Origin of the sequence: Cryobacterium sp. PH31-AA6, assembly GCF_030063195.1 — a bacterium.
Taxonomy (GTDB): domain Bacteria; phylum Actinomycetota; class Actinomycetes; order Actinomycetales; family Microbacteriaceae; genus Cryobacterium.
On sequence record NZ_JASISS010000027.1, the window covers coordinates 1 to 41,641 of the forward strand.

At 66.6% G+C, this 41,641-nt stretch carries 37 protein-coding genes; 27 read left to right on the top strand and 10 right to left on the bottom strand.

The window, feature by feature from the left end; translation table 11 throughout:
- Positions 1 to 64: 64 nt before the first annotated feature.
- The 3 genes from QMG61_RS14680 to QMG61_RS14690 form a co-directional block, all read right to left on the bottom strand.
- A complete protein-coding gene (locus QMG61_RS14680) occupies positions 65 to 1,615 on the bottom strand; it encodes a DEAD/DEAH box helicase (protein WP_283495077.1) in 1,551 nt (516 codons plus the stop codon).
- Positions 1,616 to 1,883: 268 nt separating this feature from the next.
- Positions 1,884 to 2,525, bottom strand: coding sequence for a DUF1684 domain-containing protein (locus QMG61_RS14685; protein WP_283495078.1), 642 nt, complete (start codon positions 2,523 to 2,525; stop codon positions 1,884 to 1,886).
- Positions 2,522 to 3,100, bottom strand: coding sequence for a hypothetical protein (locus tag QMG61_RS14690; protein WP_283495079.1), 579 nt, complete (start codon positions 3,098 to 3,100; stop codon positions 2,522 to 2,524). The genes QMG61_RS14685 and QMG61_RS14690 overlap by 4 nt, the downstream gene beginning before the upstream one ends.
- A 35-nt stretch (positions 3,101 to 3,135) precedes the next feature.
- On the opposite strand from QMG61_RS14690, the gene QMG61_RS14695 reads away from it, so the two are divergent.
- From QMG61_RS14695 to QMG61_RS14710, 4 genes are all read left to right on the top strand, one after another.
- On the top strand, positions 3,136 to 3,564 hold the full coding sequence (locus QMG61_RS14695) for an EVE domain-containing protein (RefSeq protein ID WP_283495080.1): 429 nt from the start codon (positions 3,136 to 3,138) through the stop codon (positions 3,562 to 3,564).
- A 106-nt stretch (positions 3,565 to 3,670) separates the two neighbouring features.
- Positions 3,671 to 4,936, top strand: coding sequence for a hypothetical protein (locus QMG61_RS14700; protein WP_283495081.1), 1,266 nt, complete (start codon positions 3,671 to 3,673; stop codon positions 4,934 to 4,936).
- Between the two features lie 41 nt (positions 4,937 to 4,977).
- On the top strand, positions 4,978 to 5,568 hold the full coding sequence (locus QMG61_RS14705; protein WP_283495082.1) for a hypothetical protein: 591 nt from the start codon (positions 4,978 to 4,980) through the stop codon (positions 5,566 to 5,568).
- 80 nt (positions 5,569 to 5,648) lie between these two features.
- Positions 5,649 to 5,948 (top strand): DUF427 domain-containing protein, encoded by a 300-nt coding sequence (locus QMG61_RS14710; protein WP_283495083.1) that lies wholly within the window; start codon positions 5,649 to 5,651, stop codon positions 5,946 to 5,948.
- On the opposite strand, the gene QMG61_RS14715 is transcribed toward QMG61_RS14710, so the two are convergent.
- The 4 genes from QMG61_RS14715 to QMG61_RS14730 all read right to left on the bottom strand — a co-directional run bounded on the left by QMG61_RS14715 (position 5,945) and on the right by QMG61_RS14730 (position 9,699).
- Positions 5,945 to 6,490, bottom strand: a complete 546-nt coding sequence (locus tag QMG61_RS14715) for a SprT-like domain-containing protein (protein WP_283495084.1) — start codon at positions 6,488 to 6,490, stop codon at positions 5,945 to 5,947. The genes QMG61_RS14710 and QMG61_RS14715 overlap by 4 nt on opposite strands.
- A complete protein-coding gene (locus QMG61_RS14720) occupies positions 6,490 to 7,719 on the bottom strand; it encodes a PQQ-dependent sugar dehydrogenase (protein WP_283495085.1) in 1,230 nt (409 codons plus the stop codon). Before QMG61_RS14720 ends, QMG61_RS14715 begins: the two co-directional genes overlap by 1 nt.
- A 216-nt stretch (positions 7,720 to 7,935) precedes the next feature.
- Positions 7,936 to 8,556: a YfgM family protein gene (locus QMG61_RS14725; protein ID WP_283495086.1), complete on the bottom strand. Its 621-nt coding sequence runs from the start codon at positions 8,554 to 8,556 to the stop codon at positions 7,936 to 7,938.
- 273 nt (positions 8,557 to 8,829) lie between these two features.
- Positions 8,830 to 9,699, bottom strand: a complete 870-nt coding sequence (locus tag QMG61_RS14730) for a spermidine synthase (RefSeq protein ID WP_283495087.1) — start codon at positions 9,697 to 9,699, stop codon at positions 8,830 to 8,832.
- Between the two features lie 370 nt (positions 9,700 to 10,069).
- On the opposite strand from QMG61_RS14730, the gene rpoB reads away from it, so the two are divergent.
- Positions 10,070 to 13,564: a DNA-directed RNA polymerase subunit beta gene (gene rpoB / locus QMG61_RS14735; RefSeq protein ID WP_283495088.1), complete on the top strand. Its 3,495-nt coding sequence runs from the start codon at positions 10,070 to 10,072 to the stop codon at positions 13,562 to 13,564.
- A 45-nt stretch (positions 13,565 to 13,609) separates the two neighbouring features.
- The gene (locus tag QMG61_RS14740) at positions 13,610 to 17,506 is read left to right on the top strand and encodes a DNA-directed RNA polymerase subunit beta' (protein ID WP_283495089.1); all 3,897 of its coding nucleotides are present in this window, start codon (positions 13,610 to 13,612) and stop codon (positions 17,504 to 17,506) included.
- Between the two features lie 107 nt (positions 17,507 to 17,613).
- Here the strand turns inward: QMG61_RS14740 and QMG61_RS14745 are convergent, their stop codons facing one another.
- Positions 17,614 to 19,083: a sensor histidine kinase gene (locus QMG61_RS14745; protein ID WP_283495090.1), complete on the bottom strand. Its 1,470-nt coding sequence runs from the start codon at positions 19,081 to 19,083 to the stop codon at positions 17,614 to 17,616.
- An 11-nt stretch (positions 19,084 to 19,094) separates the two neighbouring features.
- Positions 19,095 to 19,814: a response regulator transcription factor gene (locus QMG61_RS14750; RefSeq protein WP_283495091.1), complete on the bottom strand. Its 720-nt coding sequence runs from the start codon at positions 19,812 to 19,814 to the stop codon at positions 19,095 to 19,097.
- Positions 19,815 to 19,937: 123 nt separating this feature from the next.
- Here QMG61_RS14750 and QMG61_RS14755 point away from each other — a divergent pair, with 123 nt between their 5' ends.
- The 6 genes from QMG61_RS14755 to QMG61_RS14780 are packed head-to-tail and all read left to right on the top strand — an operon-like array spanning position 19,938 to position 24,330.
- A complete protein-coding gene (locus tag QMG61_RS14755; RefSeq protein WP_283495092.1) occupies positions 19,938 to 20,372 on the top strand; it encodes a hypothetical protein in 435 nt (144 codons plus the stop codon).
- Positions 20,356 to 20,844, top strand: coding sequence for a hypothetical protein (locus QMG61_RS14760; protein WP_283495093.1), 489 nt, complete (start codon positions 20,356 to 20,358; stop codon positions 20,842 to 20,844). The genes QMG61_RS14755 and QMG61_RS14760 overlap by 17 nt, the downstream gene beginning before the upstream one ends.
- Positions 20,845 to 20,847: 3 nt before the next feature.
- Positions 20,848 to 21,837 (top strand): FAD:protein FMN transferase, encoded by a 990-nt coding sequence (locus QMG61_RS14765; RefSeq protein WP_283495094.1) that lies wholly within the window; start codon positions 20,848 to 20,850, stop codon positions 21,835 to 21,837.
- Positions 21,834 to 23,411, top strand: a complete 1,578-nt coding sequence (locus QMG61_RS14770) for a 2Fe-2S iron-sulfur cluster-binding protein (RefSeq protein ID WP_283495095.1) — start codon at positions 21,834 to 21,836, stop codon at positions 23,409 to 23,411. The genes QMG61_RS14765 and QMG61_RS14770 overlap by 4 nt, the downstream gene beginning before the upstream one ends.
- A gap of 37 nt (positions 23,412 to 23,448) precedes the next feature.
- Positions 23,449 to 23,589 (top strand): hypothetical protein, encoded by a 141-nt coding sequence (locus QMG61_RS14775; protein WP_283495096.1) that lies wholly within the window; start codon positions 23,449 to 23,451, stop codon positions 23,587 to 23,589.
- 30 nt (positions 23,590 to 23,619) lie between these two features.
- Positions 23,620 to 24,330, top strand: a complete 711-nt coding sequence (locus QMG61_RS14780) for a hypothetical protein (protein ID WP_283495097.1) — start codon at positions 23,620 to 23,622, stop codon at positions 24,328 to 24,330.
- A 65-nt stretch (positions 24,331 to 24,395) separates the two neighbouring features.
- On the opposite strand, the gene QMG61_RS14785 is transcribed toward QMG61_RS14780, so the two are convergent.
- Positions 24,396 to 24,767 (bottom strand): VOC family protein, encoded by a 372-nt coding sequence (locus QMG61_RS14785; RefSeq protein ID WP_283495098.1) that lies wholly within the window; start codon positions 24,765 to 24,767, stop codon positions 24,396 to 24,398.
- 338 nt (positions 24,768 to 25,105) lie between these two features.
- Here QMG61_RS14785 and QMG61_RS14790 point away from each other — a divergent pair, with 338 nt between their 5' ends.
- The 15 genes from QMG61_RS14790 to QMG61_RS14860 all read left to right on the top strand — a co-directional run bounded on the left by QMG61_RS14790 (position 25,106) and on the right by QMG61_RS14860 (position 41,464).
- Entirely contained in the window at positions 25,106 to 27,997 is a 2,892-nt protein-coding gene (locus tag QMG61_RS14790; RefSeq protein ID WP_283495099.1) for a putative bifunctional diguanylate cyclase/phosphodiesterase, read from the top strand.
- A gap of 254 nt (positions 27,998 to 28,251) precedes the next feature.
- The gene (locus QMG61_RS14795) at positions 28,252 to 29,922 is read left to right on the top strand and encodes a GspE/PulE family protein (RefSeq protein ID WP_283495100.1); all 1,671 of its coding nucleotides are present in this window, start codon (positions 28,252 to 28,254) and stop codon (positions 29,920 to 29,922) included.
- 19 nt (positions 29,923 to 29,941) lie between these two features.
- Positions 29,942 to 31,336, top strand: coding sequence for a type IV pilus twitching motility protein PilT (locus tag QMG61_RS14800; RefSeq protein WP_283495101.1), 1,395 nt, complete (start codon positions 29,942 to 29,944; stop codon positions 31,334 to 31,336).
- On the top strand, positions 31,337 to 32,566 hold the full coding sequence (locus QMG61_RS14805) for a type II secretion system F family protein (protein ID WP_283495102.1): 1,230 nt from the start codon (positions 31,337 to 31,339) through the stop codon (positions 32,564 to 32,566).
- A 133-nt stretch (positions 32,567 to 32,699) separates the two neighbouring features.
- The gene (locus QMG61_RS14810) at positions 32,700 to 33,146 is read left to right on the top strand and encodes a type II secretion system protein (RefSeq protein WP_283495103.1); all 447 of its coding nucleotides are present in this window, start codon (positions 32,700 to 32,702) and stop codon (positions 33,144 to 33,146) included.
- Positions 33,147 to 33,248: 102 nt separating this feature from the next.
- Positions 33,249 to 33,689, top strand: coding sequence for a type IV pilus modification PilV family protein (locus tag QMG61_RS14815; protein ID WP_283495104.1), 441 nt, complete (start codon positions 33,249 to 33,251; stop codon positions 33,687 to 33,689).
- 47 nt (positions 33,690 to 33,736) lie between these two features.
- Positions 33,737 to 34,294: a hypothetical protein gene (locus QMG61_RS14820; RefSeq protein ID WP_283495105.1), complete on the top strand. Its 558-nt coding sequence runs from the start codon at positions 33,737 to 33,739 to the stop codon at positions 34,292 to 34,294.
- A gap of 8 nt (positions 34,295 to 34,302) precedes the next feature.
- Positions 34,303 to 35,670: a hypothetical protein gene (locus QMG61_RS14825; protein WP_283495106.1), complete on the top strand. Its 1,368-nt coding sequence runs from the start codon at positions 34,303 to 34,305 to the stop codon at positions 35,668 to 35,670.
- A complete protein-coding gene (locus tag QMG61_RS14830) occupies positions 35,667 to 36,563 on the top strand; it encodes a prepilin peptidase (protein WP_283495107.1) in 897 nt (298 codons plus the stop codon). The genes QMG61_RS14825 and QMG61_RS14830 overlap by 4 nt, the downstream gene beginning before the upstream one ends.
- A 25-nt stretch (positions 36,564 to 36,588) precedes the next feature.
- Positions 36,589 to 37,632 (top strand): type IV pilus assembly protein PilM, encoded by a 1,044-nt coding sequence (pilM, locus tag QMG61_RS14835; RefSeq protein ID WP_283495108.1) that lies wholly within the window; start codon positions 36,589 to 36,591, stop codon positions 37,630 to 37,632.
- A complete protein-coding gene (locus QMG61_RS14840) occupies positions 37,629 to 38,294 on the top strand; it encodes a PilN family protein (protein WP_283495109.1) in 666 nt (221 codons plus the stop codon). The genes pilM and QMG61_RS14840 overlap by 4 nt, the downstream gene beginning before the upstream one ends.
- Before the next feature lie 2 nt (positions 38,295 to 38,296).
- Entirely contained in the window at positions 38,297 to 39,037 is a 741-nt protein-coding gene (locus QMG61_RS14845; protein WP_283495110.1) for a hypothetical protein, read from the top strand.
- 109 nt (positions 39,038 to 39,146) lie between these two features.
- Positions 39,147 to 40,082: a hypothetical protein gene (locus QMG61_RS14850; RefSeq protein ID WP_283495111.1), complete on the top strand. Its 936-nt coding sequence runs from the start codon at positions 39,147 to 39,149 to the stop codon at positions 40,080 to 40,082.
- Positions 40,083 to 40,135: 53 nt separating this feature from the next.
- Entirely contained in the window at positions 40,136 to 40,624 is a 489-nt protein-coding gene (locus QMG61_RS14855; RefSeq protein ID WP_283495112.1) for a DUF6121 family protein, read from the top strand.
- Between the two features lie 186 nt (positions 40,625 to 40,810).
- The gene (locus tag QMG61_RS14860; RefSeq protein ID WP_283495113.1) at positions 40,811 to 41,464 is read left to right on the top strand and encodes a spermidine/putrescine ABC transporter substrate-binding protein; all 654 of its coding nucleotides are present in this window, start codon (positions 40,811 to 40,813) and stop codon (positions 41,462 to 41,464) included.
- Positions 41,465 to 41,641: the final 177 nt, after the last annotated feature.

Consider the following 41,641-nt stretch of genomic DNA (forward strand, 5'->3'; position numbering starts at 1 on the left):
GCCGGCCTCGGGGGAGGCCGGCCCGTTTCAGTGAGCTGGAGCGGGTGGACCGTGCGCGGGGTGGTTAGCCCTGGGCGCGGCGGGGAGCCGAGCGGCGTGCGCCGCCGGTGGAGCCGCCGCCACGGACGAGCCCGCCGACCTGCAGGCCGCCGGAGCGCCCTGAACCCTGGCCCGAACGAGCCGCTCCGCCGTTCCCCTGCGGGGAGTGGCTGCGACCGGATGCCGCGGGGCGGCCGGCGCGGTCCTGGCGGGCACCGCTGCCTGCGGCAACGGAGTCGCCACTGCGGCCTCCGCGGCCACCGTCACGGCCACCACGGCCGCCGCTGTCGCGTTCCTCGCGCTTGCGCTGGGCGTTGGCGCCCTGCGAGCGACCCCCCTGCGAGCGGCCGCCCTGCGACTGGCGCTGCGGCTGCTCGGTGCGCGGAAGCGGCTTGACGTACTCGGCGACGTCACCGACGAGCGCGATGACGGCGGGGGATTCGGCGTTCACACGCTGCGGGGTCACCTTGATGGCGGCCTTGCGCAGCAGCGCGTCGGTGTCGCGGCGCTGCTCCGGGAGAACGAGCGTGACGACGTCACCGGCGCTGCCGGCGCGGGCGGTACGGCCCGAGCGGTGCAGGTATGCCTTGTGCTCGGCCGGCGGGTCAACGTGGATGACGAGTTCGATGTCGTCGACGTGCACGCCGCGGGCGGCGACATCCGTGGCGACCAGCACGCTCACGTCGCCGGCGCTGAACGCGGCGAGGTTGCGGTCACGGGCCACCTGGGAGAGGTTGCCGTGCAGGTCGACGGCGGGGATGCCTGCCTCGGTCAGCGCCTTGGCCAGCTTCTTGGCGTGGTGCTTGGTGCGCATGAAGAGGATGCGGCGGCCGGTGCCCGAGGCGAGCTTCTCGATCAGGGCCTTCTTGGATTCGACGCCGTCGACCTCGAAAACGTGGTGGGTCATCGCGGAGACGTGGCTGGTGGCCTCGTCGACGGAGTGCAGGACCTCGTTGTGCAGGAAGCGGCGCACGATCTTGTCCACGCCGTTGTCGAGCGTGGCGGAGAACAGCAGACGCTGGCCGCTGTTGGGCGTCTTGTCGAGGATGCGGGTGACGACGGGCAGGAAGCCCAGGTCGGCCATGTGGTCGGCTTCGTCGAGCACGGTGATCTCGACGGCGTCGAGGCTCACGAAGCCCTGCTTCATCAGGTCCTCGAGGCGGCCGGGGCAGGCCACAACGATGTCGACGCCCGCCTTGAGGGCGGAAACCTGACGGCCCTGCGACACGCCACCGAAGATGGTCGTCGTGTTGAGGCCGTAGGCCTCGGCCAGCGGGGTGAGCGCGTTGGTGATCTGGGTGGCGAGCTCGCGGGTCGGCGCGAGGATCAGGCCGAGCGGGCGGCCCGGGCGGCGCTTGCCGCCGGACAGCTTGCCGCCGAGGCGGGCAACCATCGGCAGGGCGAAGGCGAGGGTCTTGCCCGAGCCGGTCTTGCCGCGGCCGAGCACGTCGCGGCCGTTCAGGGTGTCGGGCAGGGTGTCAACCTGGATGGGGAAGGGGCTGTCGATTCCCTGCGCCGTGAGAACGGCGACGAGGGGAGCCGGCACGCCGAGCGTGCCAAAGGAAGATTCAGACAAAGTGGTGCCTTTCGGGCATCAGATTCCACACATGGACCGACTTTCCGCATTGGCGGTGGCCGGAACCAGGAGGATTCACATGGCGAAGGTGCCGATGGGCACATCCGTTCGCCGTAAGAAAGTTTCATTTGCAAAATCCGGCCGGCCCAGTAAGAGGGCTGCCGGAGAAAGAAAGAAGAGGGCGTTCTACGACGCAGCAAACGCAACTACGCGTTCGCAAGGTCCTACTCTAGCGGATGCTGTCAAGCTGCAGCCTGAATGCGACCGCTCAGCCGGCGTTGACGGCCGGGTACAGCTCCCCGACGGGCACCTCGGCGGCGACGATGTTGCCGGCCTGGGGCAGCGGGCAGGCCCACATCGGGTCGTAGGCGCAGGAGGGGTTGTAGGCGAAGTTGAAGTCGAGCACGAGGGTGTCGTCGTCGGCTCCGGGCCCGAGGTCGGCGCCCTTGATGGTGTCGAGCAGGTAGCGCCCGCCACCGTAGGTTCCGCCCGGTCGCCCGGCGAGGCCGTCCTTCACGGGGAGGAAGAGCCCGCCGCCGTAGCTGGCGAGACGCCACAGGTCGATCGAGCCGAGGTAGGGCAGGCGCACCGTGCCGACGAGGTCGAACGGCACCGTGCCATCCGTGCCCGTGTCCACCCGGATGCGATGGGGCTGCTCGGCCCGGTGCACCTCCGCCTCGAACCGCCAGTCTGGGTCGTAGGCGGCGATGGGAAGCCCGGTGAATGCGGCCCGATCGTCGGGCATCAGCGGCGAGGCCGGATGCCCCGCGAACAGGTCGTCGCGGCCACTGCGCCACAGTTCGTGGCCGGCCGCGGGGTCCTGCGCGCTGAGCTGGCGCACGCCGCCATACAGGCCGAACACGCGGCGGCGCCAGTCGGCCACCTGCAGGGCGCCGAGGGAGCTGCTCATTCGGTGGCCTCGGCGGGGTCGGCCGAAGCGTCGGCGGGGTCGGCGGCGGCCTCCGCGGGGTCGGCGGCGGCATCCGCGGGCAGGTCGACCCCGAGGTCGAGTCGCCAGCCGGGCGCCAGCTGCTTGAGCCGGCGCATCCGCCACTGCCAGAGCGCCCAGAAGACGGGCCAGCTGGCCAGGGTCAGCGCGCCGGTGCGGAAGATGAGCTGGTCGCGGTAGAGGGTCTTTCCCGTTCCGGCCGGATCGGGGGAGACCGCCATCCGGTGGTCCCAGAGGGTGAGCGAGGCCAGCGCGCCGGAGACCCCACGGCCGGTGTCGCGGAGAATGCGCACCCCGTCCGTGCGCTTTGTCGCCATGGTGAGCCGGATCACCTGTTCGCCCATCGGCACCAGGCCGAGCGCGGTCAGGCTGACCGGATGATCGCCGGGCTCCCAGACGGTGGGGAACCCGCCGGCCTCGAGCGACGCCGCGTTCACCACGGGGGAGCTCACCTCGCGGAAGACGGCCGGGCTGCGCAGGGCGCGCCAGGCGGCATCCGGTGAACAGTCAAGGATCTCTTTCAGCAGAACACGCATCCCCCTAGTCTGTGGCATGCGGTACAACTGTGAGGGTGGCAATTCGATACTGGCTGGGCGTGGCGCCGCGTGAGCAGGTGCTCCGCGGGGTCTCGATGGGGCTCGCGCAGGCGAACCACGGGTCGCGCGGCGCGCTCGAAGACATGCGGGAATCCGATGGCGTGGTCTATTACTCGCCGAAGACCGACACCGAGGGGGAGACCCTGCGCGAATTCACCGCGATCGGTTGGATCGCCGAGGGCGCGCCAGGGCAGGCCGACCAGCCCCGGTCCGGTGGCTACCGGCCGTGGCGGCACCCGGTCGACTACGACACGGATGCCGTTGCCGCGTCGATCCGCCCGCTGTTGACCGTGCTCGAATTCACCCGCGACGATCCCAACTGGGGCTACCAGCTCCGCCGAGGGCTGATCGAGATCTCCCGGCACGATTACGACCTGATCCGACGCCAGATGCGGCGTATCTAGTCGGTCGTGTCCGGTCGCCCCGATCCGATCCTCGCGTGACGAATAGGCGCAGGATCGGCTGTTTCGCTACGGTAGCCTCGGCGCGACGTTGGCTAGACTCGCCCATATGACAGGCGAACTCTGGTGGGTGCCCTCGGCCATAGTTCTCGGGGTGGTCTGCGTCGTCGTGGCGTTGCTGGTCGGACTGTCCCGGCGCCGGGCGAGGGCCCACGACCTCACAGTGGCGGCGGCCGCCGCCGAGCGATCCCGCGCCGCCGCGATCGCCCTGGTCCGCGCCGACGACCTGATCGAGGCCAACACCGACGAGCTCGCCTTCGCGCTCGCCCAATTCGGCGAAGCCGCCACCCGCGACTTCGCCGCCGCGCTCGCCCTGTCCACCCGGCAGCTGAGGGAAGCGTTCGCACTGCAGCAGAAGCTGGACGACGGCATCCCCGACAGCGAGACGGAACGCCGCCGCTGGACCGAGCAGATCGCCCAGCTCGCCGACGAAGCCACCACCCGGCTCCAGGCGCAGAACCGCGATTTTTCGTCGCGCCGGAGCCTCGAGCGGGATGCGCCCCTGGTGCTCGAGAAGCTCCAGCGCCGCGTCGACCGGGTCGGCGACCGGGTGGCTGCGGGAGCCGCCAGCCTCGCCAGGCTTTCGCGCACCTACTCGGCGTCCGCGCTCGCCGTGATCGCCGAGAATGCGGGTCGGGCCCAGGCCGCGCTGAACGAGGCCCGCGCCGCCACGGCTGCCGCAGCGGCCCAGCTCGCGCTCGACGCGGCGCTGCCGGTGGGCGACCAGCTTCAGGCGGCCGAGCACGGACTCTTCCGGGCCGGCCAGTTGCTCGACGCGATCGAGACCGGGGAAGACCGGCTGCACCTCGGTTTCGCTGGCCTGGCCCGCGCGTTCGACGCCGCCGACGCCGAACTGGCGGAGGCGCGCGCGTTGCGCGACGCCCACGAGGAGCCCGACGCGCGCGGCGAGCTCAACCGGGTCATCGCCGAGGCCGATTCGGCGCTGGGCGAGCTGCGCAGTTCGGCGCGGCTCAGCGACCCGGCCGCCGACCTCGCCCGGCTCCGGGAGGTCATGGACGGCCTGGACGTGATCCGCTCAGAGGCCCGGAACCGCCAGCTCCGCCTCGACAACGCCCGCGGAGCCCTCTCCGGTGCACTCCTGGCCGTGCGGAGTCAGCTCACCGTCACCCGTGACTTCATCACCGCGCACCGCGGACGCGTCGGCGCGGACGCGCGCACCCGTCTGGCCGAATCCGAGCGCCGGCTCACCCTCGCCCTGGCCGAGGCAGACCCGGTCGCGGCGCTGGACGGCGCACGCCGCGCCATGACGCTGGCGACGGATGCCGACGCGCTGGCCCGGTTCGACGCGCGCTGAATTTTCCCCGGCATCCGTGCTCGGACCGATATTCTGGTCGGGTGAATGCCGCCGAGCCCCAGCAGAAGTACCAGGTCCGCTTCGACGTCGGCCTCGTCGGATTCCAGGCCCTCGCCGGGCAGGCCGACGTGGTCATCCTCGCCGACGCGCTTCCGCCAACGGGCTACGCGCAGGGCATCTCCACGCCGCTGGCGGCGCATCGGGTGATCGCGGTCGATCTCGGCACGGTGGCGCGCGTGGCCGATTGGGTGCTCGCCCGGCAGACCGAGAAGGGCGACCGGTTCGCCGTCGCCGTCATCGCGGTGGGGGAGCGACGCAACGACGGCACCGCCCGGTTCGCGGTCGAGGACTTCCTCGTGGCGGGAGCGGTCATCGACGCTCTGGCGAGTCTGGGGATCGACCATGTTTCGCCGGAAGCGGCCTCGGCGGCGGCGAGTTTCACCGGTCTGCGGCAGGCGACCCGGCATCTGGTCACTGCCTCCGAGACGGCCCTGGCCCTCGTCGCCGACGGGCGCCAGGCGGAGGTGACGGCCGCCGTGGCGGCGCAGGGTGTGCACGGTGCCGGCCCCACGGCCGCCGACCGTGAACCGGCTGGGATTGTGCTGCTGCGGGAATTCACCTTTCCGGCCTGACGTTGGGCGGAGTACGGCCGTTCCCCGGCCGTAAACCGGTCGCCGCGTGGCACCGGCATCCGACTCAAGGAGAAGCTCCCATGAAGGCAGTACTCAATGGCACCGTCATCGCCGAAGCGCCGCAGGAGGACCTCGTCAAGATCGAGGGCAACTGGTATTTCCCGCCGGCGGCGGTCAACTCCGACCTGTTGGTGAAGAGCCCCACCCAGTACACCTGCTCCTGGAAGGGCGAGTGCCAGTATTTCAGCGTGACGGACGGCGACTCCCTGATCGAGGACCGCGCGTTCAGCTACCCCGCCCCGCCCCGGGCATCCTTCGACCGGGTGGGACAGGACTACAGCAACTACGTGGCCTTCGCCCGAGACGTCACCGTCACCTAGCGTCCAGCCGGGGCCGGGGCCGGGGCCGGGGCCGGGGCCGGTGCCGGTGCCGGTGCCGCAGCCGCGGCCGCGCGGCGGCGTGCGGCCGCGGTGATCTCCCGGCGCGTCCATTCGATCAGGTGCGCCCGGTTGAAGCCGCGGCCGCACAACCCGCACGCGAACGCGCGGGTCGGCTTCCGGTAACGGAAGTGGGTGTGGCCGGCCGGGCAGACGCCCACCCACGGTGCCAACTCGTCCGCGATCTCACCGTCGTGGGTGCGTTTGCCGTCGTAGCCGAGACTGTCGGCGATCGCCTTCCACTTCGGCCCGTGCCCGGCGCGCGGACCGGCGAGCGCGTGCGCGACCTCGTGCAGCAGGATCTGGTGCACCTCGTCGTCCTCGTAGCGCGCGGCCAGGTACCGCGACACCGTGATCCGGCGCACCGTGTAGTTGCACAGGCCGGCGCGCTTCTTGGCGTTGTCGAACGCGAAGGTCCAGCTCGGGTCGAGGTGCAGCACGATCAGGGCGTCGGCCCAGCGCCGCACCCGGTCGAGGTCCGCCATCAGGGGGCCACCCGCACCTGGTACAGCTTGTCGTCGCCCGGAGCGGGGTCTCCGCGGCCATCCGTGTTGTTGCTCACAAACCACAGTGTGCCATCCGGGCCCGACACCACGTCGCGGAGACGGCCGAAGCTGTTGACAAACCAGTCGCTCGTCTCCCCGGTGGAGGGGTCGATGCGCCAGAGGCGTGCGCCGCGCAGCGAGGCCATGAACAGGGTGTCGTTGACAATCGCCAGGCCGCTCGGACTCGCCTCGCTCGTGCGCCACTGCTGCTCCGGGTCGCGGAAGGCGGGGTTTCCCGCCGTGCCCTCCACGATCGGCCAGCCGTAGTTTCCGCCCGGCACGATCAGATTGAGCTCGTCCCAGGTGTTCTGGCCGAACTCGCTCGCCCAGAGTCGGCCACGCGAATCCCAGGCGATGCCCTGGGGGTTGCGGTGACCGAAGGAGTACACCAGAGTGCCGAACGGGTTGCCGGCCGGCACCGTGCCCGTCGGCGTCATCCTCAGGATCTTGCCGCCGAGCGAGCCGAGGTCCTGCGCATTGCCCGGGAGCCCCGCGTCGCCGGCCGTGGCATAGAGCATCCCGTCCGGGCCGAAGCCGAGTCGGCCGCCGTCGTGGTTGCCGGCCTTGGGGATGCCGGAGAGCACCGGCTCCGGTGCGCCCAGGCCGTAGTTGCCCGGGGTGCCGGTGAGGGGCATCCGCACGATCTGGTTGTCCTCGGCGGCCGTGAAGTAGGCGTAGACCCAGCCCGTTCCGCCGGCGGCGGCGGCGTCGGCGCTGGCCAGGAATGCCAGGCCGAGCAGGCCGCCCTCGCCTCCCGGCCGCACGCCGGCGATCGCGGCGGCGTCGCGCAGGCTGCCGTCGGGCAGCAACTCGCGCACCAGCGCGGTATCGCGTTCGCTGATCAATGTGCCGCCGGGCAGGCGCAGGATCGACCACGGCACGTCGAGGCCCGTGGCGATCACCACGGGGTCACCCACCGGATGCACGGGCAGCAGCACGCTCGGCGGCAGGCTCGCGGAGGGTGTCGGCCGGGGTAGGGCCGGGGTCTCCGTCGCGAGGGACGCACGCGGCGCGCTCGCCGAGCATCCCGCCAGCACCGCGGCCAGCAGCAGCACCGCCACCCGCCTCCCGACCCGGCTGACGGCCGTCTGGCCGTCCCGCCTTCCGCCCCGGCCGATAGCCGTCTCGCCGACCCGTCTTCCGCCCCGGTTGCCCCGCGTGCCGTTCATCCGTTCTCTCACCTCGTGGTCTCCCTCGCGGGGGCGGTCGCTCACCCGCGGTGGATCCAGCATGCCCCGGATGCCCTACGGGCGTAACTCCTGCAGATTCTGCGCCGGTCACCGCGGTTCCGCGTGATTCCGCGGCTGCGGTTTCGGCAGCGGACGAAATTGCAGGAGTTACGCACGGGGAGGCCGGGAGCCGGGAGGCCGGGTGGCGGGCCGAGGCTAGGGGGTTTGGCGCTGCTCGGCGATGAACGACTCGACCACGGCAACGGCGATCAGCGCGCTCTCCAGGTGCTCCGAGGATGCTCCCGCCTTCTCGCGCAGGAACACGGCGGCCGTGAAATCGGCCAGCGCGGCCTCGAGATCGCCCTGCTCGAAGTAGACCTTGCCCCGGTTCTCTCTGGCGAACGCGGCGACGCCCGCCCACTCGTGGGTTTCCGACTCCAGCACGCAGTGGGTGAGTTCCGCGGCAGCCTCGTCGAGCTTGCCCTGGAACTGCTGCACCTGGGCGCGACGGATGCGACTGGCCGCGAGTTCTTCCCGCGACCCCGTGAACCGCGCCTGGCGCAACGCGGTGTTGGCGGTGTCCCAGGCCTCGTCGAGGCGGCCGGTCAGTCGGAGCAGGGCGATCTTCTCGTTGAGGGCGGAGAGACTGCGAAGCTCGCCGAGTTCGTCGAGGCGGAGTCCGGCGGCACGGAGATCGACTTTTTCACGCAGGGTGACGGCGTCGTAGCCAATGATGATGGGCAGGGTGTAGTCCTGAAACGAGGGCGGCCGGGGCGTGCCGCGGGTGAAAACGGGTCTGGTCCAGAATAGCCCGGCAACGATGCCCGCCGCCCCCATGTCGGGGTGTTTTGCCCGCCGCCCCGGCCCGCACCGCCCGGGGTTCGAGCCCGGCCCCACCGGCGTTCCCAGTGGCAAACTCAGGAGATCCCGGATGTCGCCGCGCGGCGCCCGCGTCGTTCCGGCGCTCCGGAGAGGACTCGGTCCCGGATTTCCTGAGTGGGCCACGCAGGCCGCGCGCGTCACCTGGGCGGGCCCGCAGGGAGGCCCGGTGATCGGGTTATCAACAGGAAAGCTGAGCTATCCACAAGGATTGTGGAATCTCGGTCCGGCTCAGTTGCCGATCTGGAAGACCGTGCGGCCCGGCAGCGGCGACGGGGTGGCCGTCGCATCCGTGGTCACGACGGCGCTGGCCATGAATTGCTGCAGGTCTGCGCCGTCGACCACCTTGGACGGATGCGGCCCACCGGCGAGCAGGCGCGAGACCCAGCTCAGATCGATCGGGGTGTGCGCGGCGACGAAGACGATGTTGCCGAACCTGCGCCCCTTGAGCACCTGCGTCTCCGCCAGCCCGAGCACGTGGTCGAAGACCGCGGAGAGCGTCGCGGCCTGGTTGCGGGCAAAGGCGAGGCCGGGCCCGTCGGCGACGTTGACCACCACGACGCCGCGGGGGCTGAGCAGCGGCGCAACGAGCTCATAGAATTCGCGGCTGGTCACGTGCGCCGGGGTGCGCGCCCCGGAGAAGATGTCCACCACCACCAGATCGACGGATCCCTGCAGGCCGGCGGGCAGTTTGCCGAGCACCTCCCGGGCGTCGCCGTGACGCACGCGCAGCTGGGCGCGCTTGTCCCACGGCAGCTCGGCGCGCACGAAGTCGATCAGATCGCTCTCCAACTCGACGACCTGCTGGCGGGAACCGGGGCGGGTCGCCTCGACGTAGCGGGGGAGCGTCAGGGCGCCGGCGCCGAGATGGACCGCAGTGATCGGCTCGCCGACCTCGCCGATCAGATCGATCACGTGGCCGATCCGCTGCACGTACTCGAAGAACAGCTCGTCGGGGTGGTCGACGTTGACGTGCGACTGGGGTGTGCCGTCCACGATCAGGTTGAAACTGCCGGGGGTGAACCGGTCGGGCTCGATCACGGCCAGGTGCCCGCTGAGTTTCAACGTGACCGACGGATGCTGCGCTTCAACCCTGCTCATCCCCCCAGTCTGCGCCCAACCCCAGCCCCATCCCGACCGCGAAAGTGCAGTTTTGGCCCCTTCGCGGAGTCCATGGGGGCGAAAAGTGCACTCTCGCGGTGACGGCGAAAATGGGTTATACCTGAGAATTCCGGGAAGGTCAAGATTGAGCTAGACACGGCGTGGGAAAGCGCCTATGCTTGATCTTTGCGCTCCCAGACAAATCTCTGCCTTCATATTGCGGTCGGCTTTGCGTGCTCAAGCCACCTTGAGGCATACCTCGGTTCAGTTATATCAGCGGGTTCAGATATACAGAGGGTCTGTGGAGTTCGTACTCGGTATTCATTACTAACAGTGACTAGACCTGACGGGGTCCACGGAGGTTATTTCCTTGGCTGCTGCGCGCAACGCAACCACCAACTCACCCAAGAACGGACGTGCCGCTGGCCGTCTTTCGTTCGCAAAGATCAGCGACAATCTGACTGTTCCGGATCTGCTTGCCTTGCAGACCGAGAGCTTCGATTGGCTCGTAGGCAACGACAAATGGAAAGCGCGTGTGGCCGAAGGCCAGGCGGCCGGTCGTGAAGACCTGGCGACTCGCACCGGCCTCGACGAGATCTTCGAGGAGATCTCCCCGATCGAGGACCTTGGCGAAACGATGCAACTGTCGTTCACCAACCCGGAGCTCGAGCCCGAGAAGTACACGATCGACGAGTGCAAGGAAAAGGGCAAGACCTACTCCGCACCGCTGTACGTGAACGCTGAGTTCATGAACCACCTCACCGGTGAGATCAAGACCCAGACCGTATTCATGGGCGACTTCCCGCTGATGACCCCCAAGGGCACCTTCGTGATCAACGGCACCGAGCGTGTCGTCGTCTCGCAGCTCGTGCGCTCCCCGGGTGTCTACTTCGACCGCCAGCAGGAGAAGACCTCCGACAAGGACATCTACTCCGCTCGCGTCATCCCGAGCCGTGGGGCCTGGCTCGAATTCGAGATCGACAAGCGCGACCAGGTCGGCGTTCGCATCGACCGCAAGCGCAAGCAGTCCGTGACCGTCTTCCTCAAGGCGCTCGGACTGACCAGCGAAGAGATCCTTGAAGAATTCAAGGGCTTCGCGTCGATCGAGCTCACCCTTGAGAAGGACAACATCCTCACCAAGGAAGAAGCCCTCAAGGACATCTACCGCAAGCTCCGTCCCGGCGAGCAGGTTGCCGCCGAGGCCGCGCGTGCGCTCCTGGACAACTTCTTCTTCAACTCCAAGCGCTACGACCTGGCCAAGGTTGGTCGTTACAAGATCAACCGCAAGCTCGGCCTCGAAGCCCCGCTCAGCGATTCCGTGCTCACCCTGCAGGACATCCTGGCCACGATCAAGTACCTGGTTGCGCTCCACGACAACCAGACCACGATCGCCGGCGTCCGCGACGGCAAGCCCACCGACATCCGCATCGACATCGACGACATCGACCACTTCGGTAACCGTCGTATCCGCGCCGTCGGCGAGCTCATCCAGAACCAGGTGCGCACCGGCCTGTCCCGCATGGAACGCGTCGTTCGCGAGCGCATGACCACGCAGGACATCGAAGCGATCACCCCGCAGACCCTGATCAACGTGCGCCCCGTCGTCGCCGCGATCAAGGAGTTCTTCGGTACCTCGCAGCTCTCGCAGTTCATGGACCAGAACAACCCGCTCGCAGGCCTCACGCACAAGCGTCGCCTGTCCGCGCTGGGCCCGGGTGGTCTCTCCCGTGACCGCGCCGGCGTCGAGGTGCGAGACGTTCACCCCTCGCACTACGGCCGCATGTGCCCGATTGAAACCCCGGAAGGCCCGAACATCGGCCTGATCGGTTCGCTCGCCTCGTTCGCGCGGATCAACGCCTTCGGTTTCATCGAGACCCCGTACCGTCGCGTTGTCAACGGCAAGGTCATGAACGACCAGATCGACTACCTCACCGCAAGTGAGGAAGACGAGTTCATCGTCGCCCAGGCCAACGCGCCGCTCACCAAGGACTGGCACTTCGCCGAGGCCCGCGTGCTCGCCCGCAAGAAGGGTGGAGAGGTTGACCTCTTCCCCGCAGAAGACATCGGCTACATGGATGTCTCGCCGCGCCAGATGGTGTCCGTCGCCACCTCGCTCATCCCGTTCCTCGAGCACGACGATGCGAACCGCGCCCTGATGGGTGCCAACATGCAGCGTCAGGCCGTCCCGCTCCTGATGAGCGAGAGCCCGCTCGTCGGAACCGGCATGGAGGTCTTCGCGGCCATTGACGCCGGTGACGTGCTCACCGCGGACAAGGCCGGCGTCGTGATGGAGGTTTCGGCTGACGTCGTCACCATCCAGCTCGACGAGGGTGGAACGCAGGACTACTACCTGCGCAAGTTCGCGCGCTCCAACCAGGGCACGAGCTACAACCACCGCGTCATCGTTCAGGCCGGCGAGCGGATCGAAGTTGGCGAAGTCATCGCCGACGGCCCCGCCACCGAAAACGGAGAGCTCGCTCTCGGCAAGAACCTGCTCGTCGCGTTCATGCCGTGGGAGGGCTACAACTTCGAGGACGCGATCATCCTCAGCCAGAACCTGGTCAAGGACGACACCCTCTCCTCGATTCACATCGAGGAATACGAGGTCGACGCCCGCGACACCAAGCTCGGCAAGGAAGAGATCACCCGCGACCTGCCCAACGTCTCCCCGGATCTGCTCGCAGACCTGGACGAGCGCGGCATCATCCGGATCGGTGCCGAGGTTCGCCCCGGCGACATCCTCGTCGGCAAGGTCACGCCCAAGGGCGAGACCGAGCTGTCCGCCGAAGAGCGTCTGCTCCGCGCGATCTTCAACGAGAAGAGCCGCGAAGTTCGCGACACGAGCCTCAAGGTTCCCCACGGTGAGCGCGGCACGATCATCGGCGTCAAGGTCTTCGACTCGCAGGATGGCGACGACGAGCTCGGCTCGGGCGTCAACCAGCGCGTTGCCGTCTTCATCGCCCAGAAGCGCAAGATCACCGAGGGTGACAAGCTCGCCGGCCGTCACGGCAACAAGGGTGTCATCTCCCGGATCCTCCCGATCGAGGACATGCCGTTCCTCGCCGACGGAACCCCGGTCGACATCATCCTCAACCCGCTCGGCATCCCCGGTCGAATGAACTTCGGCCAGGTGCTCGAGACCCACCTGGGTTGGATCGCCAAACAGGGCTGGGACGTGGAAGGCAAGCCCAAGTGGGCGGCCAACCTGCCCGAGCAGGCGCACCACGCCGCCCCGAACACCAAGGTCGCGACCCCGGTGTTCGACGGCGCGTTCGAGGTCGAGATCGAGGGCCTTCTGGACTCGACGACCCCGACCCGCGATGGCGACCGCCTGATCGGCCGCTCCGGCAAGACCCAGCTGTTCGACGGCCGCTCCGGTGAGCCGTTCCCGAACCCGGTCTCCGTGGGCTACATGTACATCCTGAAGCTCCACCACCTTGTCGATGACAAGATCCACGCCCGTTCCACCGGCCCCTACTCCATGATCACCCAGCAGCCGCTGGGTGGTAAGGCGCAGTTCGGTGGACAGCGTTTCGGTGAGATGGAGGTGTGGGCGCTCGAAGCATACGGAGCCGCTTACGCCCTGCAGGAACTCCTCACCATCAAGTCGGACGACATCCTCGGCCGCGTGAAGGTGTACGAGGCCATTGTCAAGGGCGAGAACATCCAGGAGCCCGGCATCCCTGAGAGCTTCAAGGTTCTGATCAAGGAAATGCAGTCGCTGTGCCTGAACGTCGAGGTGCTGTCGTCCGACGGAACCGCCGTCAGCCTGCGCGACACGGATGACGAGGTGTTCCGTGCTGCGGAGGAACTCGGCATCAACATTTCGACTCGGTTTGAGTCGTCCTCGATCGACGACATCTAGGGCCGGACGATGACGAATACTTCGAATACTGTCCAAGGAGAGAAATTGCTCGACGTAACCACGTTTGACGAGCTTCGCATTGGCCTTGCGACCGCCGACGACATCCGTCGCTGGTCTCACGGTGAGGTCAAGAAGCCCGAGACCATCAACTACCGCACGCTCAAGCCCGAAAAGGACGGCCTGTTCGGCGAGCAGATCTTCGGCCCGTCCAGGGACTGGGAATGCTCCTGTGGCAAGTACAAGCGAGTGCGCTTCAAAGGCATCGTCTGTGAGCGTTGTGGCGTAGAGGTCACGAAGTCGTCGGTGCGCCGTGAGCGCATGGGCCACATCGAACTCGCCGCCCCGGTCACCCACATCTGGTACTTCAAGGGTGTCCCGTCCCGTCTCGGCTACCTGCTGGACATGGCCCCGAAGGACCTCGAAAAGGTCATCTACTTCGCGGCATACATGGTCATCACGGTCGACGAAGACGGCCGTCACCAGGACATGCCCGGCCTTGAGAACGAGCTTCGCCTCGAAATCAAGACCATCGAAGGCCAGCGCGATTCCCGGATCGCGGACCGTCTGCAGCGCCTCGAAACCGACCTCGCAGCACTTGAGGCCGAGGGCGCCAAGAGCGACCAGAAGAAGCGCACCAAGGACGCCGCCGAAAAGGAGATGAGCCAGGTCCGCAAGTCTCTCGACGAGCAGATCGCTCACCTCGAGCGCGTGTGGGAAGACTTCCGCACCCTCAAGGTCGGCGACCTCAAGCCTGAGGACTCGGTCTTCCACGAGCTGCAGGACCGCTTCGGCATGTACTTCGAGGCCTACATGGGCGCCGAAGCCATCAAGAAGCGCCTGCTGGCCTTCGACCTGGTCACCGAGAGCGAAAATCTGCACCTGCAGATCGCCGAGGGCAAGGGCCAGAAGAAGATCCGCGCCATCAAGCGTCTCCGCGTGGTCAACGCGTTCATCATGACCGGCAACTCGCCGGCCGCGATGGTGCTCGACGTCGTCCCGGTGATCCCGCCCGAACTGCGCCCGATGGTGCAGCTCGACGGTGGCCGCTTCGCGACCTCCGACCTCAACGACCTCTACCGTCGTGTGATCAACCGCAACAACCGCCTGCGTCGTCTGCTTGACCTCGGTGCCCCCGAGATCATCGTGAACAACGAGAAGCGGATGCTGCAGGAAGCCGTTGACGCGCTCTTCGACAACGGTCGTCGTGGCCGCCCCGTCACGGGTACCGGCAACCGCGCCCTCAAGTCCCTGAGCGACATGCTCAAGGGCAAGCAGGGTCGTTTCCGTCAGAACCTGCTCGGCAAGCGCGTCGACTACTCCGGCCGTTCGGTCATCGTCGTCGGCCCGCAGCTCAAGCTGCACCAGTGTGGTCTGCCCAAGCAGATGGCACTCGAGCTGTTCAAGCCGTTCGTGATCAAGCGCCTGATCGACCTGAGCCACGCTCAGAACATCAAGGCCGCCAAGCGCATGGTCGAACGCAGCCGTCCGCAGGTTTGGGACGTGCTCGAGGAGATCATCCGCGAGCGCCCCGTGCTGCTCAACCGTGCGCCGACGCTTCACCGTCTCGGCATCCAGGCGTTCGAACCTCAGCTCGTCGAGGGTAAGGCCATCCAGCTTCACCCCCTCGTCTGCGCCGCGTTCAACGCCGACTTCGACGGTGACCAGATGGCTGTGCACCTGCCGCTGTCGATGGAGGCCCAGGCCGAAGCGCGCATCCTGATGCTCGCCTCGAACAACATCCTGAAGCCGTCCGACGGTCGCCCGGTGACCCTGCCCACACAGGACATGATCATCGGTCTGCACCACCTGACCACGCTCAAGGAAGGCGTCATCGGCGAGGGCCGCGCGTTCTCCTCTGTTGCGGAAGCGATCCTTGCTTTCGACCAGAAGTCGCTCGACCTGAACGCCAAGGTGCGCATCCGCCTGACCGACAAGTACTTCGAAGAGGGCACGCAGCCTGAAGGCGTCGAACTCGTCAACGGCCAGGCCGTCGGAACCGTTCTGGTGACCACGTCACTCGGCCGGGCCATCTTCAACGAGGCCATGCCGGTCGACTACGCGTACTTCGAGAAGGTCGCCGACAAGGGCACCCTCTCGGCGATCGTCAACGACCTCGCCGAGCGGTACCCCAAGGTGGAAGTGGCCGCAACGCTCGACCGCGTGAAGGATGCCGGTTTCTACTGGGCAACCCGCTCCGGTGTGACCGTGGCTCTCAGCGACATCCTGACCCCGCCGAACAAGCCGCAGATCGTTGCCGGCTACGAGAAGCAGGCCGCAAAGGTTCAGTCGCAGTTCGAGAAGGGTCTCACCACCGACCTCGAGCGTCGCCAGGAGCTCATCCAGATCTGGACCAAGGCAACCGAAGACGTTGCCAAGGCAATGCAGGAGAACTTCCCGACCGACAACACCATCAACCGGATGGTCACATCCGGTGCTCGTGGTAACTGGCTGCAGGTGCGAAACATCGCCGGCATGCGAGGCCTGGTGAACAACCCGAAGGGTGAGATCATCCCTCGCCCGATCATCTCGAGCTACCGCGAAGGCCTGTCCGTCGCCGAGTACTTCATTGCTACTCACGGTGCTCGTAAGGGTCTCGCCGACACCGCGCTCCGTACCGCCGACTCGGGTTACCTCACCCGTCGTCTCGTGGACGTCTCACAGGATGTCATCATCCGTGAAGACGACTGTGGAACGACCAAGGGACTCGAGCTGCCGATCGCTGAGATCAACCCGCTCGGAGAGCTCGTTCGCCACCCCAACGTGGAGAACGCGGTCTACGCCCGCAGCCTGGCCGCACCCGCGGTCAACGCCAAGGGCGAGGTCGTCGCCGATGCCGGTGACGACGTGGGCGACGTGCTGATCGAGAAGCTGGTCGAGGCCGGCGTCGAGACCATCAAGGTTCGCTCGGTCCTCACCTGTGAGTCCGCCGTCGGTGTGTGTGCGGTCTGCTACGGCCGTTCGCTCGCGACCGGCCTGCTCGTGGACATCGGAGAGGCCGTCGGCATCATCGCCGCGCAGTCGATCGGTGAGCCCGGCACGCAGCTGACCATGCGTACCTTCCACACCGGTGGTTCGGCATCCGCCGACGACATCACCCAGGGTCTGCCGCGCGTCCAGGAGCTCTTCGAAGCGCGTACCCCCAAGGGTGCGTCGCCCATCGTCGACACCGCGGGCCGCATCACGATCGAGGACACCGACCGCAGCCGGAAGGTCATCCTGACCCCCGACAACGGCGATGAGCCGATTGCCTACCCGGTTCTCAAGCGCTCCACCCTCCTGGTGGAGGATGGCCAGCACGTCGAGCTCGGCACGCAGATCATCATCGGCGCCGTCGACCCGAAGGAAGTTCTTCGCGTCAAGGGTGTTCGCGCCGTGCAGAAGCACATCGTCGGTGGAGTGCAGGATGTCTACCGTTCTCAGGGTGTGCCGATTCACGACAAGCACATCGAGGTCATCGTTCGCCAGATGCTTCGCAAGGTCACCGTCGTCGAGCACGGCGACACCGGCCTGCTCCCCGGCGAGCTGGTCGACCGGCTCAAGTACAACGAGCTGAACCGCACCGCGCTCACCGAGGGCAAGAAGACGGCTTCGGCTCGTCAGGAAGTCATGGGTATCACCAAGGCTTCGCTGGCTACCGAGTCGTGGCTGTCGGCCGCTTCCTTCCAGGAGACCACCCGGGTTCTGACCCAGGCGGCCATGGAAGGCAAGAGCGACCCGCTGATGGGCCTCAAGGAGAACGTGATCATCGGTAAGTTGATCCCGGCCGGCACCGGCCTTCCCCGCTACCGCGACGTCACCGTCGAGGCAACGGATGAAGCCAAGGCCGAGCGTTACCCGAACCGCATCTTCACCGATGATGCCGCGTTCACCGAGGGTGACCTGAGCTTCGTCGACTTCGACAGCTTCTCGTCGGATGACTTCACGCCCGGTACCTACAACTAGCGTTCGCTAGCAACCACGGATGGCCCCCTGCTTCGGCAGGGGGCCATTCGTCATTAACCGTCGCGGTGGTCGAGCCTGTCGAGACCCCCCGCCGCCCGAGAGCGCCCCTACGGCCTGGCCGCAAAGGTGACGGATGCCTCGAGCCCGCCCCCCGGGCGTCGCTCCAGCCGCACCGTAGCCCGGCTCGCTCTCGCCAACTGGGCTACGATCGCGAGGCCGAGCCCGTTGCCCAGAGCGTCGGAGTCAGCCCGCCAGAACCGGTCGAACGCCCGGGCGCAGTCCTCGTCGGAGAGACCCGGCCCGCGGTCGAGCACAGCGACCCGCCAGGCCGCCCCGGCCGCGGCGACCCGCACGACGATGTCATTCCCGACCCCGTCGGTGCTCGTGCTCACCGACAGCGCGTTGTCCACGAAATTGTCGATGATCTGCTCCGGGGCAGTGGCGATCGCGGTCACCCGCGCGCGTTCCGGACCTTCGTAGCGGATGCCCAATCCCAATTCCTGGGCGAGCGGCTGCCAATGCTCCACCCGCTCCCGCGCCACCCGTGCCACGTCGAATTTGACGACGGGCGCGGCCCGGGACTCCGAGCGGCTGAGCATCAGGATTCCCTCAATGATGGAGCCGAGCCGGTCAGCCTCCGCTTCGGCGGCCGCGAGCCGTTCAATCGCCGCGCCGGTCGAAACCGAACCGGTGCCGCGCACGGTGCCGTTGCCGGTGCCCCCGGACGCTGCGGACTCCTCGAGCAGTTCCCGGGCGCCTTCGAGCCGCAGACGCAGGGCGGTGAGTGGCGTTCGCAGCTGGTGCGAGGCATCGGCGGCGAATCTGCGCTGCTGTTCGATCAGGGCTTCCAGACGCGTGGCCATCCGGTTGAACGACACGGACAGCGAGCGGATCTCTGGCGCCCCGGACAGTTCGTCCGCGCGGGCATCGAGGTCCCCGTCGGCCAGTCGCTCGGTGGCTTGTTGCAGGCGCTTCAGCCGGCGGGTGACCCTCGCCGAAAAAATGAACCCGACGATGCCGGCCAGCACCACAGTCGTCAGCGCAACCACACCGAGCACACCGATCTGCCGGGCGACGGCATCCGCCACGACCTGTTCGGGAAAGGTCAGGCGCACGGCACCGATGACCTTCTGACCGTTGACGACCGGCACGGTCACATAGAGCAGATCGATCTGCAGGGTGTCCGAGTATCGGTGACCTGAGGTGATCTGTCCGCCCAAGGCGCCCGCGATCTCGGGCCGGGAGAGATACGAGTCGCCGACAATCGACTGGTCATCGTCGCTGGTGACGATGGCGATGCCGTCGGTGTTCACGATGACCACGCGTGCCCCGCCGGAGTCTCGGTAGCGGCGCGCCGCCGCGGTGAGGGCCGCAGCCTCGCTGGCCATGTCCTTCGCTGCCGTCGCGTCGGGCGGCACCGTCGTTTCCAGGGTTTCCTCGCTCCGTCCGGCGAGCACGAACGCGTCCCGCTCGAGCGACGTCACCAGCCGGTCGGTCTCGACCTGCCGCAGGTAGCCGCTGAGCGGAATGTCCTGCACGAGCAGCACGAGCAGGGCGATCCCCATCAGCGCCGCCATGAACCGCCACCTCATTCGGGCGTGCCGAACCGGAAGCCCACCCCCCGCACCGATTCGATCCAACCGGGGTTGCCGAGCTTCTTGCGGATGGCCGCCACGTGAGCGTCCAGGGTCTTCGTCGTGCCGTGCCAGGTCGTCTCCCACACATCGTGCAGGATGTCCGCGCGCCGGTGAACGGCGCCGGCATCGCCCGAGAGGTAGACGAGCAGGTCGAATTCGGTCGGGGTGAAGTAGATCACCGTGCCCGCGAGCGACACCCGCTGGGAACGCGTGTCGATGATCAGGGAACCCAGCACTCGTTCAGTCGTGCCTGCGTCCTCGGCCGAGACGCCATCTGCCCCGACTTCGCCCGCACCCGGCACACCGGCATGGGCGACGGTGCGCCTCGAGACCGCACGGATGCGCGCGACCAGTTCGCGCATCCCGAACGGCTTCACCACGTAGTCGTCGGCGCCCATTTCGAGAGCGACCACCCGGTCGATCTCATCGTCGCGCGCGCTCACCACGATGATGGGGGTCTGCGACGATGCCCGGATGCTCCGGCACACCTCGCTGCCGTCCATATCGGGCAGCCCGAGGTCGAGCAGCACGAGGTCAGGCTCGAACGTCGCCATCGCGGTGAGGGCAGCGTGGCCGGTCTCGACGTGAAGGGACTCGAACGCCGCCATCGACAGGCCGTCGATTATCCCGGACGCCACCGGGCCGTCGTCTTCGACCACGAGAACTCGCATGACACCATTGTGCCGCCGCGGGCTCGAACTCCGCCCACGAACGCGTGCGAATCCTGTCAATCTTTGACAAGTCTTGGATGTTCGAGGGCCCTATCTTTGCTCGCGACTTCTTAGCGTGGAAACATGAAATCCCAGGCACTCACCATCCTGTCCATCATCGGTGTGTTCGGCACGGGCCTCACCGCCATGGCCGTCAACTCGGACGCGCTCTCATCGGCAGTTCAGTCCCCGGTCGGGAAGACCTCTGAGTCGTTGCTTCTCACGCCCACCGACGACTCGACCGATACGGCCAAGCCCGACGCGTCGGCGACCGAGATTCCCCTTCCGGCCGATGCCGTCGCTCCCGGCGACGAGGGCGACGCGGGCGAGCCCAGCGCGCAGCCCTCCACCGGGTCGACGGGAACCGAATCCGGGAGCGACGACGCCGCTCGCCCGGCCCCCGTTCCGGTCGCCCCGGCCGTGGCCCCCGTTCGCACCGCCACCCCCCACGTCGAAGGCAGCGAACCGCACGAAACAGAGACGCCCGAGCCCGGAGAGACGCATGAAAAGGACGACTAAGCGCCGGCACCCCGCCCGCGGTGCGAAGGCCGTGACCGGTGCCTTCTCCGCCCTCGCCCTGGTCGGAATGGTGACCGGCTTCCAGCTCTCGGCCCACGCCGAAGAGGCCGCCGCCCGCAGAGCGGCGCCCGCGCCCGACCCCACGAGCACGGCCGGTGCGGTTGACCCGTCGGCCACCCCGGATCCCTCGGCGACACCCGCGACCGCGACCGCTGCCCCGACCGCACCGGCCCCACCGGATGCGGCAGCCCCTGTCCCCGCGCCCGTCCAGGATCAGGCCCCCGCCGAAGCCGCGGCCGCGGCTTCGGCGGCTCCTGCCCCGGCCCCCGCGGCCCCGGCGGCGGCAGCCGCGCCCGCTCCGGCTCCGGCTCCGGCTCCGGCTCCGGCTCCGGCTCCGGCTCCTGCTCCGGCTCCTGCTCCTGCTCCTGCTCCTGCCCCGGTCGCCGCGACCTCCGGCGGATCCGGAGGCTAGCCCATGGCGGCCGACTCCATCGCCCGCAGCGCCCTCCTGGCCGCGTTCATCGAGACAGGAACGCTCCCGGGGGTGAGCACGCGGACCGTAACACTGATGGGTGGGCGAGCGTCCTTCATGCTGGTCGGCGCATCCGCCGATCTGATGGATGACCTCGTCGACCACGCCAACCTGCTGGAGCGACTGTGGAGCCGGTTCCTCCCGAACAGCGACGTCTCCCGGTTGAATGCCGCCGAGGGCGCCCCCGTCACCGTCGACCCGCACACGGTTCGGCTGATCGAGGCCATGCTCGAGGGAGCGCTGGTGACCGGGGGCGACTACGACGCGACCCTGTTGCCGGACGTTCTCGCGGCCGGCTACCGGGCATCCGTCCTTGATACCGCACGGGTCACCGTGCTCCCGACGTCGGCGGTCACGCCCGGGAATCTTTCCGGTGTACTGATCGAGAACGGAGCCCCGCACAGGGGCCCGATCGTCACCTTGCCGCTCGGAACCACCATCGATCCTGGTGGCATCGGCAAGGGCCTGGCCGCCGACCTCCTCTGCGCGTTCGCGCTTCGCGCGGGCGCGTGGGGCGCCCTCGCGGAACTCGGCGGGGACATCGTCGTCGCCGGCCAGGCGCCCGACAGGGTCGCCTGGCGGCTCGGCGTCGAGAACCCGCTCGACCCCACCGAACACTCCGCAGTCGTGCGTCTCGCCGAGGGGGCGCTCGTCACCTCGAGCCAGCGAAAGCGACGATTCCCCAACCCGTCCTCCCCGGGCAGCCGCCACCACCTCGTCGACCCCCGAACCCACGACAGCGCGACCACCCGGGTGCAGACCGTGTCGGTCATCGCCGCGACCGGCTCCCGCGCCGAGGCCCTCACCAAGCCCGGCTTTCTCCGCCCGCCCGACGACTTCCTGGCCTGGCTGCCGACGGTCGGCGCCGCGGGCCTCATCATCGACGACCGGGGGATCGCCACGACGTCCACGAACTGGGAGCAGTACGCATGAACGATCCGCATATCTGGTGGTACCTCTCGAGGGCCAGCGCCGTCATCGGCTGGGCGCTCATGACGCTGTCGGTGGTCTGGGGAATTCTCCTCTCGACCAGGGTCATGCGCCAGATCGACAACCCCGCCTGGCTGCAGGACCTGCATCGCTATTTCGGCGGCGCGGCGATCGTGATGGTCGCCGTGCACATGGTCACCCTCATGCTCGACGGCTGGTTGCACCTGTCCCTGGCCGAGCTGCTCGTGCCCTTCACCAGTCACTTCAAGCCCCTCCCGTTGGCGCTCGGCGTCACCGCGTTCTACCTTCTTGTCGCCGTGCAGGGGACCTCGCTGCTGATGCGATATCTGCCGCGTCGGTTCTGGAAGGTCGTGCACTATTCGAGCTACGCGAGCCTCATCCTCGTCTCGTTCCACGCCGCCTTTTCCGGAACCGATGTCGGCACGAGCTGGTACCGCATCGTCTCGATCTTGCTGATTCTCCTGGCGATGCTCGCCGTGCTGCTCCGCCTCGTCGCGACAAAACGAGAGGCGCGCAATTCCACCGGTCGGCACACGGATGCCGCCGCCCCCGTGCGCCCGACCCCGGCCAGCACCGGCACGCGCACCATGCAGGTCACGGCGGTGACCCGCGTCGCCGACGGAGTCCTCGGCATCCGACTGGTCCCCGCGCCCCAGAGAGCCGCAGGACGGGACGCATCCGCATCCGCTGCCGAGCTCCTGCCGACGTGGCAACCCGGTGCGCACATCACCGTGCACCTTCCGAACGGTCTCGAACGGCAGTACTCGCTCTGCGGGGATCCCGCCGAGCGTTCCCATCTCGACATCGCCGTGCTGCAGACGGAACTCTCGAGGGGCGGCAGCGAGTGGATCCACGCGAACGTCGAGCCCGGTCTCATGCTCGAGGTGTCCGACCCGCTCAACCACTTCGAGCTCGAGCCCGCCGCCGCCTACCTCTTTATTGCCGGCGGAATCGGGATCACCCCGATCATGGGCATGATCGAGTCCCTGCCCGCTCGCCGCGACTGGAAACTCGTCTATCTCGGCCGCAGCCGCCTCACCATGGCCTTCCTCGGCGAACTGCTCCGGCGATACCCCGACCGTGTCGAGGTCTTCGCCCGCGACGAGCAGCTCGTGCAGCCCGAGGCCAGAGATCTCCTGCGCGGCACCCTCGGTGATTTTGCGGCCCAGGCCGACGTCTACTGCTGCGGACCTGAATCCTTGATGCAGGCGGTCGCCGAAATCGTGCCACGTCAACGGATGCACTTCGAGCGATTCGTGGCAGTGGAGCGGGAGTCCGCCCAGGAACCCCAGGCCGTCACCGTGACCTGCGCCCGCAGCGACGTCACCTTCGACGTGGAAGCCGGCGAGAGCATCCTCGATGCCCTCGAGAACAATGGCATGCCCATTCTCGGCTCGTGCCGGACCGGCGTCTGTGGAACCTGCGAAGTGCGGGTGATGGCGGGCACGCCCGATCACCTGGACTCAGTGATGGCCGACGACGAAAAAGATTCGCTGCGGGTGATGTACCCGTGTGTGTCGAGGGCGACGTCCCCAGACCTCGTGCTGGACATCTGAGCAACCCGCCCGCCCCCCGGTGATCGAGCCTGTCGCGGTGATCGAGCCTGTCGCGGTGATCGAGCCTGTCGCGGTGATCGAGCCTGTACCGGTGATCGAGCCTGTCGCGGTGATCGAGCCTGTCGAGATCCGAGCCTGTCGGGCGGTGATCGAGCCTGTCGAGATCCAGAGCCGCTAGGCTGGCCCCAATCTGCCAGGGGGTTTGCCAATGACCGTACCGTCTCCATCCGCTCCTCGGCGCGCGCCCCAGCGCCCGGCCCGCCGCAGGCTCTGGTTCCTGCTCGGCGCGATCGGCTCCGGCCTCGTCGTGGCCCTGGTCGTGTTGCTCATCGTCTGGCGCGGGGGCGCCGGCCTGCCCGGTGATTCCGCCGCTGCTGCTCGTCCCCAGCCGAGCAACGCACCCCCGCCGGTTGCCCTGGCGGCCGCGCCGACCGCCCCCGCCGCGCCGGCCACCCCGGCCGGCCCGCATCCGTCGACGTGCGCGGAACTGTACAGCCCGGCCATGACGGAAGCGTTCGGATCTGCGGTGCTCAATCCGGGGTGGACCCAGGCGGCAGGCGCCGAGGTGCGTAACGGTACGGCGGATGCCGAACTCATCCAGGTCATCGATGCGGCAGAAAAGCTCACCTGCGTCTGGGGTAGCCCCGAGGGAGGCTCCGGCAGCGGGCTCACCACCAACCTGGTCTGGGTCACCCCGGAGCAGAGCGCCGCCGTCACGGCGCGCCTTACCGCGACCGGAATGACCTGCTACGAGGAACTCGGTGGACTCCGCTGCGTCACCGAAACCACCGGGGAGGCCGGTGTCTCCGGCGAGTCACACTTCATCCGGGACGGGATCTGGCTGGCCACCCGCTACGTCAACTCCGGCCCTGACGGCTACACCCACGACATCGTCGCGAACGTCTGGGCCGGCGCGTAGCAGCGTTCGTCCGGGCGGCGCCGAAACGCCGCCCGGTCGGCGAAACCTGACGCGGAGCTTGTGCGTCAGAGCATTTCGTTGATGCAGATGAAGTTGCCCTCGGTGTCCCTGAACCATGCGGTCCTGATGTCCTCCGCGGTCGCGACACCGTTGACGGTCTTCATTCCGGGAATATCGTAGTCCTCGAACACCACCCCGCGCGTGCGCAACCGTGTCATTTCGCTGTCGAGATCGTCGGTCACCCAGCACATCTGGGTGTTCCGGGCGGTGCCGGCATTGCTCGTTTCATAGATCTCAAACGCGCTGCCGGAATCCAGACGGTAGAAGAGCACGCCGTCGTGAACCTCGGCCGGGTCGAGGTCGAGTGCATCGTGATAGAACGTTTGCGCGCGCTTGAGGTCCGCCGCGGGCAAGATCGTGTGTACTTCCTTGAACATGTGAGAATTCCTCCTCATCAAAAAGGATGAAACTGCCGGGAAGAGTGCCGAGGTCCAACTCACCAGTGCGCCCACGCCTCCAGGTCCCTGGCATCTGCTTCCGAGTGGGAGTGCCGGGCGAAGATGGCGACGGGCGCGAATCCAGGCGGGACCTCCTCGTCCGCTGCCGCGGCGTTCGCCGGTCTGCGGGCGGTGGTTATCGCATACAGTACAGATTTTACGCCGGCTTTGACCGGCGCGAAAGAGGCCTTCAGGTCGGGGACGATCGTGGCGTCGGAGCGCAGTAATCTTGTCAGTGAAGATGGTGGCCATTCCTCCATTCGCGAGTGAGGGACACCATGGGTTTGGCAAGTCGGATCGGTGCGGTCTTCGTCGGAGCCGTGGGGCTCATCGTCCTCTTCGGCTGGTACGCGCAGATCGGTGAACTGACCACCGTGCTTCCGGGGCTCGCCCCGATGAAACCGACCACTGCCGTCGGCCTGATCCTGTTGGCGCTGTCCCTCGTCGTCGTTCGGCGTTGGGCCGGCTTGAGCCTGGCCGCCGCCGCGATGGCGCTCGCTTCCGTGACCCTGGTCAGCTACGCCGCCGGGACCACGCTCGGCATTGCAGCCTGGGTGCCGGGGATCGACCTGGGTGGCCAGGAACCGCGGATGGCGCTGGGCAGCGCCGTGGGCATGATCCTGGTCGGCGGGGCCGCGATAGCCAGCAGGCTGAACGGCACGACCGTGATGCAGACTCTCGCCTATGCCTCCCTCCTGGTCAGCCTGATTGCTCTGCTCGGCTATGCCTACGGCGTCTCGTCCCTGTACACGGTGACCGGATTCACGAGCATCGCGCTGCACACCGCACTGGGCATCGCGACCCTGTCCGTGTCCGTGCTGCTCCAATGGCCGACGGTCGGCCTGGTCGGGCTGCTCCGCGATCCGGGCAGCGCGGGGGAGACGACGCGCCGGTTCGTGCCGTTCCTCTTCCTCGGCCCCTTCCTGCTCGGCGGGATGCGCCTCTGGGGCCAAAGCCAGGACTTTTTCGACGCGGTCTTCGGCGTCGCCGTGCTGATCGCCAGCGTGACGGTACTCGGCATCGCCCTGACCTGGATCGCGGCCGTTCAACTGCGAGACCTGGACCGCCAGCGCGATCAGGCGATGCGCGCCCTGGCCGATCTCAACCACACCCTCGAGGATGCCGTCGATCACCGCACCAGGGAGCTCGGCGAGGTCGCCGACAAGCTCCAGACCTTTATCAAGATCGCTCCGGTCGGTATCGTCGAGCTGGATGCCGCGGGTGGGCTCCTCACCGCGAATGACCAATGGCTGGCCCTCAGCGGGCTGACCCTGCCCGCCTCGCTGGCCGGTGGCTGGGCGCGGGCGATGCACCCTGACGACGCCGACCGGGTGTCGGCAGAGTGGGGCGAGGCCGTCGCCGCAGAGACCGGCTACGAGGCCGCCCTGCGCTTCCTCACCCCGGAGGGCCGGGTGAATTCGGTTCAGGTCAGCACGGCCCCCATCCACGACCCGGATACCCTCGCGGTCACCGGGCATCTGGCCACCGTGACCGACATCACCGACCTCCGCGACGCCGAGGAAGCCGCCGCCGCCGCGCGGGCACGTTTCGAGGCGGCCTTCGCATCCTCGCCGCTCGGCACGGCGATCGTCTCCCTCGATGGAGAGGTGCTCGAGGCGAACAAACGCCTGTTCGATCTCGCCGGACGCTCCACGGCCGTGGTCACGGGCCACATCGACGAGATCTTCATCCCGGCCGGAGACCGCGGCGACGATCGCGTCGGCCTCACCGATGGGCCGTCCACCCGCCAGCGCATGGACCGCCGGATGCGCCGCGACGACGAGGAGGAAACCTGGGTCAAGGTCAGCATCGCCGAGATCAGCGAGGGTGAGCACACCGGGGGTCTCCTGTACCAGCTGGAGGACATCACCGCCCGCCGGCTGGCCGAGGCGCGGGTGGAGCACCTCGCCTTCCACGATCCGCTCACCAACCTGCCCAACCGGCTGCTGCTGCTCGACCGGCTCAACCAGGCCCTCCTGCAGACACCGCGGAACGGTCAGGGCGTCGCGGTGCTGTTCATCGACCTCGACCGGTTCAAATTCGTCAACGACAGTCTCGGCCACCATGCCGGTGACGCCGTGCTGATCGAGGTCGGTAGGCGCCTGCGGCTGAACGCGCGGTCGACCGACACCGTCTCCCGCATCGGCGGCGACGAGTTCGTCGTGATCTGCCCTGATGTCGACAGCAACAAGGCCGTGAACAGGATCGCCGACGTCCTGCAGCGGGCCATCTCGGAGCCGATCCTGATCGGCGACCAGATCGCCTCGGTCGATGCGAGCATCGGGATCGCGTTCGGTCTCGGCCACGACGATGCCGAATCGCTCCTGCGCCACGCCGACCAGGCCATGTACCTGGCGAAGGGTCGTGGCCGGGCGCGCTACGAGGTGTTCGACGACGACCTCCGCGGACGGATCGAGCACAGGCTCGATACCGAGCTTGCTCTCCGCGACGCGGTTCGCCTCGGCGAGATCGAGACCTGGTTCCAGCCGATCGTCGACCTGCAGCAGCGAACCGTGGTCGCGACCGAGGCGCTCGCGCGGTGGCGCCGCCCGGAACGGGGCATGGTCTTCCCCGGAGAGTTCATCGCCATCGCCGAGGAGGTCGGCCTGATCAACGGGATCGGCACCACGGTGCTCGGCCAGGCCTGCCGGGCCGCCGTCTCCCGGGACGGAAGCATGGCGGTCAGCGTGAACGTGTCGCCGCGGCAGTTCGTGCAGAACGACTTCGGGGCCGTCGTGAAACGCGCCCTCAGCGAGAGCGGTCTCCCGCCCGAGCAGCTGTGGCTGGAACTCACCGAGACCGCCGTGCTCGAGGCCATCGACTCCGCCGCCCGCACCTTCCAGGAACTGCGGGCGCTGGGAGTGAGGCTGGCCATCGACGACTTCGGCACCGGCTACTCCTCCTTCACCCACCTCAAGGCGTTCACCGTCGACCTGCTCAAGATCGATCTCACCTTCATCCGCGACCTCGAACGTTCGGACCACGACCGGGCAATCGTCGAGGGCATCCTGCGCCTGGCCGATTCCCTGCACCTGGACGTCGTGGCCGAGGGCATCGAGACCACCGGGCAGCGGGACCTTCTGACCGGGATGGGCTGTCGCTACGGCCAGGGCTACCTGTTCTCGAAGCCCGTACCGCAGGCATCCTCCGACGTGGACTTCGGCGACTGACCGCGGGTGGTCCCTTCTCCCCGGCGCTGCGGCGCGGGGCGGCGGCGCGGAAGCGCTACTCTTCAGGTACGGCGCAGGCACCTGAATCCGGTCGTGGGGGCCCTTCTCTGGTCCTTACCCCCTGATCGCGGGACTGGTCGTCGGTATCTCCCGGCGATACCGTTTTAGATACCCAATTCACCCTCGAGTGCAAATTCACCGTGCTGCACGCGCTCGCGGTTCAGGCAGCGCTTCATTGACCGGGAGAGGTTCGCGTGGCCAGCCTCACCGAGATCCTGATCCTGCACGGCCTACTCCCGATCGAGGAGTTGGACCACCTGATGGCCGGCGACCCGGCCGACGAGACCGCCGTGCGCGCCCTCGTCACCAAGGGCGTCATCACCGAGGTGCAGTTCGCCAGGGCCCGGGCCCAGCAGGCCAACCTGCCGTTCGTCGAGCTGGCGGACTACCCGGTCGACCGCCTGGCCGTCTCACTCGTGCCGGTCGCCGTCTGCAAGCGCCACGAAGTGATCCCGATCGCGGTCGACAACGGCCGCCTCATCCTGGCCATGGTCGACCCGGGCAACGTCTTCGCCGTTGACGACGTGCGCGAAGCATCACGGATGCGCGTGACCCAGGTTGTCGCCGAACGTTCCGACCTGCTCGCCGCCATCACCCGTTACCACCGCGCCGACGACGAGCTCAGCGACCTCACCTCCACACTCGAAGAAGAGAACGCCGCGACCGAGAGCGCCTCCTTCGGCGTCTCGGATGCGATCGACGACGACGCCCCGATCGTGCGGTTCGTGAACCTGCTGGTGAGCCAGGCCATCCAGGACCTGGCCTCGGACATCCACATCGAACCCGGCGAGCACAGCCTGCGGGTGCGCTACCGCATCGACGGCGTGCTGCACGAGATGCAGACCGCGCCCAAGAGCATCCAGAACGGTGTCATCTCCCGGCTGAAGATCATGAGCGACATCGACATCGCCGAGCGGCGCAAACCACAGGACGGCCGCATGACGGTGCGTCACGCCGGCCGCCAGATCGACCTGCGCGTTGCGACCCTGCCCACGGTGTGGGGCGAGAAGGTCGTCATGCGAATCCTCGACAACTCGAACACGACCCTGGACGTGCGCGCGCTCGCCCTGCTGGACTACAACTTCGAGGCCTACAAGACCTCGTACTCCAAGCCCTACGGCATGATTCTGATCACCGGGCCGACCGGTTCGGGCAAGTCGACCACCCTCTACACGACCCTGGGTGCCGTCGCTCGCCCCGAAATCAACGTGATCACGGTCGAGGACCCGGTCGAGTATCGCATGGCCGGCATCAACCAGGTGCAGGTGAACCCCAAGGCGGGTCTGACCTTCGCGAGCGCGCTCCGCAGCATCCTGCGCAGCGACCCGGATGTCGTGCTGCTGGGTGAGATCCGTGACCACGAGACCGCACAGATCGCCATTGAGGCTTCCTTGACCGGCCACCTCGTGCTCTCCACCCTGCACACCAACGACGCGCCGAGCGCCATCACCCGGTTGACCGAGATGGGTATCGAACCGTTCCTGGTGGGTTCCGCCCTGGATTGCGTGGTGGCCCAGCGTCTCGCGCGGCGTCTCTGCGACAAGTGCAAGAGACCTTCCTCGCTGACCGCGGAGTACCTGACCCGGTTGCGCTTCGCGTTCGACCCGGAACGGTCGCTGCCTACGATTTACGAGCCCGAGGGCTGCTCTCACTGCTCGAAAACCGGCTACCGCGGCCGGATCGCCGTACATGAGGTGATGACGGTGACCGAGGAGATCGAGCGGCTCGCCGTGGCCCGCGCATCCAGCGCCGAGATCGGCCGGGTCGCGCGCGACCAGGGCATGATCACTCTGCGCGAAGACGGCTGGGCGAAGGCGCAAATGGGTTTGACATCGATCGAAGAAATCTTGCGAGTGGTCGCATAGTGCTGAAGGGGACATCTGCATGAGCCAGCCCATCTACGAAATTCCGGTGACGCAACCGGGAGGTGCCGGCGGAAGTTGGAGCCTCGGCGATGAGGATCGGCGCATCGCCGCGACTGCCGAACCTGAGCCTTCGACCGCCACGGTCCCCGGCGAGGGATCCGTTGCGGCGAGCGCGGCTTCGGACGCGCGGGACGTCGACTTCGACAGGGCCGACCCTGTGACCGGGCCGGGGCAGGCACTTGGGCGTCGGGCGCGAAGCAGAAGCGCCGACAACGCGGTTTCCGATCTCGACCTGCTGAACGCCCTGGCCGAGGTGCTTGACCTCGGCGCATCCGACCTCCACATCACCGTCGGCGCCCCGCCGAGTATCCGGGTCGATGGAGGCCTTCGGCCGATCGAGGGTGAAGACACCTGGATGGGCGACAAGGTCACCTCGGCGTTGTACAGCATCCTCTCGCCCAAGCAGCGCGCGCAGTTCGAGGAGGAGCTTGAGCTCGACTTCGCATACACGGCGGGCGGTGCGCGTTTCCGCGTCAACTACTACTATCAGCGCAACTCGATCGGCGGGGCATTCCGTCTGATCCCGCGGGAGATCAAGCCGCTGAAGGACCTCGGCATTCCCGAAACGGTCGGCCAGTTCGCCAAACTTCCGCGTGGGCTCGTGCTGGTCACCGGCCCGACCGGTTCGGGCAAGTCCACCACCCTGGCCGCCTTGATCGACCTGGTCAACCGCACCCGCGCCGACCACATCGTGACCGTGGAAGACCCGATCGAGTTTCTGCACAAGCACCAGAAGTCGCTGGTCAACCAGCGCGAGGTCGGCCACGACACGAAGAGCTTCGCCGCCGCGCTGAAGCACGTGCTGCGTCAGGACCCCGACGTGATCCTGATCGGCGAGCTGCGCGACCTGGAGACAATCTCGGTCGCCCTCACCGCCGCCGAGACCGGCCACCTCGTCTTCGCCACCCTGCACACGCAGTCCGCGGCGCAGACCATCGACCGTGTGATCGACGTGTTCCCGCCGCACCAGCAGGGTCAGGTGCGCGCCCAGCTCGCCGCCACCCTGCAGGGCGTGGTCTGTCAGACCCTGGTGAAGAAGGTCGGCGGGGGCCGAGTCGTTGCCACCGAGGTTCTGGTCACTACCTCGGCGGTGGCCAACCTGATCCGCGAGGGCAAGACCTACCAGGTCGCATCCGCGATGCAGGCCGGTAAATCACTGGGAATGCACACCATGGACCAGCACCTCGCCGAGCTCGTCGACGCTGGCCTGATCACCCGCGCGTCAGCGGAGGAGAAGGCCCAGGACCTTGAGGGGCTGAACCAGCTGATCCGTCGCGTGGACCATGTCGAAGCTTCCGTCGCCGGATCGAGGGGCATCGATTTCGGCGACCAGTATTCACCCAGGGCGCAGTAAATGGTTACGAATCTCGCCTTCGCCTACAAGGGGCGGAATACGGCTGGCAAGGTCGTCAAGGGGCGTCTGGATGCCGCGTCGGAGAACGCGGCCATGTCGCGTGTGCGCACCATGGGTCTGACGCCGATTTCCGTCGCCGAGGTGGCGGTAGGCACGGGTTTCAATGCGGAGATCAAGATTCCCGGGTTCAGTAAGGGAATTACGCTGAAGGACTTGGCCGTAATGAGTCGGCAGATGGCGACGATGACCTCCGCTGGGCTGTCGCTGCTCCGCACCCTGAACATTCTGTCGGAGCAGACCGAGAACAAGGAACTTGCAAAAATCCTCACGTCTATTCGAAACGAAGTCGAGACAGGCATCTCCTTGTCGGAAGCGATGGAAAAATACTCAACTGTGTTCCCGCCCATCATGATCAATTTGATCCGGGCTGGTGAGACCGGTGGCTTCCTCGAAAGCTCGTTGAACTCGGTGGCGGGCAACTTTGAGTCGGAGACCAAGCTCCGTGACACGATCAAGTCGGCACTGGCTTACCCCACGATTGTGTTGATCATGGCTGTCGTCGCGGTGATCGGCATGCTCACCTTCATCGTGCCGGTCTTCGAGAAGATGTTCGCGGGGTTTGGTGGCGAGCTACCCCTGCCGACCCAGGTGCTCGTCGTTCTCTCGAGGGCCATGGTCTGGCTCCTGCCGTTACTCATTGTGGGTGGGATTGCATTCTCGGTGTGGTGGCGGAAGAACAAAAACACGGAACAAGTGCGCAGGGTCGTCGACCCGCTCAAACTCAAACTTCCCGTCTTCGGCCCGCTCATGACCAAACTGGCGATTGCTCGGTTTAGCCGCAATTTTTCCACCATGATCGGCGCGGGCGTTCCTATCCTGCAGTCCCTCAACATCGTCGGTGAGACCTCGGGCAACTGGGTTGTGGAGTCGGCTTTGCGCAAGGTGCAGGAATCGGTGCGACAGGGTAAGTCGATTGCTGGCCCGCTCTCTCTGGAACCGGTTTTCCCCGCCATGGTGGTGCAGATGATCGCGGTGGGTGAAGACGCCGGCGCCCTGCAGCAGATGCTGGGCAAGATCGCCGACTTCTATGACCAGGAAGTGCAGGCCACGGCGGAACAGCTCACTGCTCTGATCGAGCCCTTGATGATTGCTTTTATCGGCGTGGTTGTTGGCGGGATGATCATTGCCCTCTACATGCCCATGTTCACCATCTTCGAATACATCAAGTAGCACCCCTGCACTGGGGGCGTGTTAATCGAACAAACCCCCTGTACGTGGGATAGCGCCCCCTGTTGGGGCCAATAGTCTCTAATCAGGCAACGCAAAAGCCTTTCCCAGCACACTCGAAGAAAAGGACTCTCACATGATCAAGAGCATCACTGAGGCGCTTGCCCACAAGCGTTCAGCACTCGGCCAGAAGGAAAAGGGCTTCACGCTCATCGAACTTCTCGTCGTCGTCATCATCATCGGCATCCTCGCCGCGATCGCCATCCCAGTCTTCCTTGGCCAGCAGACGTCGGCTCGTGACAGCGCGACCCAGTCCGACATCAGCAACGCCAAGACGGCACTTGTGGCGTTGGCAGTGGCCGGAGGGACCTTTCCCGCAGCTGGCACCATCACGAGCGTGGGCACTGATTTCACCGCTGGGGCCGGTAGCACTCTGACGCTGTCAGGAACTGCAGCCGGATTCTGCATCGCGGGCGTCAACACGAACGCCGCGAACGCGACGCACCTGTACGCGGCGAGCGACAAGACCGGTGTCGCCAAGGGTACTTGCGCCAGTGGAGTCTTCACCACCGCGAGCTGGTAGCCAGGTTCTACCTACTCATCGATCTTGATCTAAGTGGGGCTCCGATCGAATCGGCGCCCCACTTTTGATCTTCCGCGACTCAAACCGGGAAGGTGTCGGGACGTGATTCTTGTAATACCTCGCAAAACCTCCCTGCGGGGAGATTCAGGCTTCGGGCTGATCGAGATTGTCATCTCGATGTTCCTCCTCAGCCTGCTCGCGGTCGCTTTTCTTCCTCTGCTTATCACGTCTATGCGGACGACGGTGCGAAGCTCAACGGTGGCAACCGCAACCCAGCTGCTCGACAAAGAGTTCGGGCTCCTTCGTGCGGCGGGGGACACCTGCGCTCTTTTGACAGCGTACGGCGCCTCCGGTGCCGTACCGGTCTCCAGCGATGGCAGGGGCACGAGCTATCAGCGGGCTCACTCCGTAGCTTCATGTCCAGCTGGGGCGGTGAACTACCCCAGAACGGTGAGCGTTACGGTATCAGTGGCGATCACGGCCTCAGGACAGGTGTACTCGCCAGTGACGGCGACGACGCTGATCTATCTGCGGGCGCCCTGATGGCCGCCCGCACGTACCATGCGAATCGCGCATCCTGCGATGCCGGCATGACACTGATCGAGCTTCTCGTGTACATGGTGCTTGCCGTGGTGGTCCTCTTAATCGTTGGCGGTCTTCTGATCAACTCGCTGACCACACAACGAACGGTCCGAAACGCGACCCAGGCGAGCAATGCCGGTCAGCTCGTTGCTCAATCGGTTGCTCAAGGCGTGCGCAATGCCAGTGCACTCAAGGTCACCGCGCCGATTTTCGGTGGAGAACTTTTAACGGTGCTAACAGCAAGCATGACAACCCCGCAAACTTGGTCATGCCAGGCCTGGTATTTCGGCAGCGGAGAGGTGCGCACAAAGACGTCAAGCACCCTGATCCCAACTACGGCGGCGAGTGTTGCCAACTGGACTCTGCTCGGCACGGGCATGCAAAGTGTCTCGGGGGGAGCCGTCTTCACTTCGACTCCGCTCGTTAATCCCCGAAGCGTCATCCTCAATCTCGACGTCAGTACGGTGAACGGCAAGCCCGTGCGAATCAACAGTTCCTCGACTAGCCTTCAACCGTTGCCCGTGCCCGTACCCGTGACTGGATTGGTGGGTCTCCCATGTTTCTGACCAGAAGAGTGAATTCTCTCCGGAACGACGAAAACGGCAGTGCGCTCATGGCCGTGCTGGGGGTGATGGCGGTGACCGTGGTGATCGGCCTGACCATCACTGCCGCAACAGTCAATGGGCTGGGTGTCACGAGTAGCAACAAATCGTTGGTGCAATCTCGTGCCGCCGCAGAGGCGGGAGTTGCCGTTGTGGCGGCCGGACTGTCGGGTGCGGCAACTTGCCCAGCAACGTTCGCCTCTGCGGGGAACCCGAAATATTCCGCAGCCGTCTCATACCTGAACGCTGGTGGAGCCGTTGTGAGCTGCACCATCGCGACCCAGGTCAAGATCACGTCCACGGGCACTTCCCAATCCACTGGCGTGAACGGAGCTTCGTCGGGGGACACCAGCGTGGTTGAGGCGGTGTATCCGTACACTCCCGCGCTGACTCCCGGCATCGTGTCGAGCGGTGCGGCCATCTACCTGGCCAATGGTGCGAACTTCAACAACGGTGGACTGATCGCGTCCGCTGCCACAGTTCCGGCCATCCAAGTCAAGACCGGAAATCTGGACTGCGACAACAACACAACAATCACCGGTAACGTCGTCGTCGTCACGGGCGGTATCTCGCTCAAGAAGTGCACGATCGAGGGAGACGCATGGGCCTTCGGCACGGCGACGTTCCCTCCGCCCGGGGGAACGATTACGGGAATGTTGCGAGCCAGTGGAACGCGACCCTCTGGCCAGCCCCTCGTCCGATGGGACCCGACAATGCCTATGCCGACGGTGCCGGCGTGGACGGAGTTCGGTTACAACCGCAATGACTGGGTCACGTCTGCCGGTGTCCTCTTCAACGAGGTCGTCAAACCCGCGACTTCCAGCAACTGCGCGCTCCCTCAGAACAATGGCACGAGCCCGGTCATCTTCAATGCGTTGAATTGCGCCGGCGTTTCAGACTCCGGTGATGTCACGCTGTACAACGACCTCGTTGTCGTGGCAAAGAAGTTCGATTTCGGCAACAGCCTGGACTTTGTGTCCTCAAATCCTGCTATCGCCCGCCGAGTCTGGTTCATCACCCCGGACTTGGCACCAGCCGATGGTGTGGCCACGTGCAGCCCTGGCCAGGGTGCCTTCACGATCGGAAACCAGCTGAACGTGGTCGCCCCGGTCAGCGTTATGCTTTACACGCCCTGCGCGATCTCCACCGGGAACGGTTTCACCTGGCGGGGCCAGATGTACGCCGGCACCATCTCGAACTGGAACAACGCCAACTTCGGCTACGTCGGTATCGGACTCCCCGGAGCGAACCTGGCCGCCGGCACGTACACGCCTGGGGGGTCATCGGGTTCACCGTCAGTTTTGGGCGCTCTGGTGTCGTCTCGGGACCTCGTCGGGTGATTGTGATTCCGGTCATTGCTGTGGGCGGCTTCGGTCTGCTCATAGGTTCCTTCTTGAATGTCGTTATCTTCCGGATTCCAGCTGGTCGATCGATCGTGTCGCCACCTAGTGCCTGTGGCTCGTGTGCCGCGGCGATTCGCCCATGGAACAACATCCCGGTGCTCTCCTGGCTGTGGCTTCGTGGGCGTTGCCATGACTGTGCGGCGAGGATCTCGGCGCGGTACCCGCTGGTCGAGTTGGGTACCGCGGTCTTCTTCGCGGTCGTTGGCTGGTGGGTTGTTACGGGGGTCTCTACAGGCTCGACCACCGGGCTGGGGTCTCATGGCGGGTTCGGCTCGGCCGCCGGGATCATCTCGGTTGACGGAGTGGTCGACACGCGTATGGCAGGGGCGGCGACTGTTGCGCTCGTTGCGTTTCTGTACCTAGCGGCCGTGAGCATCGCGCTGACGATGATCGATCTTGATACGCACACTTTGCCAAATCGGATCGTGCTGCCGGCCTACGCGGTTGGAGCGGTTCTCTTGACCGGCGCCGCGTTGTTGGCCGGCGAGCCTGAGAGACTCCTTACGGCCGCCATCGGCGCTGCGGCCCTCTTTGGTCTCTACCTGCTGATGGCGCTGCTCTACCCGGGCGGGATGGGGCTCGGCGACGTGAAACTCGCCGGCGTGCTGGGCCTTTTCCTCGGCTGGCTTGGCTGGGCTCCACTGGCCGTCGGCGCGTTCAGCGCCTTCCTGCTCGGCGGACTCTTTAGTCTTGTCTTGATCATCACACGCAAAGCGACTCGCAAGAGCGGCATACCGTTTGGCCCGTGGATGCTCGGCGGTGCGTGGGTGGGCATTTTCGGTGGTGAGGCGATAGCGACGGGCTATCTGTCTTTGTTTGGTCTGGCATGATGGCATCTCTGGTTTTGGAGAATCAATGACTGCAAACGTCGTAGGAATCGACATTGGAAGTGGAGCTGTGCGCGCCGTGGAGGTGAGCGATGCGGGCAAGGCCAAGCCCACTCTCGTGCGTTATCACGAAGTAGCGCTTCCCGAGGGTGCCGTTAGCCGTGGCGAAGTGCTTGAGCCGAACACTGTCGCCGCCGCGATAAAGCAGTTGTGGTCAGCCGGTGGTTTCAAGAGTAAGAATGTGGTTCTCGGCATGGGGAATCATCGAGTGCTCGCGCGCGACCTGAGCGTTCCGAAAATGCCACTGAAGCGCATTCGGGAGTCGCTGCCCTTTCAAGTTCAAGACCTGATATCCGTTCCCGTAGCAGATGCCCTGCTCGACTTCTATCCGATCTCCGAGAGCGAAGGCGAGACCGGGCCGCAGATCAACGGCCTTCTCGTCGCTGCGGTCAAGGAGGCGGTGCTCGGCAACGTGAGGGCCGTCGAATTGGCCGGTCTTACGCCAGTCGAGGTTGACCTCATTCCTTTCGCGCTGAGCAGATCCATCTTTCGAGGTGCGAGCACGGACGACGCGGTCGTTCAGATCGACATCGGCGCGGGCACCACGACCGTCGTGATCACCTATGCAGGAGTGCCCCAGTTTGTTCGCCTCATTCCCACGGGTGGGGAGGATCTGACGCAAGCGCTGATGCTGAGGCTCACAATTCCGGCCGAACAGGCCGAGCATCTCAAAAGAACCCTCGGCCTTGCTGGTACCGCGCCGGGGAACGAAGCAGCCGTTTCGATCATTCGTGAGGTAACCACCGAACTTCTCAATAGCTTGAGGAATACCATCAACTACTTCGTGAACACGAGGAACGACGTGCCGGTTGCCAGGATCGTCCTTACCGGCGGTGGCGCACAGCTAGGCGGCTTTGCTGATGCCTTGACGGAGGTGACCCGGCTGCCCGTTGTGCAGCCGAACCCGGCCGATTCCGTTGGTATCGGTCGTGGAGTGAATCAGGAAGCCTTGAAGGAGACGCGGGGAACCTATCTCGTAGCGCTTGGTCTTGCCCTGGGGAGCAAATCATGAGTCGCAAAGTTGTGAACGATGAGCTGATCATCGGAGGCGAGCCCCGGGCGGTCCTGCTGCCGCCGGAGGTGCTCAAACGCCGCAAGGCAAAAGCCGTCCGCCGAAGCCTCGGCTTTGGCGTGGTCGGCTTGCTGGTCATCGTGCTAGCCGGGACTGCGGGCGCCACGGTCCTGTCCGGGCAAGCGCAGTCGCGCCTGCTGGCAGAGCAAGCGCACACGACTGATCTCCTTGCCGAGCAGACCCAGTATGGCGAGGTGCGAACCGCGCAGGCTCAAGTGGATCTCGTGAAGGCGGCGCAAAAGGTTGGCGCCTCTACGGAAATCGATTGGAAGACCTACCTACAGGGCGTGCAAGGCATTTTGCCGGCCGGTGTTGTCATCGACACCATTGGCGTCGATTCGGCCACCCCGATTCTGCTCTACGCGCAGGCCACCGCTCCGCTCCAGGGTGCACGGGTCGCGACCGTCAGTTTTTCCGCGACGAGCAGCACGCTGCCCGACGTGCCGACCTGGTTGAACGGTCTGGCGACGCTCCGAGGATTCGCGGACGCCTTGCCGGGCTCGGTCGCCCTCGACGAGGCCACCGGCATGTTCAAGGTGGATATCACGATGCACGTCAATGAGGCAGCGTTCGCCGAGCGCTTCGCCGCGAAGGAGAAGTAACCGTGGACAAGAACAGGCTCTGGGTTGTCGCTTCCGTGTTGGCCATGGGTGCGATCCTCGCGTTGGGCTTCCTTCTCGGGATCCAGCCGCAGCTCACTGCGACGGCCGCGGCCAACTCCGAGCGCGCGAATGTAGAAGCGACCAATTCTGCTCAGGCTGCTGTCCTGGACCAGCTGAAGACGGACTTCGCCGGTATCGAGGTGGTCCGGGCGGAGCTGGCGCCGCTCAGCGCATCAGTGCCGACCGGCACCGAAATGCCGGCCTTTGTCAACCAGCTTTCGGAACTGGCCGCGCAGTCTCAGGTGACCCTGACGGGTATCACGGTAAGCGAGGCGCAGGCCTATGCGCCGGTCGTCGCACCGGTCCTCGCAGTTCCCGCCGTGGAGGCGCCTGCCGCTGATGCGAACACGACCACCGACCCGACTACGATTCCCGCTCCGGCAGAGTTGGCGACCGCCGGAGTACCCCCTGTCGTGGACCCGCGCATTAGCGCTACGAACTTCGCGTCTCTTGGTGTTCAGATTCAGATCAGCGGCGACTACGATCGCGTTCTCGACTTCGTCAGTGGGCTGCAGGCGGGCTCCCGGCTCTTCCTGCTTTCCGGCCTATCTACGGTTGCAGCCACCAGCCCTGCGGATGGTGCGGCACCGGCTTCAGGCGGAACTGTCGATGCCACCATCACCGGTCTCGTCTACGTGCTCGTCCCGCCGGCAGGGGCAACTGCCGCCGTCGCGGCTCCGTAGCAATGGGCATGGCGCGCCGACTCTGCGTCGTGCTTCCGCGGCGCGCCACACGCGCATTGCTATGGTTACAGCAGAGAGCTACGGCCGTTAGGCCCGTGAGGAGTGCAGCATGAGCGACACAACGCCCAACGACGGCAAGATCAACCCCGACACGGATGTCTCGGCAACGCCCGGACACCACGAGACAGGCCCGGTCGACGCCAGCGCCGCCGCCACGCCGGCAGCCTCCGGCCCGGTCGAACCAGTGGGCGAACCCATCTCCTACGATGCGCCGGTCTCCGCCGACTCGGTCAAGCGCGACACCTACGTGCCGGCCAGCGAGCCTGGCACCGGAGCCGCGACCCTCGCCAGCGATGATGCTCCCACCCGCGTGCAGCCGGCCGCGTACACCCCGCCGGTCGAACCCGTGCAGCCCTACGTGCCGGCCGCGGCAGCAACGCCAGTGAACACGGCTGCGCCCGTGACCACCGCGGCGCAGTCGCCGGTGTTCATCCAGGCGCCCACCCAGCCGAAGTACAAGGGCAACCGCGGCGCCGGCATCCTGATCGCGCTCTTCGCCACAGTGGTCTTCGCCGCCCTGTACGCCCTCATCGCCCTGGCGCTCTCCGGCATCGGCAGCGGCTCCTTCACCGACACCACGGCCAAGTTCACCAACTTCATCGTGCTGCCGATCTTCTACGTGCCGGCGATCTTCTTCTTCCTCGCCTTCGCATTGCTGATCGCGGTCGTCAACCGTGGCGGCTGGTGGGCCTACGTGCTCTTCGGCTTCCTGGTGGCCGTTGTGGTCTACATCTCCTACATCGGAGCCGCCCTGCTCAGCGTGCAGGCCTGGAACTTCACGCCTGACGAGGCGCTGCGCTTCATCAGCCAGCAGTGGCTGAACCCGGGCGCGATCGCCGCCGCCGTCGTCGCCCGCGAGGTGCCGATCTGGACCGGCGCGTGGATCGCCCGCCGCGGCCGCTCGGTCACCGCCCGCAATGCGGCCGCCAAGGCGGAGTACGACCGCGTGCTCGCCGACGGACCGCAGGGAATTCGCTCCAACTAGCGGTCGCGCGGAGGGGCGGCCTGGCCGCCTCTTCCGCCCGCGGAGGGGTGCCGATGCGTGATTACCAGAAGTACGCGGCGGTCGTCGCCGTGTTCGCCGCCGTGCTCTATGGCGCGCTGGTGGTTGCCGCCTTCGGCATGATCAGCCTCGCTACCGACCTTGACGTGATCAGCCAGACGGATGCCGGCCCGCTCGTGGGCCCGAGCATGGCCGCGGCCGCCGTGGTGCTGGTCTTCGTGCTCATGCTCACCCTCGGGCTTCGGGACCGGCCCAATCGGCAGCGCGTCGCCGTGGGCTACTCGCTCGGAACCGGGGTGGCGGCGTTCGCCGGCTTCATCGTCGTCGGCGCCATCCTCTACCCGATCACCAGCGGCCGGGCGTTCGACGCACTCACCTTCACGGAGACCACCCTCGCCCGGCCCTTCGCCGCGACGACCGGGGTGCTCGCCTTCACGGTCACCCTGCTCTACTCGGTCATCCTCGCCTCCCGGGTCGGCGAGCACGGCCGCCCGCTGTGGCCATGGGAGCGCCCCGGCGACTAACGGCTGCCGCGCCGTCGCCGCGCCGGTTTCGGCAGCCCGCCCCCGCGCCCGCGGTCGCGCCCTGCGGAAACGGGCGCGGCCAGAGCGGCCCCGCCGCGTGGACGAGCCCGGTGGGGGAGAGTGCACAATGAGATTCGCTCGAATCTCCCCGTTCGCACCCCGTGTTTGCGGGTATCCTTAACGTCCATGGATGGAACCATCGAGTCACGTGTCAGCCATGAGGTTGACAACTGGTTGCGTTGGCTTCCGCGCTGGCGCCCCGGCACGCACCGCGGCCGATCCCGCCTCTGCCGCACCTGCTTCGGCTCCCCGGTCATCGTCGCCGCCGGGCTGGCCACGGATGTCCCGCACGCCGTGCAGCACGCCCTCGCCATGCGCGTCAAACTCGTCATCGACGCCGCCGTCGACGAGTACACCGAGCGCAACCTGCCCCTGCTCAGCCGCGAGGTGCGCCTGAACGAGCAACGCAAGGCGGCGGCGAGCTACCACCCCAGTGAGGGACTCGATCCCGAATACAAGGGCCTCGACCTCGACCCGCCCACCACGGCCGACGCCCCCTACCTCTTCACCTTCGCCGAGCTGGCCCGCCCGGACCAGGCCACGGCCGCCGCATCCGCGCCAGCGCCGCTTTCGGCCGAGGAGAAGGCGGCCATCCGGGCCGAGCTGAAACTCGCCGACGAGTATGCGGCTCAGGTCGGCAGCCAGGTCTGCGCCGAACTGGAATTCCACCGCGAGCGGATGCGCCGCGCCGTCGCCGAGTTCGTCGAACCCTGGGTACTGGTCCTCCTCGCCGACCTCGACACCGCCCTCGACTCCCCGCTCTGGCCGCGCGGCATCTGAGCCGCGGTGGTCGAGCGACCGGTGGTCGAGCTCGTCGAGACCAGGCGCGGGGATCTCGATGCTCCTATTGATGTCAAGCGGCGATTTGGGTTGGGGTGTGGCGTTGTTGGATGGCGTTGAGGATGGGGAAGATTTCTCGGGCGAGGTAGCGTTTGAGTAGGCGCATGGCGTCGCGTT

Coding starts and splice junctions, on each gene's coding strand:
- QMG61_RS14685 (WP_283495078.1), bottom strand. CDS start 2,525: ATGAGCAGCTCCCTCGGCGCCCTGCAGGTGGCCGACTGGCGCCGCCGC.
- QMG61_RS14690 (WP_283495079.1), bottom strand. CDS start 3,100: ATGCGTGTTCTGCTGAAAGAGATCCTTGACTGTTCACCGGATGCCGCC.
- QMG61_RS14700 (WP_283495081.1), top strand. CDS start 3,671: ATGACAGGCGAACTCTGGTGGGTGCCCTCGGCCATAGTTCTCGGGGTG.
- QMG61_RS14710 (WP_283495083.1), top strand. CDS start 5,649: ATGAAGGCAGTACTCAATGGCACCGTCATCGCCGAAGCGCCGCAGGAG.
- QMG61_RS14715 (WP_283495084.1), bottom strand. CDS start 6,490: ATGGCGGACCTCGACCGGGTGCGGCGCTGGGCCGACGCCCTGATCGTG.
- QMG61_RS14720 (WP_283495085.1), bottom strand. CDS start 7,719: ATGAACGGCACGCGGGGCAACCGGGGCGGAAGACGGGTCGGCGAGACG.
- QMG61_RS14725 (WP_283495086.1), bottom strand. CDS start 8,556: ATGGGGGCGGCGGGCATCGTTGCCGGGCTATTCTGGACCAGACCCGTT.
- QMG61_RS14730 (WP_283495087.1), bottom strand. CDS start 9,699: ATGAGCAGGGTTGAAGCGCAGCATCCGTCGGTCACGTTGAAACTCAGC.
- QMG61_RS14745 (WP_283495090.1), bottom strand. CDS start 19,083: ATGGCGGCGCTGATGGGGATCGCCCTGCTCGTGCTGCTCGTGCAGGAC.
- QMG61_RS14750 (WP_283495091.1), bottom strand. CDS start 19,814: ATGCGAGTTCTCGTGGTCGAAGACGACGGCCCGGTGGCGTCCGGGATA.
- QMG61_RS14755 (WP_283495092.1), top strand. CDS start 19,938: ATGAAATCCCAGGCACTCACCATCCTGTCCATCATCGGTGTGTTCGGC.
- QMG61_RS14760 (WP_283495093.1), top strand. CDS start 20,356: ATGAAAAGGACGACTAAGCGCCGGCACCCCGCCCGCGGTGCGAAGGCC.
- QMG61_RS14765 (WP_283495094.1), top strand. CDS start 20,848: ATGGCGGCCGACTCCATCGCCCGCAGCGCCCTCCTGGCCGCGTTCATC.
- QMG61_RS14770 (WP_283495095.1), top strand. CDS start 21,834: ATGAACGATCCGCATATCTGGTGGTACCTCTCGAGGGCCAGCGCCGTC.
- QMG61_RS14780 (WP_283495097.1), top strand. CDS start 23,620: ATGACCGTACCGTCTCCATCCGCTCCTCGGCGCGCGCCCCAGCGCCCG.
- QMG61_RS14785 (WP_283495098.1), bottom strand. CDS start 24,767: ATGTTCAAGGAAGTACACACGATCTTGCCCGCGGCGGACCTCAAGCGC.
- QMG61_RS14790 (WP_283495099.1), top strand. CDS start 25,106: ATGGGTTTGGCAAGTCGGATCGGTGCGGTCTTCGTCGGAGCCGTGGGG.
- QMG61_RS14800 (WP_283495101.1), top strand. CDS start 29,942: ATGAGCCAGCCCATCTACGAAATTCCGGTGACGCAACCGGGAGGTGCC.
- QMG61_RS14805 (WP_283495102.1), top strand. CDS start 31,337: ATGGTTACGAATCTCGCCTTCGCCTACAAGGGGCGGAATACGGCTGGC.
- QMG61_RS14810 (WP_283495103.1), top strand. CDS start 32,700: ATGATCAAGAGCATCACTGAGGCGCTTGCCCACAAGCGTTCAGCACTC.
- QMG61_RS14820 (WP_283495105.1), top strand. CDS start 33,737: ATGACACTGATCGAGCTTCTCGTGTACATGGTGCTTGCCGTGGTGGTC.
- pilM (WP_283495108.1), top strand. CDS start 36,589: ATGACTGCAAACGTCGTAGGAATCGACATTGGAAGTGGAGCTGTGCGC.
- QMG61_RS14840 (WP_283495109.1), top strand. CDS start 37,629: ATGAGTCGCAAAGTTGTGAACGATGAGCTGATCATCGGAGGCGAGCCC.
- QMG61_RS14850 (WP_283495111.1), top strand. CDS start 39,147: ATGAGCGACACAACGCCCAACGACGGCAAGATCAACCCCGACACGGAT.
- QMG61_RS14855 (WP_283495112.1), top strand. CDS start 40,136: ATGCGTGATTACCAGAAGTACGCGGCGGTCGTCGCCGTGTTCGCCGCC.
- QMG61_RS14860 (WP_283495113.1), top strand. CDS start 40,811: ATGGATGGAACCATCGAGTCACGTGTCAGCCATGAGGTTGACAACTGG.